We start from the raw sequence: 56355 nt of genomic DNA on the forward strand, positions 1-56355 counted from the left end.
AGATTCGACGCGGCTCATCTGTCCGGCGCCGACGCCGACGGTTGCTTCGTTCTTGGCGTAAACGATGGCGTTCGATTTGACGTGCTTTGCGACCTTGAACGCAAAGCGCAGGTCTTTCAATTCCTGCTCGCTCGGGGCGCGCTTGGTGACGACCTTCAGATCGAGATCGTCGGCGTTGCTGGCGTCGCGCGACTGGACGAGAAAGCCGCCAGCGACCGATTTGAAGTTGAGGCCGGGTGCGCGTGAATCGGCGAGGCCGCCCGTCAGAAGCAGGCGCAGGTTTTTCTTCGCGGCGAAGACGATTTTGGCTTCATCGGTCGCGTCCGGCGCAATGACGACCTCAGTGAAGATCTTCGTCATTTCTTCGGCCGTTGCCGCGTCGATCGTTTTGTTCAACGCGATGATACCGCCGAAGGCGCTGACAGGATCGCAGGCGAGCGCCTGGCGGTAGGCTTCGGCGAGAGAAGCATTCACTGCGACGCCGCACGGATTGGCGTGCTTGATGATGGCGACCGCGGGCGTCTTCGGATCGAATTCCGAGACAAGCTCGAAAGCGGCGTCGGTGTCGTTGATGTTGTTATAGGACAATTCCTTGCCCTGAAGCTGTTTCGCCGACGCGACGCCGACGCGCGTGTCTGCCGAGAGGTAAAGCGCCGCCGTCTGGTGGGCGTTTTCGCCATAGCGCAGCGCTTGCCCGAGGTGGCCGCCGAAGGCGCGCCATTCCGGAGCATTGTTGCCAAGCTCGCGGGCGAACCAATTGCTGATTGCGGCATCGTAAGCCGCGGTGCGGGCAAACGCCTTGGCGGCAAGCGCTTTGCGGGTCGCGAGCGTCGTTGCGCCATCGTTAGCTGCAATTTCGCTCAGCACGCGTTCGTAATCCGAGGGCTCGACGACGACCGTGACACTGTCGTGGTTTTTCGCTGCGCCGCGGATCATCGCCGGGCCGCCGACGTCGATGTTCTCGACGCAATCGTCATACGTTGCGCCTTTGGCGACGGTTGCTTCGAAGGGGTAGAGGTTCACGATCAGCAGATCGATGGGCAGGATGCCGTGGTCGCTTGCCGCCTTGTCGTGGACCGCGTTGCCGCGAATGGCGAGGAGCCCGCCGTGGACTTTCGGATGCAGCGTTTTCACGCGGCCGTCCATCATTTCGGGGAAGCCGGTCAGTTCCGAGACGTCCATCACCGAGAGGCCTGCGGCTTTCAGCGCCGCAGCGGTGCCGCCGGTCGAGACGAGTTCAATGCCACGGGCTTTCAGCGCGGCGGCGAAGTCGATGAGCCCGGTTTTGTCGGAGACCGAGAGAAGCGCTCGGCGTATGCGTTGGTCAGCCATGTTCACCCCAGCTTTTTTCGGTTTGGCCGTTATCACGGCGCGCCGGGCGTGGCCATCCCGCGTCAGGACGAGCGCGCGATTGTGACGCGCAAGAGGATTTGGTTATTTACGAATTCGGAGCGGACTCAGCCGCTTCGGCTCGCACGGACCAGTGAACAGACGTCTCGCCGAATGTCGTGCCGCGCAGTACGATTTGCAGGCTTGGACGCGGTCCGGCGCTGTCGACAAAGTAAAGGCTTTCCTCAATCGACATCTGTGCCGTCTCGTCGGCCGCGAAAATCCAGACCTCGCCGTCGGGAAGGGTGAGGCGGCATTGAGCGTGGCCCGCGGACTGACAACGGCAATCCGGATGTAGATGAAAATGGATGGCGTAGGGGAGGTCCTGCTTCAGTCGCAGCGTTCCCTTGGGCGGTTCGAGCGTATCGACGCCTTCGAGTTTGTCGCCTTTGGGCGCAAGCGCCAAGCGTCGGCCGTGGATCAAGCCGAAGCGTTTCAGATAGCCGTCGTGCGTTGCGGTGATTTCTGCCTGCGTCGGGCTGTCGTGAAATTCGAATGAAACGGTGTCGGGGCCGCGGATCGGCAGGCCGGCGACCATCGATTCCAATTGCTCGTGGCGGATCAGGCGCGAGGATGACGTCTCGGTGAGGCAGAGCGTGTTGTGGCTGGCGGTGGCGCGGGCGACCGAATCCCAGTCGTGATCGGCTGGACCGGGAAAACCGCCGTTGGCAAAGATCAGGTACTGGCGCGACGTCATTTCAAAAGACAGCGCGCCTGCCTGCGCTTCCGTTGAAAGTTCGAGCGGTGGCGGCGAGCCGACGTCAGTCATGATAATCGTGGTGCCGCGTTCGAGGCGGGCGTAGCCGGAGGCGCGGGCCACCGGCATGATATCGAAATCGCCGTCGCTGGCGTAGCCCAGGACGGTGGCGAGGGCGGCTGGCGAGCCGGTGCTGACGCCGTTGAAGCGCGCCAGCATGCCATCGCCAAGACGCATGAAACGCAAGAAACGCAGAGATTTTCGGACCGCAGCGTTGATCTCGTCCGGCGCGACCAGCGCGCGTGAGCCAAAACACTGACCGAGCGGCAGCAGATCGAGAACGACATCTTCGAGCACGCTGGCGCTGCGACTGATGTGGCCGCCGTCCTCGAGGATTTGCCGCTTCAACTCGACGATGAGCGCGGCCTCGGCATCCTTCAACTGTTTGTCGTGACCGGAGACGGCGAGACCTGTCAGCACCAGCGCGATCAGGCAGACCATGCGCGGTACGCCGTCGGGTGCATTGCGCCACGTCGTCCGCAGCGCGCCGATCTGCTGGCCGATGCTGGACATGATCTGGGTGTAAGCGCGCGCGTCGAGGTCTTCGAGCAGCATGTTCGCTTGCGAGATCCAGGAGATCAGACGGCGGGCGACGACCTCGGGCTCGTAGGCGATGCCGTGAGAGATGCGCTTGAGGGCGATCCATTCGAGCACAAGCTCACGTGCGGCGGCTGCGGCTTCGTCCTCTTCGGTTGCGGCGAGGTGACGAAGCCAGCCGAAGCCATGCAGTTCCCGTTCCCAAGCGACGCTGGGCGGTGTGATGCGAAAGACGGATGCGCCTTTGAGATCCGCAATCTCAGCGGCAAGTCCGAAGTAGCCGTGTGAAACTTCGGTCCAGAAGCTTGGATCGGCAGCGCGCAGTTCCTGGGGGACGATCAGGATCTGATCGGCGCCATTGCCGGCGTATCGCCACCGCAGGAATGGAGACGAGAGCGTCAACGTTACGGCGCGACGTCGCAATCGCTCGACCGAGAGCGAGCGGATTTTCAGCCGTTCCGAAACATTGAGACTCAAAGTCTGGCTCCCCGTCCAGAGATGGTCTTACCACCTCAGAATGGACTAGCCCCCGACCTCAGTCAAAACAAGGCGGACAGGCGTCACACGCACCAGCGCTCAACAGGTCTTCATCAGAGATGCCGCGAAAAATCCGTCAAGGCCCTGAAGTCCTTCCGGTAAATCGGCAAATTGCGTCGGCAGCGTCCGCAGGTCGCCGGCGGGCGTGCGCCACGACATCGGGATCGTGTCGGTGTCGAGGGTAATCGGGCGACGCGCGAAATCGGGGTGGCTCTCGAGAAAGGCTTCGACCTGCATTTCGCCCTCTTCCGGTTCGAGCGAGCAGGTGCAGTACACGAGCATGCCGCCGGGTTTCACAAGGCTAGCCGAGTGGTCGAGGAGCCGTTTCTGTAGGGCCGCCAGCGCACCGACATCCTCGGGCCGCTTCAGATAGAGAATATCGGGATGACGACGGATCGTGCCGGTCGCAGTGCAGGGGGCATCGAGAAGGACGGCGTCGAATTGCCGGTCGGTGCTGAAGGTCAAGGCGTCGGAAACGGCGGTGGCCGCGGTCAGCCCCAGGCGCGCAAGGTTTTCGCTCAGGCGGCCGAGACGTCCTGCCGATTTATCGACGGCGGTGACATTGGCCCCGGCGGTCGCAAGCTGGGCCGTCTTGCCTCCGGGCGCGGCGCAAAGATCGAGCACCGACAATCCGGCGACGTCGCCCATCAGCTTGACGGGAAGCGCGGCGGCGGCGTCCTGCACCCACCAAGCGCCGTCGAGATAGCCGGGCAGCTCTTCGATACGTCCGGCCTGCGCGCAACGGATCGAGCCGGTTGGCAGGACAACGGCACCAATCTCTTTTGCCCACCGTTCGTGATTGGATTTGACCGTCAAGTCGAGGGCAGGCTCAGCGAGGGACGCGCGGGCGATCTGGCGGGCAGCCGCCGCGCCATAGGCGTCGCTCCAGCGCGCCAGCAGCCAATCGGGAAAGGTCAGCGCGATATTATCGAGGTCGGCCAAGCGGCCGTGTCCGCTTTCGCTGACGCGGCGCAGAACGGCGTTGGCGAGGTTGGCGAAGCGCTTGGCGGAGCTGTCGGCACGGCATTGATCGACGGCGAGCGAGATTGCCGCGTGCGGCGGCGTCTGCAGCAGCAGAAGCTGCGCCACGGCTGCGAGCAAAATTTCGTCGAGGCGGCCCATGCGTTCGGGCAGCGGCTTGGCGAGATAGGTGCTGAGGACGGCTTGCAGCGATCCGCGATGCCGGAGCGCCGTGGTGGCGATGAGACGTGCGAAAGCGCGGTCGCGGCCCGGGAGATCGCGCGCGGCGGCGGCTCTCGCAAACGCGTCGTCAAACGGGCGCCGCTCGACAAGCACAGTGTAGAGCGCGGAGACGGCGACGTCGCGCGTTTTCAGCCCGTCCGGGCTTTGCGCCGGTCGTGGACGGGATGCGCCGCCTCGGGGAGACGACGGGCCGCCAGCGCGCGCACGAGGCGGTCGCGGCGTGGAATTTTTGGATTTTGTATGATCTTGCACGTTAGCCCCAGGGGCTCGGAGGCTTAGTATAGTTTTTGCCGCCGATCCAGACTTCTCCTGTCGCGCCGCCGCGTGGTGCGGAACCCGGCGCGCTCGTCATACCGGAATTTCCGCTACTGACACCCATCTCGCGCGCCAGCGCTTCAAGCGCCGCGATCCGGTTTTCGACGTTCGGATGGGTGGAGAACAGGTTATCGACGCCGTGGCCGTTCAACGGATTGATGATGAACATATGCGCGGCGGCCGGTATCGCTTCCGCTTCTTCGTTCGGAATGCGGCGGGCGGCGCCGTCGATGCGATGAAGCGCAGATGCAAGCCAAAGCGGATTACCGCAGATCATCGCGCCCATGCGGTCGGCCTGATATTCACGTGAACGGCTAATTGCCATCTGCACGAGACCTGCGGCCATCGGCGCGATGATGATTGCTGCAAGCGTGCCGATCATGCCGAGGCCGCCGCGGTCGCCGTCGCGATTGCCACCGAAAATCATGCCGAACTGCATGTATTGCGCAAACATCGAAACAGCGCCGCCGATGGTCGCTGCAACGGCCATCGTCAGCGTGTCGCGATTTTTGATGTGCGAGAGTTCGTGCGCGATGACGCCGGACAACTCTCGCCGGTCGAGAGATTCCAGCAAACCGGTCGAGGCGCAGACGGCGGCGTGCGATGGGCTGCGGCCGGTCGCAAAGGCGTTCGGCTGCGGATTGTTCATGATGTAGACGCGGGGCATCGGCAGTTCGGCCTGGCGCGCCAAGTCGCGGACGATGCCGACCAGTTCGGGCGCAGTGGCGTCAGTCACTTCCTGCGCGTTGAACATGTGCAAGACGACGCTGTCGGACTTCCAGAGACTGAACGCGTTCGTTGCAAGCGCGATGAAAAACGCGAATACGAGGCCGGTCTTGCCGCCAACAAGCGCCCCGAGCACAAGGAAGATGCCGGTCAGCAATGCAAGCAGCATTGCGGTCTTGAGGTAGTTCATGGGCATGGGGTTACTCGCGACACGTGGTCCGTCAACTGGTCTACAACCTTACAGCCGCGTATATATGGTATCCCAACCATTCATAAAGGTGACGCGCCAAAAAAGGTAGCGATTGCCCTCCTGGAGCCCCGATGTGCGATGACCGCCAAAGACGACACTGTGACCGATAACGAGCCTCGTCCGCGCGTCCTGACGCCGGAGGCGCAGCGGGCGCTTGCCGAGGCCGAGGCGCGTCGAAAGGGGCGTGATGCTGCGCAGGCACGTCCTGCCGAAATCGGCGGTCGCGAGGGGCCGGAACCGACGCGTTTCGGCGACTGGGAGAAGGGCGGCATTACGTCCGATTTCTGAGCGTCATTTCTCGTTCCAGGTGGTGCGTTAATTACGTGTTGATCGAACTGTCCGCCCACGGAACGCCTTTATTCCGGCATCCGAGTTGCATGACCGCACTCGTAATCGGGAAGGGGTGTTTCAAGGAGGGACAGATGCTCAAGCGACGAACTGCGGCCGTTCTCCCGTTCGACCGCGGTGAACAATATTCAGCAATTGTCATCTTCATATCGATGATCGTCGCCCTGGTCTTGGCAGCAGGCGCTGCGCTTGACTACGCGCGGGTTGCGAACATGCGGGAAGGTGTCGAAGCGGCGGTCCGGGCTGCGTCCGAGGCAGGTGCTGGAGCGGTGCGCGATGGTACGCCGGGGGATGTTCAGATCGAGACAATGGCATTGTCCCATTTCGACAAGGGCGTGACGTTCGCTCGTCATGTTGGGACAATCGATCCGCCCACCATCCGGATCGACCGTGAAGCTCATACAGTTACCGTGGGCGCGAAAGGGACGGTCGCGATGACCGTCAGCCGCTTGTTTGGCGTCAGTGAAATCGAGGTGCCGGCGAAAGCGACAACATCCTGGGCGCCGGAAAGCGCCGATGCCCAGGATGACAGGGTTAACGTTAGCGGTCAGATCATGCGCCGGTTCTGACGGTTTGTGATGAGGTCGTCGACCACGGCCGGATCGGCGAGGGTCGATGTGTCTCCCAGGCTACCGTAATCGTCTTCGGCGATCTTGCGGAGGATACGCCGCATGATCTTGCCCGAGCGCGTCTTCGGCAGACCAGGTGAGAACTGGATGAGATCGGGCGATGCGATCGGGCCGATTTCCCGGCGAACGTGGGCGACCAGATCCTTTTTCAAAGCGTCATCGCCATTTTCGCCCGTGTTGAGCGTGACATAGCAGTAGATGCCTTGGCCCTTGAGGTCGTGCGGGTAGCCCACGACGGCCGCCTCGGCGACCTTTGGATGCGAAACGAGTGCGCTTTCGACTTCCGCCGTGCCCATGCGATGGCCCGACACGTTGATGACGTCGTCGACGCGGCCTGTAATCCAATAATAGCCGTCGGCGTCGCGGCGACAGCCGTCGCCTGTGAAGTACATGCCGGGATAAGCCGAGAAGTAGGTCTGCACGAAGCGATCGTGATCGCCGTAGACGGTGCGCGACTGGCCCGGCCAGCTATCGAGGATGACGAGGTTTCCTTGCGTGTCGCCGTCGAGGATCTTGCCTTTGTCATCGACAAGCGCCGGTTTCACACCAAAGAACGGCTTCGTGGCGGAACCAGGTTTTAGCGGCGTTGCGCCGGGAAGCGGCGCAATCAAAATGCCGCCGGTTTCCGTTTGCCACCACGTATCGACGATCGGGCAGCGGCCTTCGCCGACGACGTTATGATACCATTCCCAAGCTTCGGGGTTGATCGGCTCGCCGACCGATCCCAGCAGACGCAGCGATGCGCGGCTCGATTTGTTTACAAGTTCGTTGCCCGCGCCCATCAGCGAGCGAATAGCGGTTGGCGCGGTGTAGAAGATCGAGACCTTCCACTTGTCGACAACGTCCCAGAAGCGGGAAGCCGATGGGTAGGTCGGGATGCCTTCGAACATCAGCGTCGTGGCGCCGTTCGCGAGCGGGCCATAGACGATGTAGCTATGGCCGGTGACCCAGCCGACGTCGGCGGTGCACCAGTAAACATCGTCGTCGCGGCAATCGAAAACATATTGATGCGTCATCGAAGCGTAGACGAGATAGCCGCCCGTCGTGTGGACGACGCCCTTCGGCTTACCCGTCGAGCCCGACGTGTAAAGCACGAACAGCGGATCCTCGGCGCGCATTTCCTCCGGCTCGCACTCGGCTGGGACGGTGATGAGTTCTTCGTGCAGCCAGAAATCGCGGCCCGGCGTCCAAGGCACGGGATTGCCGGTGCGGCGGACAACGAGAACTTTCTCGTCACCCTTGCATTTCACCAGCGCCGCGTCGCAATTCTTTTTGAGCGGAACGGACTTGCCGCCGCGGAGGCCTTCGTCGGCCGTGATGATGAGCTTCGATTCTGCGTCTTCGACCCGGTTCTGAAGGCTGTCAGGCGAGAAGCCGCCGAACACGATCGAATGGATGGCGCCGATCCGCGTGCAGGCGAGCATGGCATAGGCTGCTTCAGGGATCATCGGCAGGTAGATGGTGACGCGGTCCCCTTTCTTGACGCCGAGCTTCTTCAAGACATTGGCGAAACGCTGAACCCGCTCGTGGAGCTGGCGGTAGGTGATTTGCTCGCTCTCGTTTGGGTTGTCGCCTTCCCAGATGATGGCAACCTTATCGCCGCGCGATTCAACGTGACGGTCGATGCAGTTCGCCGAGACATTCAGCGTCCCGTCTTCGAACCAGCGGATGTCAACGTTGCCCGGCGCGAAGCTTGTGTTCTTGGCGCGCGTATAGGGTGTGATCCAGTGCAACCGCTTACCAGCTTCCGACCAGAAGCCCTCAGGGTCGCTGATCGACCGCTGATACATTGCGTCATAAGACTGATCATTGACGTAAGCCCGCTCCGCCCACGCCTGGGGGACGGCATAAACTTTATCCGACATAGAGCGCACCTCCGTTTGGCCATCTGAGTTGCGGCCATTTACTGCCATTATGCGGCGACGAGCCCCGCTCCACAACATGCTCGATGGTGGGGGAAGGGGGTTCGTAACCAAAATGATCGAAATCAATCTCGCACCGCGACATGATTTTCTTAAGCACGCCAGACGGTGGTCCGTTTGATTTCGAAGTCTTCAAGCTCGCGGGTTACCGGTACCTGGTATTCGGCGAGCGGCGTAAACTTTCCTTCCGGAAAGTAACTGCGGCGAGGGTCGCCGATGTAGACGGAGCATCCCTCGTTCTTGGCGTCATCGATGAAGCGCAGCACGCGGCTGGCCAGTTCGCGCTCGTAGAAAAGATCGCCGACAATGACGATGCTTTCTCGGGGCGGCGCCGCCGACAGCATGTCTCGATCGGTGGTGTAAAGCGTCACCGCATTGGCGGCGGCATTGACGGCGCATGCCGCGAGCGCGAGCAGGTCGATGTCTGCTGCCACGACGTTGGATGCCCCGGCTTTGGCGGCAGCGATCGCCGAGATGCCTGATCCGCTGCCGAGATCGAGCACGCGCAAACCGCGGCAGACGTCCTGATTGTCGAGAAGGTACCGGCTGACGGCCTGGCCGCCGGCCCACGCGAACGCCCAATAGGGCGGCGGAACGTTCAATTCGCCCAGTTCGTCCTCGGTCTTCTGCCAGATCGGCAAAGATTCTTCGGCGAGCCGCAGCGTGATTTCGGGAACCAGAGGCGGGGCGATCGGTCTGGTATTTTCAAGGATGAAACGCTCGGCGTCGCGCGGATCTGTGAGATCGAGTTTGCCGCCGGTCATGAGCCCTTAAGCTTCTTCAAATCGACGCCGCCCATCTTGCAGATTTCTTTCCATTCGTCGGCGGCGACCGGCTGGACCGACAGCCGGGAATTGTTAACGAGAACCATACCGGACAGTTTCGGATTGGCCTTGACCGCGTCGAGGCCGACGGGCGAGGGGACCGGCACCACAGCTGCAACGTCAACGCATTCCCATTTGCCGGTTTCGTCTTTTGCTTCGGGATGTGCGGACGCGATGACGCGCACAATGCCGACGATCTCCTTACCTTCGTTGGAATGGTAGAAGAACCCGAGATCGCCAATCTTCATAGCGCGCATATTGTTGCGGGCCTGATAATTGCGGACGCCGTCCCAGGCTTCGCCTTTAGTCCCACGCGCGATTAAGTCGCTCCAGGAAAAAACGTCGGGCTCGGATTTGAATAGCCAGGTTTGCATGAGATAGCGCGTTCCCACGAGATAAGCGTGCCTAGCGTGGAACGAGATCGATCTCAAGGGCTGAAAAAACAGAACCTCCGCACCGAAGTGCGGAGGTTCAGACGCGACACTACTTGAAAATCAATTCGCCGGACTGCCGGAGGTACAGCTGACGACGTGTTCTCCTGAACCTAGCCACAAGACCCTGATTTTGAGTAAACGAGGTTGGCGTCCCAGATATTTTTGTCAGCAGCCGGCGCGAAGACGATGCAGCGGCGAACGAGAAAGACCACGAGAAAGCTGGCGATCGTCGCGACGGCTTTGGCCGCAATAGTGGATGCGGCCAAGTAGTCAGTCATCACCGCAATGACGAGGCCGGTAAGCATCAAGCCGAGCAATCCGGAGGCCGCGAATTCCGCAAGGCGCCGCGGCGCCGATTTTCGGGCGTGGACGACGTCGAAGACGAAGGCGGTCGATAATGCGTAATGAGCGATCATGCCCACTCCATATCCGACGACACCTGCTACCGGAGCGTTAATGGCGAGCGCGCAGAGCGACATATAGACGGCGACGTCCGTCGCCAGCGCGGCAACGCTGACAACGGAATAGCGCGATAGCTGCGGAACGACTGCGGCGGTGTGACTCGCTCCGCGACCGCTCTCGGGCATCGTCACGTCATCAGCCGGTGCGAGCGCCATGCGATCAGCCTGCCTTGCGAAGCTTGGCGGGAACCATGCGGACGCTCTTTAGCGCTTCTTCCGCGCCTGAGCCGCCGGCTTCGTGATATTCGGCGTCCTCGTTGACGTTCCAGATGTCGTAGAGCATTTCGCCGGCAGCGATGTTTTTGACCGTCAGCATCGAGGTCATCATCGCGTGGTCCTGGTTGTTGTACTTGTGCATGCCGTTGCGGCCGACGAGGTGCAGCGTCGGGTATTTTTCGGCAAGCTCAGAGCGGATGGCTTCGACGTTGCGCTTGTAGCCGTCATCGTAGACCGGATATGCCTTCTTCTGACGGACGACGCAGCCGTCGACGCAGTCGTCTTCGGTGGCCAAGCCGATCGTTGCAAGCTCCTTGCGGGCGAGCGCCAGCAAGTCTTTATCGTCTGCTGCCCAGAGACCATCGCCCTCGAAGCAGAAGTATTCGAGGCCAAGGCAAGCGAGTTTGCTGTCGGGCACCATTTCCGGCGACCACGAACGGAAGTTCTGAATGCGGCCGACCTTTACGCTCGGTTCGTGGATATAGATCCAGTTGTCAGGAAAGAGGTCCGGCTTATTCACGACGAGGGCGACCGTGATGAAGTCGCGGTAGCGCAGATTGTCGGCGGCGGCAAGCGCGTTCGGGGCCTCGGCGAAAGCGTGCATCAGCTCGCGGATCGGGGCCGATGAAATGATGTGGCGCGAGGTGAAGGTTGCCAGATCGCCTGATGGTGTTCGGGCCTTAATGGTCCAGAGGTTCTGGCGAGCGTCGTATCTGAGGGTCGACAGCTCGGTGCCCATGTGGATCTTGCCACCTTGGGCGCGGGTCTTGGCCGCTGCCGCATCCCACATCATGCCGGGACCTTTGCGCGGATACTGGAAGCTTTCGATCAGCGTCTTGATGACTTCGCCGTCGTGTGCGCCCGTGCCGTCCTTGACGCCCTTCGGCTTGACGGAATTGCGTAGCGCGTTGGCCATCGCCGACCAGAGATCGAGGCCTTTGATGCGCTGGGCAGCCCAGTCGGCCGAGATTTCATCGCAGCTCATGCCCCACACTTTTTCCGTGTAGGTCTTGAAGAAGATCGAGAACAGGCGCTCGCCGAACTGATTGGCGACCCAGTCGTGAAACGTTTCCGGCTTTTCGTTCGGGAAGGCTTGTTTGTACATGAACGAGAGCACGCACATGGCGCTTTCGACAACGCCGAGGTTGCCGAGCGCTTCGAAGGCTTTCAGCGGGTAAGAATAGTACTTGCCGTCGTAGTAGATGCGGCTCATGCGCGGACGGCTGATGAAATCCTGTGGCAGGATTTCCTTCCACAAATCGACGACTTCTTTCGACTTCGAAAAGAAGCGATGGCCGCCAATGTCGAACAGGAAATCCTTGTAGTTGACGGTTCTGCTGATGCCGCCAACATAGTGCGGATCGGCCTCGATGACGGTCGTCGAAATACCTTGCTTGGTCAGAAGATACGATGCCGTGAGACCGGCCGGACCCGCGCCGATGACGAACACTTCGCTATGGGACATGAAACGCGCCTACGCATGAACAAAACGGCTTTGGGCAGCAGCTCGCGACCGGGAGCCGGATATGCTTGAGCGGAAGACTAGGGAGGATGGGTAAACAAAGGCTGATATTTGCAAGGAATTCGAAGAAAGCTCGAATATAAAATTTCAGTCCTTTTTTATCTGCGGCGGGCCGAAGTTTACGGTCCCCTAATGGGCTTTCGATAGGCTCTCGGCCTTTCCGGGGACCAGCGTATGCATTCCGCTACATTGAAGGTATCGGTCGAGCAGGGGATTAGGGCCTGCTTACGCGATGTTCCGAATTGGGCTTGGTGGCTGATTGCGCTCGCATTCGTCGGCGCTCGCAGTTGGCATGTCACCGGCGTGGGCATTTACGGTTTCTTTGGCGATCCGGACGACGCGACGCGCCTTGTTCAGGTTCGGGAGCTGATGGCTTCCTGGCACTGGTTCGATACGACGACGATGAAGTTCGGCGGCGATGCCGGGATGCTGTCGCATTGGTCTCGCCTTGTCGATCTACCGATTGCAGCGCTGATCGCGGGTTTCAATCTCTTCCTTCCCATCGAAGATGCGGAGCGCTTGACCCATGCGGCGTGGCCGCTGTTGACGCTGGGTTTCCTGACGTGGGTCATGTTCAAAACCACAGCGAAGGTCGGCGGCGATATGGTCGGCCGTGTGACACTGCTGTTCGCGGCGCTGACGCCGCTTGGGTGGTATCAATTCGCGGTTGGCCGCATCGACCATCATAATGTGATGATCGCCTGTACGGTTTCCGCCACCCTATTGATGTGGGCCTATCCGCAGCGCACGGCCGCTTGGCGCTTTGCGGGCGTGCTGGTTGGCCTGGCGCTGGCCGTTGGTTATGAGGCGTTGGCTCCGGCGGTTATGCTGGGAACGTTCGTTGCTGCGTGGGGGCTTTTCGACCGGCGCGTCGAGAAAGGTGCGGCGGCGTTTTCGATTGCGCTGGCGCTGACGTTCGCAGCAGCTTTCCTCGCGACCATTCCGCCGTCGCGCTGGATGGACATCAAATGCGATGCCATTTCGCTCAACATGGTCGTGCTGGTCGCGTCGGGTGTCGTGGGGGTTCTGGTCGCTCTTGTGCCGGGCCGGGAGTGGAAGCTTTATGCGCGTATCGCCTCGATTGCGGCCTGTGCGGGCGTTGGCATTGCAGCCTATGGATGGCTTGAGCCGAAGTGCCTCGGGGGACCATTAGGACAACTGCCGCCGCTTGCAATCAAGATCTGGCTGGACAAGGTCGCCGAGAACAACAGCATTGTTGCGGATTTCTTCCATCGTCATTTCAGTCAGTCGTTCGGTCTGCTCGCGTTCTATGCCATTGCGCTTTGGGCGCAAGTTCATCGACTGAAAGAGACGCGCAGCGCAGCTGACCTCTTTTTGCTTGCCGCGGTTGTGTCGTTGATCGGTTTAGCCTGCTGGCAATACAAGTATGTTTCTTACGCATCGTTTATCTCGATCGTGCCGATGGCGCTTGTCTTCAGCCGCCTAGGACCGGTCGGAGACATCGGCGCGTCAACAATACGATTGGGCGCGATCGTGCTGTTCAATCAGACAGTGCTGCTGTGGGCATCGGGTGGTGTCGATGCGGCGGTCGGCGCTCCGCCTGCCATGACGGAACAGGTACGCGCCGACGCGGATGCTTGCTCTAAGCCCGAAGCGATCCGCGAATTAGCCGACCTGCCTGCGGGGCTTGTTGCTGCGCATATCGACGTCGGCGCTTTTATCGCCGCCGAAACGCATCATCGCGTGCTCTCGGCGCCCTATCATCGGATTGCGAATGCGATCATCGCCAATCATCTGATTTTTTCAGCGCACGATGCCAAGACTGCGGCTGCGCTGTTGAAGCAGGAGGATGTCGATTACATTGCGATCTGCGATGGGCTTGATAAGCCGCTCGCATCTAGTCCTGACTGGAAGGGAACGCTGAAGGTCGATCTTGTGAATGGCAAGGCGCCGAGTTTCCTGGTGCCGGTGGGGCTACCTGATCCGCACGCGATCTATCACGTCTGGAAGGTCGATCGCGCGGCGCTCAATCTTCAGCTTTCAAAGGCCGCTGCATCAACGCCGTGATCGCCTCATCGACCATGAGGCGGCCTTCGATGATGTCGTTGACGGCTTCGGCGATCGGCATGTCAATGCCATGCTCCTGCGCCAGGCGGACGAGCGCCTTGCAGGTATAGATGCCTTCCGTGACGGCGGCACGGGCGCCCAGAATCTCAGCTAGCGTGCGGCCCTCGCCGAGGGCGCGGCCAAGCGACATGTTTCGCGACTGCGGACTGCCACACGTCAGGATGAGATCGCCCAGGCCGGATAGCCCGAGAAGTGTTTCGGGACGCGCGCCCAAGGCTTCGCCGAACCGGCGCAGCTCCGCAAAGCCGCGTGTCACGAGGGCCGCATGCGCGCTGGCGCCGAGGCCGCGTCCGGCGACGATTCCGGCCGCGATGGCGAGAACATTTTTGACGGCGCCGCCGAGCTCGGCTCCGAGCACGTCGCTCGACCAGTAAAGGCGCATCTGGCGCGAAGACAACGTTGCGGCGAGCGCGCGGCCGACGGTTTCGTTGCGGCAGGCGAGCGTCAGCGCCGATGGCAGGCCGCGGGCGACGTCGGCGGCAAAGCTCGGTCCGGAAAGGACAACGCGAAGCACGCGCGGCGCGACCTCTTCCAGGACGTCGCCCATGAACCGGCCGGTCGATTGCTCGATGCCTTTGGCACAAAGAATGATGGGGGTATCGGGTGCAATCTGCGTCGCGAGTTTCGCCATAACGCCGCGCAGGTGCTGTGCCGGGACGACGGCGAGAATGGCATCGGCGTGCGCAACGCTCATGAGATCGCCGGTCGCGCGGATCGCCGGATTGAGATCGACGCCCGGCAGAAACGTGCGGTTGACATGACGGGCGTTGATGTCGTCGACGACCTCAGGCTCACGCGCCCAAAGCGTCACCGCGGTGCCGCCGTGCGATAGCGTCTGCGCGAGGGCCGTGCCCCAGGCGCCGCCGCCGACAACACTGATCGAACGTATCTGCAAAACCGCCCCCGGGACTGTCATTCGTTCAACTTAGCACGGCACTTCGATTGGAATGCAAATGGCACATTCAGACTAGGCTTCGACGGCCTAAGCCATAACGAGCTTAAGCTTTGACGCCGGCGCCGATGGCTTTGGGCGCTTCGGCGTCGAGCGGCCAGCGCGGTCTTGCCGGCGCGTCGAGCGGGTCGGCAAGATCACGGGCCAAGCGTTCGGCGCCTGCCCAAGCAATCATGGCACCGTTGTCGCCGCAAAGTTCGAACGGCGGTGCGTGGAACGAGAAGTCGTGCGCTCGGGCGACATCTACAAGGGTGGCACGCAGCGCCTTGTTGGCGGCGACGCCACCGGCGACGACGAATGGTCGCTGTCCGGCGTCAGGAAAATGCGACGCGCATGTACGCATCGCGAGCCGCACGCGATCGGCGACGCTCTCGCACACTGCCGCCTGAAACGAGGCGCAGAGATCGGCGACATCTTGCTCGGATAGCGGCGCGCTTTGCATGGCCGCATGTCTGACCGCCGTTTTCAAACCGGCGAATGAAAAGTGCGGGTCGCTCCGGCCTTTCATCGGGCGCGGAAGGTCGAAACGCGTGCCGTTACCGTTCGCTGCGGCTTTTTCGACGGCGGGGCCGCCGGGCATCGGCAGGCCGAGGAGCTTTGCCGTTTTGTCGAAGGCTTCGCCCAGGGCGTCGTCGATGGTCGTCGCAAGCCGGCGATACTGGCCGACGCCTTCGACGAGCAGCAGTTGCGTATGGCCACCGGAGACCAGCAGCATCAGATAGGGCGGCCGAACCTGATCGGTCAGGCCGACCGTCAGGGCGTGCGCTTCCAGATGATTGATCGCAACAAACGGGCGGCCAGTTGCGAGGGCCAGCGCCTTGCCCGTAGTGGCGCCGACGACGAGGCCGCCGATCAGTCCGGGGCCGGTGGCTGCTGCAATGCCGGTCAGGTCGCCGAGCGTTACGCCCGCTTTATCGAGGGCGGTCTTGACCAAAAGATCGAGGCTTTCGGCATGGGCGCGGGCGGCAATTTCCGGTACGACGCCGCCGTAGATCGCGTGCTTGTCGAACTGCGACAGAACGATGTTGGACAGGATACGCCCTTCTCCCGCGGCGTTGCGGGACACAATGGCGGCCGCCGTCTCGTCGCAGCTCGTCTCAAGGCCGAGAACAAGAGCGGCAGAAGGCGCAGTATCGGAAGGCTCAGACATCTGTTCAGGAACTTAACTTAGAACTTGCAGGCGCGTGGTTGGAATCCGCGCCTCTTTGGAGCATACCTGTCGCCCGAATTACCGGCATTCATCTATCGGCATTTGGGCCCGAGCGCCCCGCCTAGCATCCGGAGAAACCTTTTTGCAAGCGACCCGCATCCGCATCGGGACCCGAGGCTCGCCTTTGGCCCTCGCCCAGGCGCACGAAGTCAAGGACAGGATAATCGCCGCCCATGGGCTGGCCGACGAGGCCGTTACCATTCACGTCATCAAGACGACGGGCGACCGCGTGCTCGACCGGCCGCTATCGGAGATCGGCGGCAAGGGTCTCTTTACGAAAGAGATCGAAGAAGCGCTGTTGACGAACGAGATCGACGTTGCAGTCCATTCTATGAAGGACATGCAGACCGTACTGCCCGACGGGCTGGTGATCGGCGCGGTGCTGCCGCGAGAAGATCCGCGCGACGCATTCATTTCTTTGCGGCATGAATCGTTCGCGACGCTGCCACAGAATGCGGTCGTCGGGACATCGTCGCTTCGACGGAAGGCGCAGGTGCTGCATGCGCGCCCCGATCTGCGCGTCGTCGATTTCCGCGGCAACGTGCAGACACGGTTGCGCAAGCTGGAAGATGGTGTGGCGGAAGCAACCTTTCTGGCGGTCGCCGGTCTCAAGAGGCTGGGAATGACGGAGCGGATCACATCGCCAGTATCGATGGAGCATATGCTGCCGGCCGTGGCGCAGGGCGTGATCGGGCTTGAAATTCGCAATGGCGATGAACTCGTGACGCCGATCGTTGCAGCATTGAATGATGAGACAACGGCCTGGGCGGTCGCGGCCGAGCGGGCGTTCCTGGCGCGGCTCGAAGGGTCATGCCGGACGCCGATCGGGGGGCATGGCATCGTCGCGGGTGATGAAGTGCGCTTTCGCGGGCAACTGCTCTCGCCGGACGGCAAGAAATGCTATGACGTTTCTCGTACCGGAAATGTCAAAGATGCCCACGACCTCGGATTGTCCGCGGCCGATGAAATTCTAAACCAGGCGGATGCCGCGTTGCTAGTTCGGCCGAACGTCTGATGAACGTCGTCATTACGCGTCCAATTCAAGATGCCGAACTGCTGAAGACGCGCATCGAAGAGCTTGGGTGCGAGGTGATGCTGGCGCCGCTGATGGAAACCGTCGCGAACGATGTTCCGGCGGACGCGTTTGCCAATGCGACAGCAATCGTTGCGACCAGCCGTAACGCTTTGACGGCGCTTGCCGCTTCGCCTGTGCTTGCCACGCTGACGCCGCTGCCGCTGTACGTCGTCGGGCCGGCAACCGCAGCTGCGGCGAGGGACATCGGTTTTGCGCGGATCGTGGAAGGGCCGGGACGGGCCGAAGACCTTGCACCGATGCTCAGGGCGCGGGCCGCGGGCGAACGTTTGATCTATCTCAGAGGCGACGTCGTCGCGTTCGATCTTGAAAGCGCATTGGCCGAAAGTGGCGTTAACGTTGTGCCGGTGCTGGCGTATCGGTCAGTCGAAGCGGAAGCGTTGCCGCAGGATGTCATCAAAGCGCTCCAAACGGGCGGCATCGATGCGGTAACGCTGATGTCGCCGCGGACGGCGCGGATCTGGTCACGGTTGGTTGCCGCGCTGTCGCCGCCGGTACAACTTTCAGGCATAACGTATTTATGCCTGTCCGAGCGCGTAGGCGAAGCCTTGGGGCCGATTGCAAAAACCGATATGACTCTCGTTTCTTCGCAACCTAACATCCAAGAAATGATTGCGCTCGTAAAACGTCTCGCGGCAAGCTCGAAAGCGGAGTAACAAGGCGTAAAAACAGGCCGGCTGGTCGCCCCGGCAATTGAGCCCTCTCAATAGACAGATTTTTCCGGAACACCTGGATTCCGAACCGGGACCGGACGGCATATGCGAGTTTCGTAAGGAGGCTTAGGCTCCGATGGCAGATGAGAAATCGGGTGCAGGATCAAGCGGTGGAGCGGGGAAGAAGCCCTATGCGACGCTCGACCTGAAAGCGACCGAGGTGAAGGTGTCGCCGGGCAAATCGAGCGCTGCGGCTCAGAGCGCGGCGGGCAGCGAAGTTCCGCGTCCGGCTGCTGCTGGATCTTATGCTGAGGAGCCGAAGAAGAGCGACGCCAAGGCGACGTTCGGCGCCGGCAAATACGATAAGCCCAGCTACGATAAACCCGGCGCATCGGCTGCGTCGTCGGCGGCCTCTGCCGCCCGTACGGCTAAGTCCGAAGAACCGAGCGTCGTCGTGCAAAAACGCGGCGGCGTTTTCAGTCATCTGGCGGCGGGCATTGCCGGCGGCGCGCTGGCGTTCGCTGCCGTGCTGTGGGCCTTGCCTCAGCTTGAAATACAGAACGGCGCGGATGCAAAGATCGCCGATCTTTCGCAACGTCTCGCGACGATCGAGAAGAACGAAAGCGCAGCACCGCCGCCACCGGATCTCAGCGGAATTCAAGCGAAGATCGCAGGCCTCGAAAATGCGACACAGAAAATTCCGTCGCTGATCGAGGGGCAGACGCGCCTCGTCGCCGAGACGAAAGCGGCGCTGGCTTCGGCCGCCTCCGACGCTGGGCAGCCGCAACTTATAGAGCGCATCGGCAAGATCGAGGATCGGCTGAAGGCGATGGCGGATGCGGGCGTCAACGATCCCAATGCGACGCGTATCGAGCAAATCGCGGGGCTGACGGGCAAAGTGTCTGATCTCGAAACGAGCCTTGCGACGCAGCTGACCGCGCTGCGGACGAACGTGACGAAGGATGTCGAGAGCCGCATTCAATCGGCGACCGAAGCCGCCGAGACGGCACGCGCGGGCACGCAGCGTATCGACAAGGATGTCGCCGGTCTCAAGACCGACGGTGTGCGGATGGAAGAAGAGATCGCGGCGTTGAAGTCGACGACCGATCACGTCGCCGCCGATCTCAAAGTTACGCAGGATCAGCTCGGAAGTCTCAAGACGGCGCTCGATGGTTTGCGGACGGCTGCGGCGAAACCTGCCGACATTTCAGCCGCCGTGCAGCCGATCGACCAGAAGATCGCGGCGCTTGATAAAAGCATACAGGCTGTCGTCGAAGGCGATGCGGCGCGCAAGGAAAGCGCGCAGCGCGTTGTCCTCGCGCTTGAACTGCAGAACCTGCAGCGTGCGCTGGACAGCGGGCAGAGTTTCTCGGCTCAGCTTGCCGACGTGAAGAAGGTTGCGGGGCCGAAGTTCGATCTGTCGGCGTTGGAGAAGCTTCAGGACACGGGTGTGCCGACGTTGCCCGAACTCGCCAAGGAATTCCGCACGGCGGCAGACCGTGCAATCGACGCCGATTCCGAGCCGCAGGACGCGAGCGTCGTCGATCGGCTTTGGGCCGGTGCGAAATCGGTCGTGCGCGTTCGCCGGATCGATCTCAAATCCGATGACAAGAGCACGGAAGCCGTCGTCGGGCGCATGCAGGTTGCGCTGGCAGATGGTCGTCTCGGAGAGGTTATGGACCAGGGCAAGGAATTGTCACCGAAGGCGCAGGATGCGATGCGCCCCTTCCTCGACAAGGTTGCGGCGCGGGTCAGCGTCGAGACCGCGCTTCAGAACCTCAATTCACAGCTGAAGTCTTCCATTGCGGGCGTCTCCCAGCAATCGGCACAGCCGTCGCCATAATCGATAAAGGGTCTGCGTCATGGTGCGCCTCGTCGTTTATCTGCTCACGATCGCCCTCATCGCCTCCGGTCTCGCCTGGCTCGCCGACAGGCCTGGCACGTTGCAAATCGTCTGGCAGGGCTACGACATCGAAACCTCGGTGTTTCGTGCCGTCGTCATCCTGGCGGCGCTGGTCGCTTCGCTGATCTTTCTGTGGTCGGTATTCAAGGCACTGTGGAATAGCCCGGCGATAATTGGCAGCCGGCTGGTGCGGCACCGCGAGCGCAAAGGGCTCGATGCGCTTTCCGGCGGCATGATCGCCATCGGTGCGGGCGACAGTTCGCTTGCGGCGCGCTATGCGCTGCAGGCACGCAAGAGTCTGCCGCATGAACCGCTTACGCAACTGTTGCGCGCGCAATCGGCGGAGCTTTCCGGCGACCGCGCGTCGGCGCGGCGCATTTATGAGGCGATGTTGGCGTCTCCCGAGACCGAACAGCTGGGGCTTCGCGGGCTGTTCCTCGAAGCGCAGCGGGAAGGCGCGGGCGAAGCTGCGCGGCAGTTTGCAGCGCGGGCGCTCAAGGCCAATCCGAAACTCGGTTGGTCGTCGACGGCGCTCTTTGAGCAGCAGTGCAAGCAGAAGGACTGGACGGCGGGGCTGGCGACGCTCGAACATGCGCGCAAGAGCGGTCACATTCCAAAAGCCGCTGCCGATCGCAAGCGCGCCGTGCTGTTGACGGCAAAGGCGATCCCAGCCGAGGACGATACGCCCGACAAGGCGCTCGCCTGGGCGCTGGAAGCGCACGCCTTGGCGCCGGATCTCGTGCCGGCTGCCGTCGTTGCGGGTCGCATTCTGGCATCGCGCGGCAACACCTCGAAGGCGGCAAAGATCATCCAGAAGACCTGGACGAAGGCGCCGCATCCCGATCTCGCGACGGTTTACGCGCATGCGCGTGTCGGCGATAGCACGCGGGACCGTCTCGACCGCGTCCGCCAGCTCGCGGCTCTCAATCCGCATTCGATCGAAAGCCCGATCGCGGTGGCGACGACCGCGGCTGAGGCCCGACTGTACGAGGAAGCCCGCCGGGCACTGGAGCCGCTGCTCGCCGATCGCTTGACGCAACGCGTTGCGCTGTTAATGGCGCGGATCGAAGCAGGCGAGAACGGCGAGAAGGGCCGGGTGCGCGAATGGCTGGCGCGGGCGATGAACGCTGCGCGCGATCCGGTATGGATGGCCGACGGCGTCATCTCCGATCACTGGGAACCGATCTCGCCGCTCGATGGCCGTCTCGATGCCTTCCAATGGCGCGTGCCGGTTGAAACAAGCGATAGTGCTGGCGGTGAAATTCTGGCGACCAAGATCGACGAGTTGATCGCGATTGCCCCGGCGACGACGGAAATCAAGGCTGAAGCGCCAGCGGCTCCGGATCGCAAGGCCGAAGCTGCAACGCCCGTCCCTGCCGAAAGCCGGCCAGTGACAGCGACGGCGGCTGCCGAGCCTGAGGTCGTGACCGCCGAGCCAGTCACCGTTCCGGTGACGCCGAATTCCGGCAGCGCTCCAAAGGCATCGGCAGCGAGTGCCGCCAATGGGGCCGCGCATCCAGCGGCGGTGGCACGCGACGATGAGGTTGCAACGACGGTCAAGACGTCGCCGCAGGAGCGCTCGCCGTCCGGGCGGGGGGATTCGGCCGTCTTCATCACGCCGCGCGCGCCGGACGATCCGGGCACAGAGCCGCCGGAGCCGGAGCTTGAGCAGCCTGTCGCACGCCGGACTTTCCGGTCGGTCAACTAAAGCGCTGATCGGGTTGAAGGTCTTGGCTCGCGCCGGGTTTGCGCGGGCCTCTGCGGCAGGAATGACTTTTGACGCCACGACCCTTGCAATTCCCGGCCGCCCAGAGTATCCCTCGCGCCTTCTCGGGGGGAACGCCCCTCCGCCGGAACAAAAGCCGCTTTAGCTCAGCCGGTAGAGCACGTCATTCGTAATGACGGGGTCGTGTGTTCGAGTCACACAAGCGGCACCATGTTTCTTCCCAACGCAACCGACTAGCCGATGCCGCGCGTGCGGTTGCACGCCGCTTTTTGTTGCTGGCTGCTTGGTCAACGGAGCTTCGCTGACCGGCGCGCGATTGTCGGCGTCGAACGCGTTTTGATGCAGGGTGCGGCCGAGTTTGCAAAGGCCGCAATTGCATGGGTGGAAGTAACCCGCTGTTAGATTTTGCAGCCTCAGGGTCCGCGCATGGGAAAAGAGCGCAGACAATCCGAGCGACAGGCCGTCAGCCATCCGGCGCGGATTGAGCTTGAGGACGGGAATATCTTTTCGGCGCGGATCGCGAATGTCTCACAAGGCGGTGCGCTGCTGATCTTTCCGGACGGCGATGCGCTGCCGAATATTTTTCATGTCGTTGACATGTCGTCCGATGCGCGGCGTGAGGTGCGCAAAGCCTGGACCGCGCCCAATCGGGTGGGGGTTGAATACATCGACGGACAATCGACGCGTTTCGGTCATCCCGTGCGGCCACAGGCGACGTTTGGAAAACGCGCTCGAAAAGACTGACTGGGCGTTGGGGGCTGTCAGACTGCAGGGGAGGGCAGTTTCATTGGCTCGTATTTTTGCCTGAACATTTCATCGCTCATGGGCCTGAACGCACCAGCCGAATCCTTGATCAACCAGTCGCCCGTACGAATTTCCCGCTGACCTTCCGGAGTCATGACGAACGCGCGGGTGTCTCGTTGCACGATGATGTTCTGGGCCAAGTTCAAGTGGTGAAAATCGGCGTTCGGCGACCAGCGTAATGCCTCGACAAACGCAATGCGGGTTTGAAATTTCTGCACGAAACCACGTCGTTATTTGGCCAGCGAACAGTTTGCACACTGCCATTCGCTTCGACGTCGGTCAGCATACGTTTTAGTATGATTGCGTATAGAAAATAAACTGAAGCCAACACCTTTGGAGCGGTGAGTGTTGGAATGAACGCGTGAGTGAAAAACAGGAAGGCCCCGCCATGTGACTGGCAGGGCCTACAGGATTCGCACCGCCCTCGCGCCCACCGGTTTCGGTCCCGCTCGTCCGACCTGATTGGCAGCGATGCACTTCCCGCTGAGATCAGCAGCGATAGCTAATGCTGCTGTCATGAACAATTCACAAAGCGTGTCACAGCGCGTAACAAAAAACGCCTTCGCGTTGTTTTCGCTGCGCGGTCTAGTAGTCGTCTTCTTCTTCGACGCGATAGCCGTAAGGCAAGTGGCCGCAATATTCCTCGGCGGCCTTCTGGGCATCTTCCCACGTCTCGTAGGAACTGCCGATGGTTTCAGTGCCGCCGCCAAAGCAGCCCTCGGCATCGTTTCGGCAATGATCACACCAAACAACGACTTTGAATTTCGCCATGTTGGCTTCTCCCCATGAGAAAAGCCCTCAAGCGTTGCTCCCGTTTGCGCACATCCCAATGTGCTGAATCGCGGGGAAAGGCGGTGCGCAATGCCGCCTGTTTTTCTTGTGCGGTTTCCTCGCGTTACGCGCCAACCACAGACTCGGATTGAGGCTAGCATTGGGCGCGGAAAGTAAACGTGACTGCAGCGTAACACTTCGCACAAAAAAATGCTCGTGGCGGCTTCGGGGCGCCGATTCAGCGCGCATAAAGTCACATTGGCTATTCAAGAACTCGGTCTGCCACATTCTCTTTGCTACGGTCCGAGCACCAATCGTTATCTGGGGGAGCCAAACGCCGTGAATGTGCGACTGATCTCATTTCTGTTGGCCATGGGTCTGGCCGTCGCCGCCTCGGAGGCAAATGCCGAGTGCACGATGAACGAGATTGAAAAGCCGAACACCCGCATCGGCGTCTGCCGTCAGCAGCCGGGCATAGCCACCGGCTTCGGCTGCACGTCGTTGCTGATGAAAGAGCAGGTCGCTGACCAGTTCCAGCAGATCGCGCTGGCGCGGCGCTGCGGGTTCAATGCCGAGGCCGATAAGCTCGAAAAATTCTACAGCCAGACGACGCCTTACGTCATCAGCCTCTACGAGTGCGTCGACACCACGGTGGACCGCGTCGACGTTGAGACGAAAGCCAAAGCGGAGGTCGACAAAAATCTGGCGAGCCTGCCGGCGGGATGTCCGGCCGACCTCAAGGATAAAATGTCGAAGCGGCTGCCAAAGCTCATCGAGATCGACGAACAAGCGCTGGCTCAGATGCAGGCGCTTGCAACAAAAATCAATCTGACGCCGAAGCTGCCGAAATAACGGGCTAGAGCCGCGGCTCCGGCAAATCTTTGATAACCCTAACTTCGCCCGGTATGCTCGAATTTAAGATTTGTCTCTTAGTGTGACCCTGCCCGCGAGGGCAGGGAATGCATTTGGGAGACGTCCCATGTCGGGTTTGAAGGTCGTTGTCGGCGCTCTGGCCGCAGCATTGAGTTTCGTTGCTCTCTCGTCAGAGGCTGATGCAACATTTTATCGTGGCTGCGGCTACGACCCCTACGGCTATCATCCGCCGAGCTGGCGTGGATGTCCGAAGGCGGTCCGGCGTGCGGCCCGCCGCGCCTATCGCCAAGGCTGGGGTTTTTATCCGGCTTACGGGTTCTATCCGGCAGGCAGCTATTATGCGCTGCCGCCGCCGGCCTATCCTGTCTATGCGGTGCCCCCGCCCATTTATCCGGCTTACCCGGCATATCCGTCGTCATACTGCTATTACGACAACGGTTACGACATGCGCCCGCGTACAGTTTGCACTCCGGCGTGGTAAGCGGCGGCTGCCGATTACGCGTCACCTGAAACGATTAAGGGGCCGATCCATTTCGGCCCCTTGTGTCTTTTTACCGTCTTAGCGGATCCAACCCCACGCCCGCGGTCCACGACAGAAGTCGCGGTGGTGTAGGTAATAGCAGCGGCGTCCGTCGAAATAGTCGTCGCGGGCGAATGGGTCGCCGGCATACGTCCAGAAGCCGAAGCGGTAGCCGTGGGGCGGACCGGCGCGATGGTAGCCGAGCCGGAAGTATCCGTCATGGCGATGATGCCAGTGGTGTGCCTCGGCGGCGGGCGCCAGGGCCGTGAGTCCCAAGGCGATGCCTGCGACGCCTACAAACTTCAACATTTGCAGCCTCTCGATTTGTTGCCTGCCGTTCAGTCGCGCGTCTGCCGCGGGAACGCAATCGGGAACTGCCGCTTTGGCAAATTCCGTATCGGTGAACGCGAACGTTTTTAATCACATCGTGAAATTTCCCTGACAAACAGGAGGCGGTGTCCTTTTTTGAGTCACGAGCAGAGGCGTTTTTCCGAGGTCCTGAGATGCGCTGTATCCTTGCCGGGCCAGGAGCGTTCGCCACGGCGATGGCCGTTTCGCTTGCGGCGTTCGCATGGATCGGCGCCGCGAAAGCCGCGGACGTCTGCGAGGCGCTCTGGCGGGCGCGCAATGCCATTTTCGCCAACAAGGGCTATTGCTTCGAAAGTCCCGAAGGACAAGCTGCGTTTGGAAAGGGTTGCTTTCCGCCCTACGGCAAGCTTACGCGCGCGGAAGAAGCCGATGTTCAACGGATCAAGGATGTCGAGGCGCATCAGCGGTGCGCCGCAACGCCGTCCGGGATCATGGGCGCAGCCATGGCACCCCCGCCCGGCGGTGTCCGAGTCGTTCCGAAATACGTCGTCCAACTGACTCTATCGCGAGCGGCCCAAAACAAACTCGCGCAATCCGGCGAAACGGTGCGGGTTGCAGCCTTCTACTATGGCAGTGCGATGAAACATTCCGCTGATGACGACGGCGAAATCGCGCTCGCGAACGAAGCTGTCGATTTGCCCAGCGGAACGACGGCGGTCAATCTCGGCGGGATTTCTATTGCCGAAGCAGACGTTCGCAAGACCTCCGAAGGCCAGCCGATGCTGTTGATCAACGTCTACACGAGCCGCAAGGTCTTTCCCGACAACCTGCTCGATTGCGGCATCTATCAAGGTGCTGCGGCCCAAGCAGGACAGATCGAGATCAGCTGCAAGCTGATCGGCGAATAGGAACCGGAGCTATTGCAGCCCCGGTGCCGTTGGATTGTGGGGCGGTGTCGTCGCCTCCGGGCCGCTGCCTTTTTCACCCGTGCTGCTGCCCGAGCCCGAATTAGCTGGCAAGCTGATCTCCGGCGGGGGCTGTTTGTTGATCGGCACGTCGGGAGAGGTAGGCGATACGACGGCGTTATTTTCGCTGCCGGGGCCGACTTTGCCGGGCTCGATCGTTTTTGCGGCGTTCGGTGCGCTATTGCTGGCTGCATCTGCGAAGGCCGGCAGCGAACTTCCGAGCGCGGCCGCGGCGATTGCGGCGGCCATGAGAAGTTTCGTGCTCATGAATATATTTTCCTTCCGCTGTTCCATGAGCATCCAACGCATGGCGCAACGAAGGTGTTCCCGAGGATCGCCGGAGCTTTAAGCGTCAGCCTTTTTTGTTCGATGGCGCGGATGTGTTCGACGTCGAGGGGGCGTTCGCCGGATTGGGCTTTTCCTTGACGTTGACTTTATCGCCGTCGTCGATGCCGTCCGGCGGACTTTCGATCACACGGTCTTCAGGTGCGAGGCCGGACGCAATCTCGACGGTGGCGCCGCGGTCGCGGCCGATGGTGATGGACTTCAGGTTCACCTTGTCGTCAGTTCCGACCGTTGCGACGCGCAGACCCTCCTTGTCGAAGATGATGGCGCTTGATGGAACGACCAGGACGTTGTGCTTGCTGCCGACTTTCAGGCGGACGTTGGCGTAGGCGCCCGGCATCAATTCTCCCGCCGCGTTATCGACGATGAGCTGCATGCGGGTTGTGCCGGAAGCCGCATCGACGGCGCCGGACGAGGCTTCGACCTTGGCCTCGTATGTTTTGCCTGGACGCTCGGGCACGGTCAGGATGCCGACGGTTCCGGTTGGGATCATCGGGACATAAGCCTGGGGTACGTTGACGTAGAGGCGCAGCTTGTGCACGTCGGCGACGACGAACATCTCTGAGCCCGTCGCGCTGCCGGTGTTGATGAGGTTGCCGACATCAGTGTTGCGCACCGTTACGATGCCATCGAAGGGCGCGACGATGCGCTTATATTCCGTTAGCGCCTTGAGCCGATCGACGTTTGCCTGCTCCGACTTCACGAGCGCGTTCTTGGCATCGAGGTCGGCTTTCTTTTCGTCCGCCGCCTGATGGGTAACGTAGTTGCTCGGCAGAAGCGCCTGGTAACGCGCGTTCGTGACTTTGGCGAGCGCGGCGTTGGCCTTGGCGTTGACCAGATCGGATTCGGCCTGCGAGAGCTGTTGATCGAGATCGGGAGCATCGATCGTCGCAAGGACGTCGCCAGTCTTCACGCGCGTGCCGATATCGGCGTTGCGGCTGGCGACGTAGCCGTTGACGCGTGCGAAGAGAGCCGCCTGGTAATAGGCGTCCAGACGGCCTGGAAGATCGAGGACGCCGATGCTCTGCTCGACCGCGGGCGCGGCGGCAGCGACGGTCGGCACGGCACGTTCGGCGGCCTTCGTCTTCAGCTGCGCGACGCTTTGCTCGCGGCTCTCAATTCCCATGAAGGCGAGAAACGCCGCGCCCCCGATGAAGATGACCGCCGCCAAGGGCATCTTCCAGCGTGAGCGCTGGCGCGGCTCCGCGGGCGTTTCAGGCAGCATGGAATTCTCCAGGGATGGCGCCGCCTTGCGGCGATGACGCGTTTGACGTCCGGCGTTTGTGCATCAGGCTAAATATGATCGGTACGATGAAGAGGGTCGCGGCCGTCGCAAAGATGAGGCCGCCAATGACGGCACGGCCGAGCGGCGCATTCTGTTCGCCGCCTTCGCCCAGTCCGAGCGCCATCGGCGCCATGCCGATGACCATCGCGAGCGCGGTCATCAAGACGGGGCGGATACGGACGAAGCCGGATTCCAGAGCGGCGAGGATCGGGTCGCCGTGGTCGGCCAACCGTTCGCGGGCAAAGCTCACGACAAGCACGGCGTTCGCGGTCGCGACGCCCATACACATGATCGCGCCGGTGAGGGCAGGCACCGAGAGTGTCGTTCCGGTGAGGAACAACATCCAGATGATGCCGACCAGAGCAGCGGGAAGCGCCATGATGATCACCAGCGGGTCGCCCCACGATTGGAAGTTGACCACGATCAGCAGGTATATAAGCACGATGGCGCCCAGTAGGCCGAACAACATTCCGGCATAGGCGCTATTCATCGTCTTGACCTGGCCCAGCATGACCGCGGTTGCGCCCTTGGGCAGCTCGCTCTTGGTGGCGTCGAGAACTTTCTGGATGTCGCTCGCGACGGCTCCCAGGTCACGGCCCTCGGTTGTCGTCAAAATCTGAACCATGGGCTGGATGTCGTACTGCGATACGACCGCATTCGTGACAGAGCGTTTGAAATTCGCAACGGCGCCAAGGATCTGGGGCGCGGCGTTGTCATTTGAGGAGGTGATCGGCAGATTTTGCAGCGACGTCAGCGTATCAAGCTTGTACTGCGGGGTCTGAATGACGATCGGATACTGGACGCCATTCTTCGGGTTGAGCCAGTAGGCAGGGTTTTCCTGCCCCGTTCCGGCAAGGCTCGCCCCGAGGCTCTCAGTCACGTCGCGCTCGGTCACACCGACATATTGCGCACGGGAGCGATCGACATCGACGTCGAAGCCCGGATTGCGGCGCGATTGCTGAATTCGGGCGTCGGCGACGCCTGGGATCATCTTAATTTGCCTTAAGATTTTCTGCGCATAGTCAAACGCGCCGTCGAGATCCTTGCCTCGGATCTGAAGATCGATCGGTGTGGGCGCACCGAAGTTCAGAATTTGGCTAACGATGTCGGCCGGCAGGAACGAGAACGTGGCGCCCGGAAACTCCTTCGGCAGGCCGCTGCGGAGCTGCTTCACGTATTCGGCTGTCGGCCCGTGGCCCTCTTTCAGCGCGATCTGGATGTCACCATCCTGAGGGCCGATCATGCCGGTGTTGTTATAGGTCGTATTGATGCCGCTGATGGGCATGCCGATGTTGTCGACCATCACCTCGATCTGATCGGGGGGGATGATGTCGCGAATGGCGTCCTGGACTTTTGCGAATTCATGGGCGCTTTCCTCGACACGCGTTCCGATCGGGAGGCGAACATGCATCAGGATCTGGCCGGCATCGACCGCCGGGAAGAAATTCCTGCCCAAATACGGGGCCAGCAAGAATGACGACCCAATGAAGCCGAACGAAACGATCAGAACGATCACGCGATGTGCGAGCGCGCCCTCCAAAAGGCCGTGATAGGCCCCGCGGAATTTTTCGAAGCCATGTTCGAAGCCGCGCTGAATGAGGACAAAGGGATTGCGCGTCGGCCTTTCGTGCGCGTTGTGATCATGCGGTTTGAGGAGGTACTTGGCCATCGTCGGCACAAGTGTTCGCGATAGAATGAAAGATGAGACCATCGCGAACATGACCGCTTCGGCCATCGGGACGAACAGGAATCGCGCGATGCCTTCGAGGAAGAACATCGGGACGAAGACGATACAGATACAAAGCATCGACACGAAAGCGGGTGTCGCGATCTGATCGGCGCCGTCGAGAATGGCCGTTTCGACGTCTTTTCCCTGTTCCAGATGATAGTTGATGTTTTCGATCGTCACGGTCGCTTCGTCGACCAGAATGCCGACGGCGAGTGCGAGGCCGCCGAGCGTCATGATGTTCAACGTTTCGCCAAGCGCGGACAACATGGCGATGGACGAAAGGACAGCGAGCGGAATGGACGTCGCGATGATGATCGTGGAACGGATACTGCCGAGAAACAGCAGGATCATGATGCTCGTCAAAACGGCGGCAAGAACACCTTCGTGGATAACGTTTGTGACGGCGCCGCGTACGAACACCGATTGATCGCCAAGGTAGGAAAAGGTCAGCGCGTCTGGCAGGCCCGGCTTGATTTCATTTACCTTGTCCTTGATGCCCTGGATAATATCGAGCGTGGAAATCGCGCCGTTCTTCAAAACGGTTAGCAACACTGAGCGATTGCCGTCGACGTGCACGATATTTTGTTGCGGCGGATTGCCGTCGCGGATGTGGGCGACGTCACGGATGTAGACCATCGCGCCGTTGACGGTTTTGATCGGCAGGTCGCCCAGATCTTTAAGTGCGGACGGCGCGTTATTGAGCTGCATCACGTATTCGGTCGCGCCGATTTTCTGCGTGCCGGCCGGATTGATCAGGTTTTGCGCCGCCAGAGCGGCTTGCACGTCTTGCGCCGAAAGGCCCTTCGCATGCAGCAGCGCGTTATCGAGGTCGATTTGAATCTGGCGCGTCTTGCCGCCATAGGGAAACGGGATGGCGGCGCCCGGCACCGTCACCAGACGGATGCGAACCTGGTTCATGCCGAGATCGAAAAGGCGCTGCTCGGTCAGGCCGTCGCCGCCAAGGGCAAGCTGCACGATCGGCACTGTCGAAGCGCTGTAGTTCAGGATGAGCGGCGGGTTGGTGCCCGGCGGCATCTGGCGCAGCATCGTCTGCGAGATCGCCGTCACCTGCGCATTGGCGACGCTGATATCGACCGACGGGTGAAAGAAGATTTTGACGACGCCGATGCCGTTATAGGAATTCGCCTCGATGTGATCGATGTCGTTGACGGTCGTCGTGAGCGCGCGCTGGAAGGGCGTCACCATGCGTCCGGACAATTGATCCGGCGGAAGACCCGTATATTGCCAAACAGTAGCAATGACCGGGATGCGAATATCCGGAAAGATGTCGATCGGTGTGCGGAGCGCGGCCAGCCCGCCCGTCAGAAGAATGAGCAGTGCGAGCACCACGAACGTGTACGGCAACCGCAACGCGATTCGTACGAGTGCAGCCATAGTTCCGAATTCTCCACATCGCTGGCTCCGACCGGTGGAGCCCAGCTGTCGCCCCGGCCTTTAACTGTCGGACCGGACGGCTTCCGTCTGTAAGATCGTAAAATCTGCTCGCGACGAAACCGCACGTCACGCGGTTGGATCGCTTTCTTCGGGACGCCACTCCACTCCCCCACGGCGACGCCCGATCAAACGCCGGGTTTAAGATTTGGGGGATTGCCAGCCATCTGTCCAATAGTATGTTGGGATGCTATTATTTCTTAATAGCGATTAATCGTGGATGGTGCTGAACCATGGATCTCAGACAGCTCGAACATTTCGTGGCGGCCGCGGACGAACAGCATTTTACGCGCGCTGCACGTAAAGTGAACATTGTTCAGTCTGGGCTGTCTGCGTCGATCCGCGCGCTGGAACAGGAGATGGGAGCGCCGCTGTTCGTGCGGACCACCCGCAAGGTCGAGCTGACCGTCGCGGGCCGCGTGCTTTACGAGAAGGCGCAGGAGATCATTGCCGGGATCAAGGAGGCGCGGCGGGCCGTTGCTGCAATCAATGGCCTGGAGCGGGGGACGCTCAGCGTCGGGACGTGCGGCAGTCTTCATGCCTTCTTCGATCTGCCGCAGCTCCTCGGCGAATTTCATGCCCAGCATCCGAGCGTCGAAATCAAGCTTTGTCACGGCACGGCGACCAAGCTGATGGAGTCGGTCAAGGACGGCAGCGTCGATATCGGGTTTTTTCCGCTCTACGAGAAGAGTCGCGAGATCGTCACCATTCCGATTGCGTCGGATCATCTGGTTGTTGTTCACCCGATGGGGCACCCGATCGCGGGGCGTGAGAACGTGCCGCTTGAAAGTCTGGCGGAGGAAACATTCGTCGATTTTCAGCCGGACAAGGGGACGCGCAAGATCGTCGATCGGGCGTTTGCGAGCACCAACGTTTCACGCAGGTCGGTGCTTGAAGTCGGTGACATCCAGGTGCTGCTCGATCTTGTCGCTTATGGTTTTGGGATCGCCTTGGTTCCCAAGACGTTTGCTTGTGCGCGCATCGCGGCGGCGAAGTCGCCGAAGCTTGGCGTCGTGACTTTGAAAAAGCCCCATATCGCCTGGGATCTCGTCGCGGCATGCAGCGGGCGGGCAGGGGCTGCGCAGACGCGCAACCCGGCCGTCGCCGCTTTTACAAAGCTCGTCGAAAAAATTCGCTCAGACGCCATCGCGGCCTGAGCATCAGGCGATGCTCGCCTGATACACATAGTAGGCCATGGCTGCCGTCATCACCGGGATAAGGGTGATGTGCAGGAATGCTAAGCCTTTCTTGAGCCAGCCGATTGGTTCGATGCGTCTGTTCACACGCGCGATGGTGATGGCGATGATGACGCTTAACACGAGGTACGTGAATAGGAACAATCGGTCGGAGAGGGTTTCGATATTGGCGTCGAGCTTCGGTAACGCCAGATAAAGCGCGACGGCCGAGAGAAGTGCTGTCACCTGGATCGTCACGATCGCCTCGAAGTGATGCGTCGAAATGAAGATCGACAGATAGGCGATGAACAGAATGAAGCCCAGCGGAACGACGACGCGGAGAACATAGTCGGTCGTTTGCCGTTTCATCAGCCAGACGAAGCTCGCCTTGTAGAATGGGACGACGCTTGGTTCCAGCGTTTGAGCATCGACGGTGCGGACAAAATCCTCGTCATAGCCGACGTACTTATCTTTCGGGTCCCAGCCGTCGACGGTGACTGACTTGTCGCGCAGGCTCGTCGGCGGCGGCTGGACGATGAACGCGGCATTGCCGTGCTTGGGCTGAATGTCGATTGAAAAGCGCTGGGTGTCGAACGGGTAGTTCCGCAAATTCGGTGAGTAGAGGAACTTGCCCGTCACCTGATAGATTTTCATGTGGTCCGGGTAGGCGTCGCTCTTCCCGCCGTCATGAATGGGCTGAATTGTGATCTCACGATTGTTCGAGCCCGGATCGAGATAGGCGTTCGAAAATTCGATCTGGTCGATCGAAGCGCCGTTGCGGTCATTCATCGAAATATAGAAATCGGCGAGGAACGTCTGATTGTTGTCGTCGATCTGGTCGGCGTGAATAAGGTCGATGTCGGCGTACAGCGTATCTATCCGCTTCATCGTGTTGGTCCGCAGACGCAGAAACTGGAACGGGGCCAGTTGGGCATGCCCGAGACCGCGTGGCAACATGACGATCAGAGGCGCCCGCGCTGCAGCCCGCGATGCCGGCCTAAACGACCAGTTGCCAAACCTGCCTTTGAAAACGTCCTTACCGGCAGCATACGTCGTGCCGATTTCATTGACGATGAATTCGCGGAGATCGGAGACGTTGGCTGCCGCAGGCGCTGAGCGCGCAGCCTCGGCGATGAGCCGGATCATGTCGGCGTAGCGCATCGCCGTTTGCAGGGCGCGTATGTTGTCATCTTCAAGCGGATTAGGCGGGAGGTCGTCGTCGCGAACTTTACAGGTGCCGTCCTTCCAACCGGGTGCAGCGTCGTTCTTTGCGCCTTCGAAGACCCAATACTCCGGATGGATCGACGTCAACAGCAGGTCGCGGAGGCGTTCACTGTAGACGTCGGGAAATCCATCGAACGCCATCAAATAGATGTCGTTGGGATAGCTGCCGTTGCCTTTGGCTGTCAGCATTTCGGCGCGTCCGGTGACGAAGAGGGGCGGCGTGTAACCGGCGGCCTTGAGTTGGCTGAAAACATCTTTCAGGCGTTTGCCGCCGACCGAAAGGAAAACCAGCTCCGGCGATTTGGCCTTCAGCTCTTCGACGGTTGCGGCGATATCGGCTGGGTTGAGCTTGTCATCGGTGAGCTTGAGGCGGCGATCTGAAACGACAGCATCATCGCCAAGAAACTTCTTCACCGAATCTCCGAGGTTCGCACTGAAGACGTTCCCGTCGAGGCCCACGAACGCGACCTTCGTGTATTTCATTTCCTTGATGAATGCAGTGATGATCGGCATCCGCTCTTCGTCTTCCGACGGACGCGTCGTGAAGACGGAAGGGTAGTTGGCGATGAGGCTTGTGACCGAGATGTCCGACAAAAACGGAATGCCGCTGGCGCTCAGAGCCTTTCCGTCGGCGTCGAGCGCTGCCTTGGCGCGCGTTGCGTTCGTCATGCCAACCATGCCGACGGTTTGAGGATCAGAGATGGCTTCGGCAAGATTTGCGGTGGCGCGCTGCGTGTCGCCTTTGTCATCGTAAAGGGAGACGATGAGCTTTCGTCCGGCGATGCCCCCGGTACGGTTGATATAGTTCTGCGCGAGCGTTGCTATGCGTTTGATCGCGGTGACGATGCCGCTGCTGTAGCAATCGTCAGTGTTTGATGAAAAGAAAATCGGCACGGCAACCGGCGGCCGCTGGGCGGCGTCGGCGTCATCGATGGCTTGCACTGCTGCCGGCGCGGTGCTGGGACCGACGCACAGAACAAGCAATAGCGCGATGATGCCAGCCAGGCGCTGCAGTGGCCGCTGTCCCAATGCGCGCACGTAAAGTCCCAACCCCGCAAATGTCACGTCGCCCACCCCGATTTTATAAGATCGGAACATCCGGATATCTTCCGGACGTCCGGCTCCCCGCATTTCAAACGTTTCGTGCCCGTGAGACCTCTATAAGTCCGGGCCAGAGAACGAAAGAATTTGGTTTGGATTAGGCGGCTTCAGGGTCGTTTGCCGTATTCCGGTGAAATTAATCTTCGCGCGGAGATTTCGCGAGGAGGCCGGACAGGATCCAGCCCTGTAGATGTTGGGCGGCCCGCAAGGACGCGGTATCAGGGTCGTCGTAGACGGCGACGAGTTCGCACAAGCCGCCGAACGGAACGCCATTCATCGCTTCGGTCCACATCATGGCTTCTTCGTCGGGCATGCGGCGGACTTTGGGCGTCGTCTCGTGACGCCAGACGATGACGCTTTCCGGCCGCACGCGAAGCTCAACCGGAGGTGGTGTCTCGTCATTTTTCAGCGCTATCCACAGAGCGTGCGCGTTGCTGGTCAAGGCGAGGCGACAGGTGGACGGGTGGGCGCTGAAGACGAGGTCCGACCACTGTTCGGGCGGGACTGCGGCGAGATCCGATAGCGCGAGCGGCTCAGCGTCGGGAGCATCGAACGCATCGTTCAGCGCACGTTCGAGAGCCGCGAACTCTCCGAGCTGAGGAGCATCTGGGTGCGTTTCCGAAAGAAACTCTGGCAGGCGATGAGAAAACCAGCGCGCATTCTGGTTTCGTGAGGGGCAGGCCGCCACGTAGGCCTTGGCGATCTCGATGAAGGCGTCATCGCCCAGATAGGCGTGCAACAGCGGATGATCGTTGCGGAGCACTTCAATAAGACGTGCAGCGTAAGCGTGGCGATAGACGCCGAACAGGACATTGCGGTTCGTGCGCGAATTATCCAGGAGTTCGTTCAGCACCGTGTCGTCGCCGTGCATGACCGCCTGCTGGAATGCGGCCTGCATTTCGCTGAGCGTCGGCGCAGGTGCGTGCTCGACGCGTTCGGCTGGTTTCTCTGGAGCGATGGTTGGCGGCATGAGGATGTCGATCGCTCCCGCTATGCAGAGAATACGTCTTCGGCAAGAAGGCGCGCCTTGCCGAGTTCTTCCAGCATTACGTCGAGTGGGGGAATGTCGTCATCGCGTTCGATGATCGTCGAGACGGGGCCGAAACGCTCGAGTGCCGCCTTATAGAGTGTCCAAACCTCGTCGCACACGAGCGCATCGTGGGTGTCGATAATGTGGGTCATGTTGTGCTCATGGCCCGCCAGATGAAACTGCACGACGCGATCGGCGGGAATTCCGGCCATGAACTCATACGGATCGTATTCGTGATTAAAGGCGCTGACGTAGACGTTGTTGACGTCGAAGACGAGCCAGCAGCCGGTCCGTTTCGTCATCTCGGCGATGAATTCCCATTCAGGCATCTCGGAGTTTCGAAACTGGACGTAGGACGAGACGTTTTCAAGCGCCAGCGGCCGTTTGAGATAGTCCTGCACGTGCTGAATGCGTGCTACGACGTGGTCGAGGGCTTCGCGCGTATACGGAAACGGTAGCAGGTCATGCAGGTTCACGCCGTGCACGCCCGTCCAGCAGAGATGATCGGAGACGAATACCGGCTCGGTACGATCGGCGAGGGCTTTGAGCTGCTTCAGGTAGTTGGGGTCGAACGGCGCAGTGGATGCGATCGACAGCGAAACGCCGTGCATGACGATCGGATAGCGGGCGCGGATTTGATCGAGAATTTTCAGCGGTTGGCCGCCCGGCACCATGTAGTTTTCCGAAATTACCTCGAACCAGTCGAGGTCGGGGTCGCCATTCAGGATGTCGGCATAGTGCTGGGACCGCAGTCCAAGACCGTAGCCAAGGTATCGTGGCTTGCCCTCGGGCGCGGGCCTTAGATCGGCAGCGACTTTTGCTTTCGTTGCACCGAGCATGACAAAAATCCTTTTGTCCTAGAACCTGGTGGTCAGCGCCGTCAGCCAGGCCGGGGACGCAGCGACGATCTGGGCTTCGAGTGTCTTATCAAAACCCGTCAGGATGGCGAGGCCAGTTAGAATGAGGACGCCGCCCAGAACATATTTCCCGCCTGAGCCCGCGGAGGCGAGCGTGTCCCGCCAGCGATTGAGGATTTCACGCGACAACGCGCCCAAGACGAGTAGCGGAACGACGGCGCCAAAGCCGAATGCGAGCATCGTGATAGTGACCTGGCCAAGGTCCTTGCCCTGAGCCGCGAGCAGCGAGGCGGCGCCGAGCGTCGGGCCGACGCATGGGCTCCAGACGGCGCCGAGAACGAGACCCACGCCGAACTGACCAAGAATGCCGGGACCAGCGTAGCCGCCAAGTGTTTGATCCGCCCAGTTCGAGATCGGTCCGGCGGCAACGGCGAACCGTTGCTGCAGGACGGGGATCACCAGAACGGCGCCGATCACGATCAAAAGCGAAGCGGCAATGAAACGGAAGAAGGTGCCGTCCAGGCCGATCGCGAAACCGACGGTCGCGACGAACAGGCTGATCGCGACGAAGGAAATCGCAACGCCTGCTGCCAATGCGAACGGCCCATGGCGATGGGCCGACGCCGCGGTCGCCATCACGATCGGGACGAGGGGCAGAACGCACGGCGACAGGACGGATAGAACACCGGCGACGAAGGCCAAGGCGAAGGATACGAGCATCGGAACCGTCCTCAGAGGGCCTTGCGCATCAAGCCGTCGATCGCGCTTTCACTGGTGGCGCCGACGGAGCGGCCCGTTTCCTTGTCACCCTTGAAAACGATCAGCGTGCTTTGAACCTGAGCGCCGAACTTTCGCAAAACATCCTTGCGGGTGTCGAAATCGACGTCGAAAATCTTGAGGTTCTTATACTGCGGCTCGGCGGACAGCTTTTGGATAATGGGCTTTTGCGCCTGACACGTCGGGCACCATGTCGCCGAGATATCGATGAGGATCGGCTTGCCCTGTGCCTGTGCGGCGGCGAAATCTTTTTCATCGAAAGTCTTGCGCTCGGCTGCTGCCGCGCCGGCCGCAGTCAGCGTCATCATAGCCAGCGCCAAGGCAGCCTGCGCAAAATATCTGAGCGACATCTATCGGCCTCGTTCTCATAGTCATGTGGTTTGGAGGATCGTCTCAGCGAGATAAAAAACGCCGCGCTGGAGGCGGCGTTTTTTACCTTCGCGTGTTTACTTCGCCGGTTCGAAATGGCCGGTCGTGCAGCCTTCCTTGGTCGTCTCGGTGAAGCCCTGACCCTTGCAGGCGTTCTGGCCTTTGCAAGCGTTCGTCGCGCTCTTGCAAGCGCTCTGACCCTTGCAGGCGTTGGCGCCGACGCAGTGGCCCATGGCTTCATCGGCATACGCAACCGTCGAGACAACGGCATTCGCGAGCATGAGAGATGCTGCTGCGGCTGCGAGGGCCGAACCAGACTTTACACTGATCTTCATGGTGTTTTCCCTTTGGAAGGTATTGTGTTTCCACGCTGTCGTTTGTGCCGGGCCGAAACCTGGTCACGAGGGTGGTTACGGCTGCCCTGCGGGGGATGTTTCCGGATTTGGAAAAAAAATTGAGGCCCCCGTCCTTGCGCACGACAATGGGTGCACTAGCGACGCGCCAAATTATTCCGGATTGGCTGTAACCAGCAAGCGAGGCGGCTCGTAAGTGCCTTTCAGTCGCGCGGGAAATCCCGCCTCGTCCTCCAACTGAAGGCAAAACCGATGAAATTTCTCACGCACTGGTTGATCTCCGTTCCGGAGAAGCTCTCTCGGGTCTTCTTATGGTTGCCGCCGCTCTTTGCGCGCATCGTGGTGGGATGGGTCTTCATGTGGAGCGGCTGGGAGAAGCTGCATGCGCTGCCGCAAATAACGGCAAATTTTGCGTCATGGGGAATCCCGTTTCCGGAGATCATGACGCCATTCGTTTCGGGCGTGGAATTTTTCGGCGGCCTCTTTCTTCTGCTCGGGCTCTTTACGCGGATCGCTGCCGTTCCGCTCGTGGTCGTCATGATCGTCGCGATCATCAGCGCCAAACTGGATCAGGTCGATTCTTTCGAAACGCTCGCGGGGTTTGAAGAGATGTCATACATGGCGCTGTTTGGCTGGTTGGCCGTTGCGGGGCCGGGACCGATCTCTCTCGACTATCTTCTGCAGAGGCTGCAACCGAAGGACGATCGCAACGTGCTGTCGCCGTCGGTGCGGACAACCTGAGGGACTCCTGCGGCTCGCGGCCTTGCGAGGCGCCGGGGCATTCCGTAGTTTCGCTGGCGTCGGGAGAGCCGTCAGCGGAGCGTATCCAGACTATGCACAACACGTCGCCCCCCTGGTACACGCGGCTGTTGCCGTGGCGTCATTCGCGCAGACGGGCGGAGATGCTCAAATCACGAGAAGAGGTGGCGGGCCTTGAGCCCGCTGTCGTCGTTACGGGGGGATCGCGCGGCATCGGTCTTGCTCTCGCGCAGCGGTTTCTCGAGGCCGGACACAACACAGCGATTGTGGCGCGGAATGCAGTTGGCCTGGAGGAAGCCTCCGCCGCGCTTAAAGCCGCGACGGGTGCGGATGTCGTGGTGATCTTGTGCGACGTCGGCGAAGCCAGCGCGATGAACGTGATTTCGTCCACGCTCGCTCGTTCCGGTTTCTATCTCGATGTTTTGGTGAACAATGCAGGCTTAGGCCTCGCGGGGCCATTCGTCGATCAGTCGGAAGCAGAACTATCGAAGCTCGTCGCTCTCAATGTTGAGACCGTGACGCGACTGACGCGCTCGGCGCTTCCCGAAATGCTCGCGCGGGGGCAAGGAGGCGTGCTGAATATCGCTTCGCTCGGGGCGAGCATTCCAGGTCCCAACCAAGCTGCTTATTATGCCAGCAAAGCCTATGTCGTTTCGCTGACGGAAGCGATCGCGAGTGAAATCGCCGGGCAGGGCGTGCGTATGAGCGCGCTGCTGCCGGGGCCGGTGAATACGGCGTTTCATGAAGAGATGGGTGCCGAGAGATCGCTTTATCGATATGTCCTGCCACCGATGTCACCTGAAGGCGTGGCGCGCAGTGCGTATCGCGGTTTCATGTGGGGCAACCGCGTCATCGTGCCGGGAATTCCCAATCTGTTTTTCTACGTGGCGTTGAGGCTTCTGCCTCACATGCTCACCGTGCCGATGATGTATTGGCTGTTGCGCCGTCCCGATACCTTAAACGGGCGTTAAGATCGGAGCGCGTTTTTACGATAATTGTCGATGTTTGCATTATGGCAACCATTTCCGTCTACGGTGATAAGGGCTCCGGAATGAGGTTTCGCGTATTCGGAGTTTCCCACGCGGCTACGCTAAGCGGATGGCACGGGCTCCTTCGAGTTCGATATGTCCGGTGCGTGGCCGCGATGTATTTGTCGTGATGTCAGCGCAGCGATAGTTTCGCGTTTTGCTGGCGTCTTGCGTCATTTTACTATGCGGCTTTGGTGGGCAGAGGAACTGAGTTGCTTTCACCTGCGCCGGCTGCCTGATCCGCCATGATGCGTGCGATGAAGGCGCGTGTTTTTTCCACCACGAGATGACGCTGCCGGTCGAGCGTGACCATGTGGTAGCTATCGTCGAGGACGAGAAGTTCGGGGGCGCCATGCAGAGCCGTCTGAAGGTACGTCGCATTTTTGAGATCGGCGTAGTCGTCTTCGCGGGAATGCACGATCAACGCAGGCTGACAAATTTTTCCAATTCTTTTTTTCACAGCCGATACGAGGCGGCGGTGTTCGTAGAGTGCGGCACCCGGCGTTCCAACAGTGCCGAGGGCTGAGCCGTCGGACGCTGCAAGAGCAGCGCGGACGAAATCGCGAACGCGGGGGCATTTGATGCCGAGAGACTCGGCGTCGGGAAATTGCATCATGTTGGCGATGCGGCGGCTGCGCACGAGCGAGAACAATCGGCTGTACCAGGGCATTGCCCAGCCGTTCACCTGAAACGTCGGCGAGAAAAGCGCGACGCCTTGCACTTTTTCCGGATGGTCTGCCGCGAGATGTAGCGCAATGATGCTGCCAAGGCAGAGCCCGCCAACGATAACAGTCTCACATTCCCGGCGCAGCTCTTCGAGGGCGGATTCGGCGCTGCGAAGCCAATCGCGCCACGTCGTTGCGACGATATCGGCGCGCGTGCCGCCGTGTCCGGCGAGTGTCGGGCAGTGTACGGTGTAGCCGGCGCGGGCGAGACCAAGGGCGACGAAGCGCATTTCAGCAGGGGTGCCACAGAGGCCGTGAATCAGCAGTACGCCCGTACGGCCGCCTGCGATCCGAAACGTGGTTTTTGTCGGGGTGGTTTCGTGGGGTGGCGTCGTCGGAAGTGGTGAGATGGCTGCGGACATGGCGTCGTCTCCCGTTGGACTGGAGACGAGCTTTAGGTTCGCTGATGCCAAACGGCTGTTCCGTCTGCAACAGGCGCATGGGTGCTAAGCCTTGATTTTGTTCGCTGAGTTCCCTGCGGAACATTCGGGCCGAGGGGAGCTAGTGGCCGAGATTGGCGAGCGCATCAAGCTGCGCTATGGGAAGCGCTCGCAAGCGGACGCTCGGTTGCCAGCACCGAGCGCGCCATAACTTATAAGAGGCGTGCGGATCAACGCGCGTCCTGGAGTGCCATTGGAAACGAACGTGAGCCAACCAGTCATCGCTGCGACGGGCCTTTACGTGCCGCCGGACAGCATTTCGAACAACGAACTCGTGGCCGCCTTCAATGATTATGTCGCAGCTTTCAACGCGGACCATGCGGCCGACATCGCGGCGGGCAAGCTCACGCCGCTGCTTCCGTCGTCGGCTGATTTTATCGAGAAAGCCTCCGGCATTAAATCGAGGCACGTCGTCGACAAGACTGGTATTCTCGATCCTAAGGTGATGTGCCCGGCAATCCCTGAGCGCTCGAACGACGCGCTTTCCCTGCTTGCCGAGATGGCCGTTCTTGCGGCTCGGGATGCGTTGGCTCGCTGGGGCGGCGATGTCCGCGATATCGGAGCGGTCATTTGTGCGGCTTCGAATATGCAGAGGCCTTATCCGGCCATCGCGATCGAAGTGCAGAATGCGCTTGGGGTGTCAGGCTTTGCCTTCGACATGAATGTCGCCTGCTCGTCGGCGACGTTCGGTATCAAGACGGCGGCCGACTTTATATCCAGCGGTTCGGCAAAGGTCGTGCTCGTCGTCAATCCGGAAATCTGCTCGGGGCACCTCAATTTTTGCGATCGGGACAGCCATTTCATCTTCGGCGACGTGGCGACGGCCATCGTTGTCACCGACGAAACGCTAGCGGATGGCGGCTGGTCTGTTCTCGGCACACGTCTCAAGACGCAGTTTTCGAATAATATCCGAAACAATTTCGGCTTTCTCAATCGCTGTGCGCCGGAAGGTATCGGCGCCGCCGACAAATTGTTCGTGCAGGAAGGCCGCAAGGTTTTTCGCGAAGTCGTGCCGATGGTGATCGATATGATCATCGCGCATGCTGCGGATCTGGGCGTCGATCCGACAGGACTGAAGCGGCTATGGCTGCATCAGGCCAACATCAATATGAACGATATGATTGGCCGGAAAGTTCTGGACCGCGTGCCGACACCGCAAGAGAACGTCATCATTCTGGATGAGTTTGCGAATACCAGCTCGGCTGGCTCGATCATCGCCTTCCATAAAGCGAACAGCGACTTCGCGGTGGGCGAGACAGGGTTGATCTGCTCATTCGGCGCCGGCTATTCCGCAGGGACCGTGTTCGTTCGCAAGCGGTAAGTGCGGCGCTTTCGATCAAGCCAGACTCGCGGCGAGATTGATTGTCAGGGCGAGAACCATCGTATTGAAAAAGAATGAGACGATGGCGTGCAGCGTCGTCAGGCGGCGCATGGACTTGCTGTTGATGACGACATCCGACGTCTGCGATGCGGCGCCGAATGAGGTCGCGAAATAGAAGAAGTCCCAATAGTCAGGTCTTGTGTCCCCCGGAAACGTCAGAGAGTTCTCGGCGTCGGACTTATCGATGAAGTGGTCCGGCGCATAATACTCATGCGCATAATGCATCGTGAAAGAGACCTGCGTCACGAGCCATGAGATGACGATGGTCGCCGCGGCGAGGGCTGCAAAGAACAGCTTACCTTCGTTGGATGCTGCTTTGGCCTCGACGAGCAATCCGAAGATCGCTGCGAAGCTTGAGAACATGGCCATCAGCACAATAACAAGGATAACGACGCCGCTATCGTCCTGGCGCGCGGCCCGTGTGCGGATTTTGTCGGAGTGACATCCTTGCATGACATAGAAAGCCATGGCGAGGTAGGCGCTGCCACCGGCGCACCAGGCGAGCGCTTCGCGCACCGAGCCACGGAAAGACGGCGGCAGTAGAAACAGCGCTGTAACTGTTACGAGGGCGCCGATTACGACGCGCGGTCGTAAAACGATCGAACGACCGATCGAACGTGGATTGTACCAGCGAGTGCGACGTGTCGGCTTCGGCAGTGGGTCGGCTTTTAATGTGTTGGCCATGTCTCGCGCTCACGCTCATATGTCCTTCAGGCCTTACCCTGGATCCGCGATTTAAACATGTTTTGCGACGGCCACCATGGAGCTGGCTGGGAACTACCAACGATTTCTACGCATTGAAAATTTCCCTATGTCGAGCGGCCTATAGCCTCATGCTGAATGGCGACGCATTGGCAAAGAGCCTCACATTGCTTTGTAGGACAGGCAAAAAATGAGGAGGCTCTTCGATGACCACCCCCACGCGGGAGATGGCAGTCGATTGCGCTTCGCTGGCATCTGATGTTTGCGCGCGGCCGTTGATCGTCGTTATAGAGGATGATTACCGGTCGTCCATGGCACTGACGATGCTGATCGACGATTGGGGGTATTCTTGCGTAGCTGCGCGTTCTTCGCGTGAAGCTGTGCGGACACTCGGCCATCGGCTGGGCAAAGTGGCGGCAATCATCACCGATATCGAGATTGATGGGCAGATGCGCGGCATTCGTGATGCGCAGGCGATCGCAGCTACGATCGGCCATGCTGTGCCGACCATCATTACGACGGGGCATGCCGATTACGCCGCCGTTGCCTCGCCCTTTCCGGTCATCCGGAAGCCATTCGATCCGGATATTCTGCATCGATGGCTGATGCATCGCATCGGCTCTGCAATGAGTTGAGCGCGGCGATGCCGACATGTTTCGTGGCGCGGTTAGCTCCGCGTCGCGAGTTCGGTGCGATTGCGGGCACCGTAATGCGAGAAGAGAGCCGCGAGATGGATTTTCACCGTACCTTCGGCAATGTCCAACTCACGTGCGATCTCTTTGTTCGAAAGGCCCCGGCGGACGCAGTCCAGAACATCGCGTTGGCGCGGTGAGATGGATTTGTAGGTGGCTCCACCGCCGGGGTCCCCCACCTTTCCGGTTCCGGCCGATTCAGAGCGCATCTGCTGTTTTGCGGACGAAATCGCGGCCGCTGCGGCGCCCGATGTCATGAAGCGCGGCACGAACACGCGGCCGTCCAGGATATCCTGCAGTGCACCGACGATTTCGTCATCGGCGAGTGACTTGGGCACGTAGCCGTTCAAGCCCATAGCGACGGCTTTGACGACGTCGTTGCGTTCTTCCGATCCCGAGACGATGGCGACGCGAATGCCGGGATAGGTCTCCTTGACGACGCTCAAGCCCTCAGGCCCGGAAATGCCCGGCATCGCGAGATCGAAAAGAGCAAGCTCGACGTTCGGTGTTTCCGCCAGGCGATCCAAAGCGGCGTCGAAGGTTGCGGCTTCGATGACTGAGCGAAAGCCCATGCGATCGCGCAGCAGGAAGCCGAAACCCGAACGGTAAAGTCCGTGATCGTCGGCCACCAAAACCGTATCACGCTGATTGTTTGTCATGAGTTTCTCTGAATTAACCGGCATTCATTTCCGCTCCGAATTCAGCATCAAAGCCGTTCCTGGACTTCATGTGAGCTTTTAAGATCGCGCCGAGGGTCGCTGCGATAAGCTCAGGATCGGCAGGTTTCGTTAGCCACGGAAACCCAGCTTTGGCAAGGATCGCCAGCGTCGCAGAATCCGTGCCGCCCGATAACAGGATGCTTGGAATCTCTTCACCCGATTTCTTTGCCATTCGTCTGATGAATTCAAGTCCGGTTTCAGCGCCGCGCAAATCGAAGTCAAGGACGGCAGCGTCAATGACGAGTCCGTTGTCGAGTGCTGCCTCGGCGTCGGTGTTGCGTTGGTAGCCGAAAGCAACGTTGCCCCGGTCTTCCAAGTCCTTCGTCAGTGCAGCGACGATCAGGGGATCGTCGTCCAATATCAAAATCCGCATGCCGCTGATGCTGGGCTCCAGCGTTGTGAGCGCCGGCGGGCGCTGCATTTGTTCGACGACGGCGTTTTTCGGCAAGACGATGGAAAAACGCGAGCCGTATCCGGGTCTTGAGGAGACGGCGATCCGCATGTCCAGCAGCTCGGCGTAGCGGCGCGCGATGGACAGTCCCAGGCCAAGGCCGTCGTTTGCGCCGTAAGCGCGATGGGCAGCACGCGAGAATTCTTCGAAGATCTGTTCTCGGCGATCATCCGATAGGCCGGGGCCGGTATCGTAGACATCGATGACGCGCTGTCCGTCTCGGCAGCGGGCAGCAAGAATGACGCCGCCGTGTTTGGTAAATTTCAGCGCGTTCGAGACGAGATTGCGGATAATCGTTTCGAGCAGTGCAGCATCGGTCTCGATTACCCAATCGCGGCCGCGGCTCAGGAATTTCAAGCCGTTTTGCTCAGCTTCGACGCGCGATCCGACGGAGATGCGTTCGATGAGCTCGCTCATGGAAACTGGCGTTTTCGTGGGCTCGATGAGTTTCGCGTCGAGGCGGGATACGTTCAGTAGCGCATCGAACATGCCTTTCAGGCCGCGCAGGCCTTCTTCCATTTGCGCCACGAGTGTCGTCGCCTCGTTGCCGCTGACACGGCGAGAGAGGGCGCGTGCGAACAATGTCAGGGCGTGAAGGGGCTGGCGCAAGTCATGGCTGGCAGCGGCGAGGAAGCGCGATTTGGCTTCAGTCGCGCTTTCGGCGGCGGCCTTCGCTCGTTCAAGGCCTATGTTCTGCTCAGCGAGCCGCTGTGTGCGTTCTCGTACCTGACTTTCCAGCGATTGGTTGGCGGCCGCGAGAGATGATCGCTGGGCGTCCAATTCCTTCACGAGGGATCGCAGCGATTGCGAGAGGACGCGGGCTTCCTGATAGCCTGAGACCTGCGGGAATTCGAGTTTCTGGCCGCGTCTCAGGCGTTCGGCAACGTCGGCCAGCTGGAGCAACGGTTGCGATAGTTTGCTGGCCAGGACCCATGCAAGCGCGGCTGCAAGAAGCGCAAAGATCGTGCCGGTGATCACAATCGTCCGCTGGAGGCTGCGGACGGGTGCGAAGGCTTGCCGCTGGTTTTCGCGTACCAGGACGATCCAGTTCAAACCTGTATACGAGCGATAGCCGTCGCTTTTCGAAAAACCGGTGACGTAAGCATGGTTGTCCGGCCAGCGTTCGACGGCAAAGCCGGCATGACCTGGGCGGGCGGCGCGAATGCTCGGCAAATCGAGTGTTTTTCCAGTGATGTCGTCAGGCCCGAACAGAACTTGGCGCTCTTCGTTCAGAACGATCACATCAGCGGGGATCGCGTCTTTCATGCTGCCGAGAAGCGTGTCGCGGACTTCTTCAGCCCAGTCGGCGCTCAATGTTGCGCCGAGCACACCGATGATTTTCTTGTCGTCCGAAACCGGAACGGCAAGATCAATGAAATCCGATGCTCCGCGTCCCTCGTGGGGAATACGCTGTGTGGTGGCGGCGTTGGGCAGTTTGACGTCGCCGACATAGGCGTCTTTTAGTCCGCGCCTGAACCAAAGCTGGTTCTTGACGTTATGACCCTCGTATTCGCCGCCCGTTGCGCTCAGGATTTTACCGTTGGGATCGGCAAAGCCGATCCAGGAATAATCAGAATAGGCGCTTTGAAATCTTTCGAGAGACGTGCGCAGCGAATCCGGTGCGTCGGTTTTTTGCAGGATACGGCCGAGCGCCGCCATGTTGTCGAGAGATTGCAAACGCTCGAACATCGCACGGTCGAGCTTGTCCTGCATTTCGTCAGCGAGCAGCGCCAGAGATTGGCCGATTTCCTGCTCCAGGCGGCTCACTGCGTCGTGCCCGACGACATAGGACACGGCAATCGTCAGCAAAAGCGAAACGACCGAAATCGCGGCTGCAATCAATACTTTCAACGATACACGGCGCATCGGATCTCGCTCGTTCCGCGACAGCGGAAAGTACCCTCAAACTTAATCCAGAAAGATATCAAGGCCGGATTTCTTAAAGTCTGGACAGGGACGCGTTACCGCAGCGGCGGACGGCATAGGTTTTATGCAATAGCATAGGCTATTCGGCCTATTTCGTTGCATTGACTTAGTTCGGCGGGCTGAGTGGCCTCACCAATTCAAGAGGCGCACACATACTTTTGCCAAGCGGATCCGTGGCTCTATCGGCATGGTCTCTCACGTTAGGCAGGTCCGCTTTGTCAAGAAGCTGCGCCGTCCCTCACCCCACCCACAAGCGCCGCTTCAATAGTCGGGGCTCGGCTTACCCCCAAGCCGGGCCCCGTATCCGTTTGCGCCGCCAGTGAAATATCCCCTTTAATGTTGCCATTGCGGCCCGATCGCCTTCCGGACTGGGATATCGCGGTGCGCAATTTATATTTCGCATATGCCGGCCTTCATCGCGGCTGGGATGCACGTGAAATTGGGAGACATGATTTTGGAACGCCGCACTTTTCTTCTGTCGTCGGCTTTGGCTCTTGCGTCGGGAGCTGCGAACGCCGCGCCGATCGATCCGAAGCAGACGTTCGTCTTGCAGCACGGTGACATCAAATTCGAACCTTGGACCGGGCTGCCGGCGGGAAGCGGTGAAATGGCCAAGCTCTATGGCGATTTCAACGAAGCGGGGCCGTATCTTGTTCTGATGAAGTGGAACCCAGGCTGGTTCAGCGCACCGCATAGCTACGCGACGGACCGCATTCAGATGGTTCTGTCAGGGACATGGTGGGTGAACAGCGGTTCGGATTTTGCACCACAGGACTGCGTCCAGGTTCCGGCTGGCGGTTTCGTCAAGCGGACAGCCAGAACCATGCATTACGACGGCGTTCCTGCAGGCATCAAAGAGCCCGTCGTGGTCGCGGTTTTCGGCACGGGGCCGATCAAGATCGAACTTGCAGACCCGACCAAGCCGACATGGCGGCAAGTCTAAGCGCCCAGCACAAAACGAAGCAGACGTGGTGGTGTTTTCCCGTGAAGGGGATGGCGCCGCGTCAAGCGTTCGTATCGATCAGCTTCTGGACGGGAATGTTATGCTCGCTCATCAGGGCGCGCCAATCGGCGACGTGTTTTTCGAGCGTTGCGATAACGGCTTCGGTAATCTCGTCATCGGAAGCCGGGCCATTGAAAACGCGCGCCACGCCGCCTTTCCAGAACGCAAGCTGACCTTCAAGGGTGGACAATTCTCTGTTGGCCCAATCGATCATCAGCAGATCTCCCCCAGACTGAGTTGTCGATGACAACACTAGTGCGAATTCGCCGCTGCCGGAATCGCCGGGATAGGTTGGATCCGTGAAAAGTGTGGGACTGTTGCAGCGAAGCACGGCAGCGCTGCTGATGTCAGGATGCGATTTTCCGACGGGCTGCGGGGCGCGATTGGCCGCGTGTCTGCGAGACGGCCGGTCGCTGCAATACTTGATTGGCGCAGGTCTTGAACAGCTCGGCGAGGCTCAGGAAGAGTGGTTCGCGTGCTGAGCTTTTGCGCCAACACATGGCGATCTGGCGGCTCGGCTCGGAATCACTGAACGTCAACAGATGGATACTGCTTGAGAGTGCGCTCTGGTTCAGGGTCGCAAGTTCCGGCAGTAGCGTGATGCCGACGTCGGCGCTCACCATTTGCCGGAGAGTCTCAAGGCTCGTTGCCTGAAACGAAGATCGCTCGTTTGCGCCGGCAAATTGGCAAACCTCAAGGGCGTGATCGCGGAGGCAATGGCCGTCCTCCAGCAGCATCAGGTCGTGATCGACGAGTTCGTCGATGCCGATGGAGTTTCGACGCGCCAACGGATGACTGGTTGAGACCGCGAGCAGAAAACGCTCCTCGAACAGAAACTCGGTGCGCAGCTGGCTGTCGTTGATCGGCAAAGCGAGAATGGCGGCATCGATTTCACCGTCACGCAGGCGCGATAGCAGGTTAGAGCTTTTTTCCTCGATTAGGAGCAGTTCCAGATCGGGGAAGCGCTTCCGGGTGCGCGGCACCAGATGAGGCAGCAGGTAGGGGCCGAGCGTGGGAAAGATGCCGAGGCGGACGGTGCCTGCCTCGGGGTTCCGATTCTGCCGAACGCTTTCCTTAAGCTGCTGGATTTCAACTAAAATCTGCCGCGCCCTCGTTGCGGTTTCGTGGCCGTAGGACGTCAGGATGACGCCGCGCGAGTCGCGCTCGACGAGGGCGACGCCCAGTTCGTCCTCGAGCTTTTTGATTTGCGCTGAGAGCGTCGGCTGGCTGACCTGGCACGCCTCGGCGGCACGCCCGAAATGACGATACTTCGCGAGTGCGACCAGATATTCGAGCTCGCGAAGTGTCATACTCTGTTCAGGGCCTTGATCAGCTTAAGCGGCTTTGACCTCTTTTTCGTCCGGCGCCGAGATGCGGATAAGGTGGTCAAAGGCCGCAAGCGAGGCTTTGGCGCCTTCGCCGAGGGCGATGACGATCTGCTTGTAGGGTGTCGTGGTGCAGTCGCCGGCGGCAAATACGCCGGGCATCGAGCTGCGATTGTGCGAGTCGACGACGATTTCGCCGTGCGGCGTCAGTTCGAGCGCGCCTTTCAGCCATTCCGTGTTCGGCAACAGGCCGATCTGAATGAAGATGCCGTCGACCGGCAGCACGCGCTTGTCGGACGTCGAGCGGCTTTCGTAGGCGATGCCGACGACCTTCTGGCCATCTCCTTCGACTTTTGCCGTCTTGGCGCCGGTGATGATGTCAACGTTCGGCAGGCTGCGGAGCTTGCGCTGCAGGACCTCGTCGGCGCGAAGCTTAAAGTCCAGTTCGAGCAGTGTGACGTGGTCGACGATGCCGGCGAGGTCGATTGCCGCCTCGACCCCCGAGTTGCCGCCGCCGATTACGGCAACACGCTTGCCTTTGAACAGCGGACCGTCGCAGTGCGGGCAGTAGGTGACGCCCTTGTTGCGGTATTCCATTTCGCCCGGAACGCCGAGCTGTCGCCAGCGCGCGCCGGTCGCGAGGATGACGGATTTCGATTTCAGCGCTGCGCCGTTCGCCAGTTCGACCTCAAGATACTCGCCCTTGCGGACAATCTTTTCAGCGCGCTGAAGGTTCATGATCTCGACGTCGTATTCCTTAACGTGCTCTTCGAGCGCGGCGGCGAGGTGCGGGCCTTCGGTGTGACGGACGGAAATAAAGTTCTCGATGGCAGCGGTGTCGAGAACCTGGCCGCCGAAGCGTTCGGTGGCGATGCCGGTGCGAATGCCTTTGCGAGCAGCGTAAATAGCGGCGGCCGCGCCGGCCGGGCCGCCACCGACGACCAGCACCTCGAACGGCTCCTGGGCCTTGATCTTCTCGGCACTGCGCGCGGCTGCGCCAGTGTCGAGCTTGGCGAGGATCTGTTCGGCGTCCATGCGGCCCTGGCCGAATACATCGCCGTTCAGATAGACGGTTGGGACCGACATGATCTGGCGGGCTTCGACTTCTTCAGGAAAGACGCCGCCGTCGATCGCGACGTGCTTGATGCGCGGATTGAGGACGGCCATCAGGTTCAGTGCCTGAACGACATCGGGACAGTTCTGGCACGAGAGCGAGAAGTAGGTCTCGAAACTGAAGTCGCCGTCGAGCGCACGGATTTGGTCGATGACGGCCTGCTCGACGCGGGGCGGGTGGCCGCCGACCTGGAGCAGCGCCAATACGAGCGATGTGAATTCGTGTCCGAGCGGAATGCCTGCGAAACGAAGGCTAATCTCCTGGCCAGGAGTCGTTAGCGCGAACGATGGCGTTCTATCGGGACTGTTCTGCTCTTCGACCAGCGTGATCTTGTCGGAGAGGTTGGTGATGTCGGTCAACAGGCTGACCATCTCGATGGATTTGGCGCTGGCGTCGACTGCGGCGCGAATCTCGATCGGGCGAACGACCTTTTCCAAATAGCCTTTGAGCTGGGATTTGAGTGCGTCGTCGAGCATGGCGTTATCCTGTTCGTCGTCCGGGGACTGAGTTCGTGCGTGTATAGAGGTGCCGCGATGGCCTTCCCGGAGTGGGAAGGCCATCAGGCGTGGTCGTCTTAAATCTTGCCGACGAGTTCGAGCGAAGGCGCCAGCGTCTTCTGGCCCTCTTCCCACTTCGCGGGGCAAACCTCGCCCGGATGCGCAGCGACGTACTGGGCGGCCTTGACCTTGCGGAGTAGGTCGGCGGCGTTGCGGCCGATACCTTCGGCCGTCACTTCCATCGCCTGGATGATGCCCTTCGGATCGACGATAAAGGTGCCGCGGTCGGCGAGGCCTTGGCCTTCGCGCATGACTTCGAAGTTGCGGGTGATCGCACCCGTCGGGTCGCCGATCATCGCGTACTTGATCTTGCCGATCGTGTCGGAGCTGTCGTGCCAAGCCTTATGCGTGAAGTGCGTGTCGGTCGAAACCGAGAAGACTTCGACGCTGAGCTTCTGCAACTCGGCGTAGTGGTCGGCGAGGTCGCCGAGTTCGGTTGGGCAAACGAAGGTGAAGTCGGCTGGATAGAAGAAGAAGACAGCCCATTTGCCTTTGATGTCGGCGTCGGAGACTTCGACGAATTTGCCCTGTTTGTACGCTTGGGCTTTGAACGGTTTGATCGCAGTGTTGATAAGAGACATCTGTTGTCCTGGTCGTAGGTTGCAGCGAAAGCGAAACTTTCGCGATGCAATATAAGCATCTTCAGGCGATAGAAAATTTGGATAAATGTCGCAACTTCAATAGCTTCAGCCTATGGCCGCAATAGAGCTGATGTGGCGCAGAATTGGCCTTTTTGTGCCGTGCAAAGAGGGGGCATCGGCGCCGGTTTTTGCGGCTTCAAAAAGCCACCGCGATTGAAACGATCAAAGAGATCTGTTGGACGAAAACGATCGATCTCGTCTTCATCAAGCAACGAGAAATGCAATCGGTTTTTCTTGTTGGAGATCGTCCATGTCGTCCTTTGATTTTGATCAGCACGCGCTGACGCGGCGGGCGCTTTTGCGCGGCGCTGGCACGGCAGGTGCCGCTTTGATGGCGGCGCCTGTGTGGGCCGGTGCGATTGATCTGCCGCTTTACGGTGGCGGCGGCGAGCGCGAGATGACGACTGGGTTTCCGCAGAAGGGAAAGATGATCTTGCAGCGGACGCGGCCGCCACTTTTGGAGACGCCGTGGGAAACATTCGATAAGGGCGTCTTCACTCCCAACGATCAGTTCTATGTGCGCTGGCATTGGGCGGGCATCCCCGAAAGCGTCGATGTCGATACGTTCCGTCTTAAAGTGCATGGCAACGTCGAGCGCGAGTTATCGCTTTCGCTATCCGAACTCGTTCGCAAACTGCCTCGCGTCGAGCTTGCCGCCGTCAATCAGTGTTCCGGAAACTCCCGCGGCCTCTTCGATCCGCGTGTGCCGGGCGCCCAATGGGCGAATGGCGCGATGGGCAATGCGAAATGGACGGGTTTCCGTCTCAAGGATCTCCTCGACTCGGCGGGGGTGAAGGCTGGGAGCGTACAGGTGCGCTTCGCCGGACTTGAGACCCCGGTTATCGATGGCGGCCCGCATTTCAAGAAGTCGCTATCGGTCGATCATGCGCGCGATGACGATGTGATAGTGGCTTACGCCATGAATGGCGAACCGCTGCCCTTCCTCAATGGTTTTCCGCTGCGGCTCATCGTGCCCGGATGGTACGCGACCTATTGGATGAAGATGCTGGCGGACATCGAAGTTCTCGACATGCCGGATGAGAACTTCTGGACGAAGAAGGCCTATCTCATCCCTGATACGCCCGGCGCGAACATCAAGCCGGGCGAGAAGGACGTGAAGATGGTTCCGATCAATCGCATGGTGCCGCGCTCGTTTTTCACCAATGTCGCACGGGTCGCCAACGTCAAAGCATCTGCGCCGAATGCTGTTCGCGGCATCGCCTTTGGAGGAGATTGTGGTGTTGCCAAAGTCGAAACGTCCGTTGATGGCGGCCATAGTTGGCAAGCGGCTCAACTTGGCGCGGACGAAGGAAAGTACGGCTTCCGAAAGTGGAACGCCAATATCGCGTCAATCGATGCCGGCAAGCGGCTGAGCGTCATGGTTCGCTGTACCAACACTGATGGAGAGGTACAGCCGGATAAGCCGAACTGGAATCCGTCGGGCTTTATGCGCAACGTCATCGAGACCGTCGATCTCGTTGCGGCTTGAGGAGAATGACATGCAACGCTTTGCGCAGACTTTTGGCGTTCTCAGTGCCGTCATGCTGCTTGGCGCGACGGCGCAGGCCAAAGACAGTTTCGACTTCAAGTCGGAGAGCTTCGATTTGCCGACGGGAGAGCGGATGTTTTCAGGTCCCGGTGCGGACCCTGTCAACAATAACTGTTTAACCTGTCATTCGGCCGGAATGGTCACGGTCCAGCCGCGTCTATCGAAGGCGACGTGGGAAGGGATCGTGAAGAAGATGATCAACGTGTACAAGGCACCCGTCCCTGATGCGGACGTTGCACCCATCGTCGATTATCTGAGCAACCATCCCTCGGCCGGCAAATAGGGTCCGATCATTTTGCAAGCGTCTGGTCGTATGCGAGCACGGCGTCGAGCAGAACCTGGGCGCCTGCCGCGCATTCTTCCGGGCTTGTTGCTTCAGCTTCATTGTGACTGATGCCGCCCTCGCAGGGCACAAAAATCATCGTGGTCGGCGCGACGCGGGCGATGTAGGCGGCGTCGTGGCCGGCGCCGGAGACCATGTCGCGCATACCAAAGTTCGATTTCGCCGCCGCGCTACGGACACAGTCGATCAGCTCAGGTGCAAACTTCACGGCGGGTGACGACCAGATCTTCTTTTCTTCGTAGGTTAGCCCGAGCGCCGGGATGGCCGTTTCAAGTGCGGCTCTAAAATCCGCTTCCATCGCATCGAGTGCAATTTCATCGGGGTGGCGCATGTCGACTGTCAGGAAGACTTCGCCTGGTACGACGTTGCGGCTGTTGGGCTTGTTCTCGATCAATCCGACGGTTGCAACGCCCGGTTGATGCTTTTGGCCGATGGCGTCGATGGCTTCGATGATACGGGCGGCGCCGAGCAGTGCGTTCTTTCGAAGATACATCGGCGTGGCGCCCGTGTGCGCATCCTGGCCGTGCACGTTGACTTCATACCAGCGCATGCCCTGCACGCCGGTGACGATGCCGATCATTTTCTTTTCGGCTTCGAGGATCGGGCCTTGTTCGATATGAAGCTCGAACATAGCCGACAGCTTGTGGTCGCCGGCTTTCATCGACCCGCGGTAGCCGATCCGCTCCAGCTCTTCCAGGAACGTCACGCCATTGCGATCGACTTGTTCGTAAGCGTACGCGGTCGGGAACACGCTGGCAAAAACACCCGATGCAAGCATGGCTGGCGGAAAGCGCGAGCCTTCCTCGTTCGTCCAGTTGACGATCTCGATCGGGGCGTTCGTTTCGTAATCCTGCTCGTGCAGCGTGCGCATGACTTCGAGCGCGGCAAGAACTCCGAGAATGCCGTCGAATTTGCCGCCGGTCGGTTGGGTGTCGAGGTGCGATCCCATAGCGATCGGCGGAAGACTGTCGTCGCGTCCGCTGCGGGTCGCAAACATGTTGCCGACCTCGTCGATGCTGACCTTACAACCTAGCGCTTCGCACTGGGTCTTGAACCAGTCACGGACAAGCTTGTCCTCGTCGGTGAGCGTCAGCCGCTTGAGGCCGCCTTTTTCCGTGCCGCCGAACGCGGCGGTGTCCATCAAGCTGTCCCACAGCCGTCGTGCGTTGATTTTGAGATTGGTCAGCATCGTCGCTAGCAATCCATGTGCTCGTCCATGTCTGGTGCCGACGCATAGCGAGGTCGAGACCAGAAGCCAAAACCAATTTGGTGCTCGCTTCGATATGTCCGATTTCCGAGATAGTCTTGAATTCTTCCGGCGTAAGAGTTCACGTTCCGTTTGCTCTACGCTGCGAAGGTCATCGACGCGCAAGCTTCAATGAGCAGAATGGGACGATATCCCTATTTCAAATCTCGAAGGTGGTCAGATGCATCGGCGAACGGTTCTCAAAGGCGGGGTAACGCTCGTCGCTTCGACGATCGCGCTCTCGCGTGAAGCGGGCGCGCGCATGGCCCCGGTCCTGCCGCAGGATGGGACATTCATGAAGATTGCGCTGCAGGAAGCTGCCGAGGCTGCCTTCCCGTTCGGCGCTGTCATCGTCAAAAATGGCGAGGTCCTGGCCCGCGGTCACAACCGAACAGGCATCGATCATGATCCGACGGCGCATGGGGAAATGGTTGCCATTCGGACCTTTCTTGCCACGCATGGACCAGAGGAATTGAAGGGCAGCACCCTTTATACCTCGGGCGAACCGTGCTGCATGTGCATGGGGGCGATCATCTGGTGCGGGATCGGGCGCCTCGTCTACGCGGCATCCGTCGAACAGATTGCGAGCAAGCTTGAACAGATCGACATTTCGTCAGAGTATGTGGCGTCGAAAGCGCCGTTCGCACCGATCGATATTGCGGGTGGTGTGCTCGCGAATGAGGCCATGCGCCTCTTCAAGTGAGTTCGCATTTCTGTCTCGGCAGGAGAGTGGGCGCGGGCGCCGTTACCGCTGCCATCCCCAGATGAGCAGTGCTGCGGGAAATACAATACCAAGAGCGATGAGCAGAAACCAATCGCGCGGTTTGAAAGTCGCGTCGTTGTCGGGTGTGGTTTCAAAGGTCCTGATACGTCTTTCAAGTTCCGGATCGAAGTGCTGCATCGAGAAACGTGTCCCTGGCTAGGTGTTCCGCGCCTGGAATCTGAATTTGTCCTTGAGGCGGCCTTTGCGATTATTTCCTATAGCGTTGAGCGAAGCTTTCACTCAGTGCTTTTTGTAGTTCTCGGGCGATACCCCTTTTGATAGGAGCCTATCGACAACAGCAATTCGTCGCAAACCATATTTTAGCAATGGCAATTCGTATTTGCGCGGACGTTCGGGGGATGCACGGTTTCGTCGCGGCCCGCTCTCCGCATTGGATTTGACAGAGATTTGAGAGCACGCCTTCAGGTGGCGTGCACCGGAGGGGAATAATGAAGCGAAACATGACGACGCCGGATTATCTCCGGCTCGTCGCGTCACTTGACGATATCGATCGACGGATCGTTTCGTTGTTGCAGGCCGATGGGCGGATGCCGTTCTCACACATTGCTCGTGAGATTGGCGTGACCGAGAAAACTGCGCGCAGCCGGGTGCTTGATCTTATAGAGCAGCGCGTCATGCAAATCACCGCCGTGACCAATCCAGCGCTCCTGGGTTACGGCGCATCGGCGCTTTTGGGCCTCACGACCCACCCGGATCAGCCGGCGACTAAAATCGCGCAAGAACTTCAGAAGATTCCGAGCATCGACTATGTCGTTGTTGCGACGTCGCGCTATTCGATCTTTGCCGAAGTCCTATGCAAGGATCGTTCGGCGCTTCAATCGACGATCGAAAACGAAGTTGGTAAAATACCCGGCATCCGCTCAATCGAGGCGATGCCTTATCTGAGCTTCCACTATCAGCTCGCACATTTCGCGGCGGTGAAAAATAAGGTGGTCGCCGAGGCTGGCGTGCGTCCGCGTGCAATCGATGCGATCGACGAGCGTATCATTCGCTCTTTGAGCGAGGATGGGCGCAAGCCATTTTTGCAGATTGCCGATGAACTCGATATTTCCGAAGGGCAGGTGCGCCTGCGATTCAAACAACTGACAGATACGGGGACCGTCAATGTCATTGCGCTGATCAACCCGATGAGCCTAGAATTCCGGTCGATGGCCTGGGTCGCGATCAACGTTGCGGCGGGGCATCGGGCAACCGATGTGGCAGATGCTTTGACGCGGCTTGCGAACACCACCTACGTGGTCATTTGTGCAGGACGCTTCGATATTCTATCGGAGTTCATCTGTCAGACGGATCGCGAACTGCTCGACGTAATCGAGCGAGACGTTCGGCCTCTGAC

Annotated in this window: 53 protein-coding genes and 1 tRNA gene (2 of these 54 running past the window's edge); 22 read left to right on the forward strand and 32 right to left on the reverse strand. The window is 60.1% G+C overall.

Annotated elements, in window-relative coordinates:
• The 4 genes from purH to htpX form a co-directional block, all read right to left on the reverse strand.
• On the reverse strand, positions 1–1332 hold the 5' portion of the coding sequence (gene purH, locus HYPMC_RS22215) for a bifunctional phosphoribosylaminoimidazolecarboxamide formyltransferase/IMP cyclohydrolase (RefSeq protein ID WP_013950400.1). It extends 252 nt beyond the left edge of the window; the window shows 1332 of its 1584 coding nt (coding positions 1–1332); it begins with the start codon at positions 1330–1332; its stop codon lies off the left edge, out of view.
• 106 nt (positions 1333–1438) lie between these two features.
• A complete protein-coding gene (locus HYPMC_RS22220) occupies positions 1439–3160 on the reverse strand; it encodes a heparinase II/III family protein (protein ID WP_013950401.1) in 1722 nt (573 codons plus the stop codon).
• 99 nt (positions 3161–3259) lie between these two features.
• Entirely contained in the window at positions 3260–4675 is a 1416-nt protein-coding gene (locus tag HYPMC_RS22225; RefSeq protein WP_013950402.1) for an RsmB/NOP family class I SAM-dependent RNA methyltransferase, read from the reverse strand.
• Position 4676: 1 nt separating this feature from the next.
• A complete protein-coding gene (gene htpX / locus HYPMC_RS22230; protein WP_013950403.1) occupies positions 4677–5660 on the reverse strand; it encodes a zinc metalloprotease HtpX in 984 nt (327 codons plus the stop codon).
• Positions 5661–5792: 132 nt separating this feature from the next.
• On the opposite strand from htpX, the gene HYPMC_RS22235 reads away from it, so the two are divergent.
• Positions 5793–6002, forward strand: coding sequence for a DUF1674 domain-containing protein (locus HYPMC_RS22235; protein ID WP_013950404.1), 210 nt, complete (start codon positions 5793–5795; stop codon positions 6000–6002).
• A 134-nt stretch (positions 6003–6136) separates the two neighbouring features.
• Positions 6137–6631, forward strand: coding sequence for a hypothetical protein (locus tag HYPMC_RS22240; protein WP_013950405.1), 495 nt, complete (start codon positions 6137–6139; stop codon positions 6629–6631).
• Here the strand turns inward: HYPMC_RS22240 and acs are convergent.
• The 5 genes from acs to HYPMC_RS22265 form a co-directional block, all read right to left on the reverse strand.
• Positions 6610–8556, reverse strand: coding sequence for an acetate--CoA ligase (acs, locus tag HYPMC_RS22245; protein WP_013950406.1), 1947 nt, complete (start codon positions 8554–8556; stop codon positions 6610–6612). The genes HYPMC_RS22240 and acs overlap by 22 nt on opposite strands.
• 149 nt (positions 8557–8705) lie before the next feature.
• Positions 8706–9377 (reverse strand): methyltransferase, encoded by a 672-nt coding sequence (locus tag HYPMC_RS22250; RefSeq protein ID WP_013950407.1) that lies wholly within the window; start codon positions 9375–9377, stop codon positions 8706–8708.
• Positions 9374–9811: an EVE domain-containing protein gene (locus HYPMC_RS22255; RefSeq protein WP_024275063.1), complete on the reverse strand. Its 438-nt coding sequence runs from the start codon at positions 9809–9811 to the stop codon at positions 9374–9376. The genes HYPMC_RS22250 and HYPMC_RS22255 overlap by 4 nt, the downstream gene beginning before the upstream one ends.
• A 170-nt stretch (positions 9812–9981) precedes the next feature.
• Positions 9982–10488: a GtrA family protein gene (locus HYPMC_RS22260; RefSeq protein ID WP_013950409.1), complete on the reverse strand. Its 507-nt coding sequence runs from the start codon at positions 10486–10488 to the stop codon at positions 9982–9984.
• A gap of 4 nt (positions 10489–10492) precedes the next feature.
• Positions 10493–12013, reverse strand: coding sequence for an NAD(P)/FAD-dependent oxidoreductase (locus HYPMC_RS22265; RefSeq protein ID WP_013950410.1), 1521 nt, complete (start codon positions 12011–12013; stop codon positions 10493–10495).
• 231 nt (positions 12014–12244) lie between these two features.
• Here HYPMC_RS22265 and HYPMC_RS22270 point away from each other — a divergent pair, with 231 nt between their 5' ends.
• Positions 12245–14098, forward strand: coding sequence for a hypothetical protein (locus HYPMC_RS22270; RefSeq protein ID WP_013950411.1), 1854 nt, complete (start codon positions 12245–12247; stop codon positions 14096–14098).
• On the opposite strand, the gene HYPMC_RS22275 is transcribed toward HYPMC_RS22270, so the two are convergent.
• On the reverse strand, positions 14058–15074 hold the full coding sequence (locus HYPMC_RS22275; protein ID WP_013950412.1) for an NAD(P)H-dependent glycerol-3-phosphate dehydrogenase: 1017 nt from the start codon (positions 15072–15074) through the stop codon (positions 14058–14060). The two genes, HYPMC_RS22270 and HYPMC_RS22275, sit on opposite strands and share 41 nt — an antisense overlap.
• Before the next feature lie 82 nt (positions 15075–15156).
• Positions 15157–16260: a tRNA (adenosine(37)-N6)-threonylcarbamoyltransferase complex transferase subunit TsaD gene (gene tsaD, locus HYPMC_RS22280; protein WP_013950413.1), complete on the reverse strand. Its 1104-nt coding sequence runs from the start codon at positions 16258–16260 to the stop codon at positions 15157–15159.
• A gap of 142 nt (positions 16261–16402) precedes the next feature.
• Here tsaD and hemC point away from each other — a divergent pair, with 142 nt between their 5' ends.
• The 6 genes from hemC (at position 16403) to HYPMC_RS22310 (ending at position 22439) form a co-directional block, all read left to right on the forward strand.
• A complete protein-coding gene (gene hemC, locus HYPMC_RS22285) occupies positions 16403–17335 on the forward strand; it encodes a hydroxymethylbilane synthase (protein WP_013950414.1) in 933 nt (310 codons plus the stop codon).
• Positions 17335–18069 carry a uroporphyrinogen-III synthase gene (locus HYPMC_RS22290; protein WP_013950415.1) on the forward strand — a complete coding sequence of 245 codons (735 nt, stop codon included), beginning with the start codon at positions 17335–17337 and terminating at the stop codon, positions 18067–18069. The genes hemC and HYPMC_RS22290 overlap by 1 nt, the downstream gene beginning before the upstream one ends.
• A 133-nt stretch (positions 18070–18202) precedes the next feature.
• Positions 18203–19909, forward strand: coding sequence for a COG4223 family protein (locus HYPMC_RS22295; RefSeq protein ID WP_013950416.1), 1707 nt, complete (start codon positions 18203–18205; stop codon positions 19907–19909).
• Between the two features lie 19 nt (positions 19910–19928).
• A complete protein-coding gene (locus tag HYPMC_RS22300) occupies positions 19929–21677 on the forward strand; it encodes a heme biosynthesis protein HemY (RefSeq protein ID WP_013950417.1) in 1749 nt (582 codons plus the stop codon).
• Positions 21678–21830: 153 nt separating this feature from the next.
• A tRNA-Thr gene (locus tag HYPMC_RS22305) sits at positions 21831–21906 on the forward strand.
• Between the two features lie 215 nt (positions 21907–22121).
• Complete coding sequence (locus tag HYPMC_RS22310; protein ID WP_013950418.1) at positions 22122–22439, forward strand: PilZ domain-containing protein; 318 nt, start codon at positions 22122–22124, stop codon at positions 22437–22439.
• 17 nt (positions 22440–22456) lie between these two features.
• Here HYPMC_RS22310 and HYPMC_RS22315 read toward each other — a convergent pair whose 3' ends face one another.
• Together HYPMC_RS22315 and HYPMC_RS22320 are read right to left on the reverse strand one after the other, a co-directional pair.
• Complete coding sequence (locus HYPMC_RS22315; protein ID WP_013950419.1) at positions 22457–22717, reverse strand: hypothetical protein; 261 nt, start codon at positions 22715–22717, stop codon at positions 22457–22459.
• A 367-nt stretch (positions 22718–23084) separates the two neighbouring features.
• Positions 23085–23270, reverse strand: coding sequence for a hypothetical protein (locus tag HYPMC_RS22320; protein WP_013950422.1), 186 nt, complete (start codon positions 23268–23270; stop codon positions 23085–23087).
• Positions 23271–23609: 339 nt separating this feature from the next.
• On the opposite strand from HYPMC_RS22320, the gene HYPMC_RS22325 reads away from it, so the two are divergent.
• Both HYPMC_RS22325 and HYPMC_RS22330 read left to right on the forward strand, forming a co-directional pair.
• Positions 23610–24122, forward strand: coding sequence for a hypothetical protein (locus HYPMC_RS22325; protein WP_155831104.1), 513 nt, complete (start codon positions 23610–23612; stop codon positions 24120–24122).
• 127 nt (positions 24123–24249) lie between these two features.
• Positions 24250–24624 carry a hypothetical protein gene (locus HYPMC_RS22330; protein ID WP_013950424.1) on the forward strand — a complete coding sequence of 125 codons (375 nt, stop codon included), beginning with the start codon at positions 24250–24252 and terminating at the stop codon, positions 24622–24624.
• 78 nt (positions 24625–24702) lie between these two features.
• Here the strand turns inward: HYPMC_RS22330 and HYPMC_RS22335 are convergent, their stop codons facing one another.
• Entirely contained in the window at positions 24703–24972 is a 270-nt protein-coding gene (locus HYPMC_RS22335; RefSeq protein ID WP_013950425.1) for a hypothetical protein, read from the reverse strand.
• A 194-nt stretch (positions 24973–25166) separates the two neighbouring features.
• Between HYPMC_RS22335 and HYPMC_RS22340 the strand changes: the two genes are divergently transcribed.
• Positions 25167–25880, forward strand: coding sequence for a YARHG domain-containing protein (locus HYPMC_RS22340; protein WP_013950426.1), 714 nt, complete (start codon positions 25167–25169; stop codon positions 25878–25880).
• Between the two features lie 9 nt (positions 25881–25889).
• Here the strand turns inward: HYPMC_RS22340 and HYPMC_RS22345 are convergent, their stop codons facing one another.
• The 3 genes from HYPMC_RS22345 to HYPMC_RS22355 all read right to left on the reverse strand — a co-directional run bounded on the left by HYPMC_RS22345 (position 25890) and on the right by HYPMC_RS22355 (position 30691).
• Entirely contained in the window at positions 25890–26204 is a 315-nt protein-coding gene (locus HYPMC_RS22345; protein WP_155831106.1) for a hypothetical protein, read from the reverse strand.
• Positions 26205–26289: 85 nt separating this feature from the next.
• Positions 26290–27507: an efflux RND transporter periplasmic adaptor subunit gene (locus HYPMC_RS22350; RefSeq protein WP_013950428.1), complete on the reverse strand. Its 1218-nt coding sequence runs from the start codon at positions 27505–27507 to the stop codon at positions 26290–26292.
• Positions 27497–30691: an efflux RND transporter permease subunit gene (locus HYPMC_RS22355; protein WP_013950429.1), complete on the reverse strand. Its 3195-nt coding sequence runs from the start codon at positions 30689–30691 to the stop codon at positions 27497–27499. The genes HYPMC_RS22350 and HYPMC_RS22355 overlap by 11 nt, the downstream gene beginning before the upstream one ends.
• 290 nt (positions 30692–30981) lie before the next feature.
• On the opposite strand from HYPMC_RS22355, the gene HYPMC_RS22360 reads away from it, so the two are divergent.
• A complete protein-coding gene (locus HYPMC_RS22360; protein ID WP_013950430.1) occupies positions 30982–31905 on the forward strand; it encodes a LysR family transcriptional regulator in 924 nt (307 codons plus the stop codon).
• A 3-nt stretch (positions 31906–31908) separates the two neighbouring features.
• On the opposite strand, the gene HYPMC_RS22365 is transcribed toward HYPMC_RS22360, so the two are convergent.
• The 6 genes from HYPMC_RS22365 to HYPMC_RS22390 form a co-directional block, all read right to left on the reverse strand.
• Positions 31909–34245: an ABC transporter substrate-binding protein gene (locus HYPMC_RS22365; protein ID WP_013950431.1), complete on the reverse strand. Its 2337-nt coding sequence runs from the start codon at positions 34243–34245 to the stop codon at positions 31909–31911.
• A 139-nt stretch (positions 34246–34384) separates the two neighbouring features.
• Positions 34385–35218 carry a DNA-binding domain-containing protein gene (locus HYPMC_RS22370; RefSeq protein WP_013950432.1) on the reverse strand — a complete coding sequence of 278 codons (834 nt, stop codon included), beginning with the start codon at positions 35216–35218 and terminating at the stop codon, positions 34385–34387.
• A 20-nt stretch (positions 35219–35238) separates the two neighbouring features.
• Complete coding sequence (locus HYPMC_RS22375) at positions 35239–36117, reverse strand: DUF692 domain-containing protein (RefSeq protein ID WP_013950433.1); 879 nt, start codon at positions 36115–36117, stop codon at positions 35239–35241.
• An 18-nt stretch (positions 36118–36135) separates the two neighbouring features.
• Positions 36136–36855, reverse strand: a complete 720-nt coding sequence (locus tag HYPMC_RS22380; protein WP_013950434.1) for a cytochrome c biogenesis CcdA family protein — start codon at positions 36853–36855, stop codon at positions 36136–36138.
• Positions 36856–36866: 11 nt separating this feature from the next.
• Positions 36867–37262, reverse strand: coding sequence for a thioredoxin family protein (locus HYPMC_RS22385; RefSeq protein ID WP_013950435.1), 396 nt, complete (start codon positions 37260–37262; stop codon positions 36867–36869).
• Between the two features lie 96 nt (positions 37263–37358).
• Positions 37359–37616: a hypothetical protein gene (locus HYPMC_RS22390; RefSeq protein ID WP_013950437.1), complete on the reverse strand. Its 258-nt coding sequence runs from the start codon at positions 37614–37616 to the stop codon at positions 37359–37361.
• A gap of 270 nt (positions 37617–37886) precedes the next feature.
• Between HYPMC_RS22390 and HYPMC_RS22395 the strand changes: the two genes are divergently transcribed.
• Together HYPMC_RS22395 and HYPMC_RS22400 are read left to right on the forward strand one after the other, a co-directional pair.
• On the forward strand, positions 37887–38375 hold the full coding sequence (locus HYPMC_RS22395; protein ID WP_013950438.1) for a DoxX family protein: 489 nt from the start codon (positions 37887–37889) through the stop codon (positions 38373–38375).
• A 161-nt stretch (positions 38376–38536) separates the two neighbouring features.
• The gene (locus HYPMC_RS22400; RefSeq protein WP_041300518.1) at positions 38537–39364 is read left to right on the forward strand and encodes an SDR family oxidoreductase; all 828 of its coding nucleotides are present in this window, start codon (positions 38537–38539) and stop codon (positions 39362–39364) included.
• A 238-nt stretch (positions 39365–39602) separates the two neighbouring features.
• Here HYPMC_RS22400 and HYPMC_RS22405 read toward each other — a convergent pair whose 3' ends face one another.
• The gene (locus tag HYPMC_RS22405; protein ID WP_013950440.1) at positions 39603–40508 is read right to left on the reverse strand and encodes a carboxylesterase; all 906 of its coding nucleotides are present in this window, start codon (positions 40506–40508) and stop codon (positions 39603–39605) included.
• 283 nt (positions 40509–40791) lie between these two features.
• Here HYPMC_RS22405 and HYPMC_RS22410 point away from each other — a divergent pair, with 283 nt between their 5' ends.
• Complete coding sequence (locus HYPMC_RS22410; RefSeq protein WP_041301194.1) at positions 40792–41907, forward strand: beta-ketoacyl-ACP synthase III; 1116 nt, start codon at positions 40792–40794, stop codon at positions 41905–41907.
• A gap of 15 nt (positions 41908–41922) precedes the next feature.
• Here the strand turns inward: HYPMC_RS22410 and HYPMC_RS22415 are convergent, their stop codons facing one another.
• Positions 41923–42651 (reverse strand): DUF1345 domain-containing protein, encoded by a 729-nt coding sequence (locus HYPMC_RS22415; protein ID WP_013950442.1) that lies wholly within the window; start codon positions 42649–42651, stop codon positions 41923–41925.
• A gap of 224 nt (positions 42652–42875) precedes the next feature.
• Between HYPMC_RS22415 and HYPMC_RS22420 the strand changes: the two genes are divergently transcribed.
• The gene (locus HYPMC_RS22420; RefSeq protein WP_013950443.1) at positions 42876–43304 is read left to right on the forward strand and encodes a response regulator; all 429 of its coding nucleotides are present in this window, start codon (positions 42876–42878) and stop codon (positions 43302–43304) included.
• 32 nt (positions 43305–43336) lie between these two features.
• On the opposite strand, the gene HYPMC_RS22425 is transcribed toward HYPMC_RS22420, so the two are convergent.
• Entirely contained in the window at positions 43337–44020 is a 684-nt protein-coding gene (locus HYPMC_RS22425; protein WP_024275077.1) for a response regulator transcription factor, read from the reverse strand.
• A gap of 13 nt (positions 44021–44033) precedes the next feature.
• Entirely contained in the window at positions 44034–46397 is a 2364-nt protein-coding gene (locus HYPMC_RS22430) for an ATP-binding protein (protein ID WP_013950445.1), read from the reverse strand.
• 508 nt (positions 46398–46905) lie between these two features.
• On the opposite strand from HYPMC_RS22430, the gene HYPMC_RS22435 reads away from it, so the two are divergent.
• Positions 46906–47400, forward strand: a complete 495-nt coding sequence (locus HYPMC_RS22435; protein ID WP_371199547.1) for a tat pathway signal sequence — start codon at positions 46906–46908, stop codon at positions 47398–47400.
• A 61-nt stretch (positions 47401–47461) separates the two neighbouring features.
• Here the strand turns inward: HYPMC_RS22435 and HYPMC_RS22440 are convergent, their stop codons facing one another.
• The 4 genes from HYPMC_RS22440 to ahpC form a co-directional block, all read right to left on the reverse strand.
• Positions 47462–47674 carry a hypothetical protein gene (locus HYPMC_RS22440; RefSeq protein ID WP_013950449.1) on the reverse strand — a complete coding sequence of 71 codons (213 nt, stop codon included), beginning with the start codon at positions 47672–47674 and terminating at the stop codon, positions 47462–47464.
• A gap of 133 nt (positions 47675–47807) precedes the next feature.
• On the reverse strand, positions 47808–48770 hold the full coding sequence (locus tag HYPMC_RS22445) for a LysR substrate-binding domain-containing protein (protein WP_013950450.1): 963 nt from the start codon (positions 48768–48770) through the stop codon (positions 47808–47810).
• A gap of 24 nt (positions 48771–48794) precedes the next feature.
• Positions 48795–50375 (reverse strand): alkyl hydroperoxide reductase subunit F, encoded by a 1581-nt coding sequence (gene ahpF / locus HYPMC_RS22450; RefSeq protein ID WP_013950451.1) that lies wholly within the window; start codon positions 50373–50375, stop codon positions 48795–48797.
• A gap of 98 nt (positions 50376–50473) precedes the next feature.
• Positions 50474–51037, reverse strand: a complete 564-nt coding sequence (gene ahpC / locus HYPMC_RS22455) for an alkyl hydroperoxide reductase subunit C (RefSeq protein WP_013950452.1) — start codon at positions 51035–51037, stop codon at positions 50474–50476.
• Between the two features lie 310 nt (positions 51038–51347).
• On the opposite strand from ahpC, the gene HYPMC_RS22460 reads away from it, so the two are divergent.
• On the forward strand, positions 51348–52586 hold the full coding sequence (locus tag HYPMC_RS22460) for a molybdopterin-dependent oxidoreductase (protein ID WP_013950453.1): 1239 nt from the start codon (positions 51348–51350) through the stop codon (positions 52584–52586).
• Positions 52587–52596: 10 nt separating this feature from the next.
• Complete coding sequence (locus HYPMC_RS22465) at positions 52597–52929, forward strand: cytochrome c (RefSeq protein WP_013950454.1); 333 nt, start codon at positions 52597–52599, stop codon at positions 52927–52929.
• 7 nt (positions 52930–52936) lie between these two features.
• Here HYPMC_RS22465 and HYPMC_RS22470 read toward each other — a convergent pair whose 3' ends face one another.
• Positions 52937–54178, reverse strand: a complete 1242-nt coding sequence (locus tag HYPMC_RS22470) for a M20 family metallo-hydrolase (RefSeq protein WP_013950455.1) — start codon at positions 54176–54178, stop codon at positions 52937–52939.
• Between the two features lie 238 nt (positions 54179–54416).
• Between HYPMC_RS22470 and HYPMC_RS22475 the strand changes: the two genes are divergently transcribed.
• The gene (locus tag HYPMC_RS22475) at positions 54417–54938 is read left to right on the forward strand and encodes a nucleoside deaminase (RefSeq protein ID WP_013950456.1); all 522 of its coding nucleotides are present in this window, start codon (positions 54417–54419) and stop codon (positions 54936–54938) included.
• A gap of 509 nt (positions 54939–55447) precedes the next feature.
• Positions 55448–56355: the 5' portion of an Lrp/AsnC family transcriptional regulator gene (locus HYPMC_RS23500; RefSeq protein WP_013950457.1), read on the forward strand. It continues 82 nt past the right edge of the window; 908 of the gene's 990 nt are visible here — the first part of the coding sequence; the start codon lies at positions 55448–55450; its stop codon lies off the right edge, out of view.

The organism is Hyphomicrobium sp. MC1 (assembly GCF_000253295.1).
In the GTDB taxonomy this organism is placed as follows: domain Bacteria; phylum Pseudomonadota; class Alphaproteobacteria; order Rhizobiales; family Hyphomicrobiaceae; genus Hyphomicrobium_B.

Excerpts from the sequence above, each read along its gene's own strand:
- HYPMC_RS22255 (WP_024275063.1), bottom strand. The coding sequence starts at position 9,811 with ATGCAAACCTGGCTATTCAAATCCGAGCCCGACGTTTTTTCCTGGAGC.
- HYPMC_RS22420 (WP_013950443.1), top strand. The coding sequence starts at position 42,876 with ATGACCACCCCCACGCGGGAGATGGCAGTCGATTGCGCTTCGCTGGCA.
- HYPMC_RS22320 (WP_013950422.1), bottom strand. The coding sequence starts at position 23,270 with ATGGCGAAATTCAAAGTCGTTGTTTGGTGTGATCATTGCCGAAACGAT.
- HYPMC_RS22340 (WP_013950426.1), top strand. The coding sequence starts at position 25,167 with ATGCGCTGTATCCTTGCCGGGCCAGGAGCGTTCGCCACGGCGATGGCC.
- HYPMC_RS22435 (WP_371199547.1), top strand. The coding sequence starts at position 46,906 with ATGATTTTGGAACGCCGCACTTTTCTTCTGTCGTCGGCTTTGGCTCTT.
- HYPMC_RS22415 (WP_013950442.1), bottom strand. The coding sequence starts at position 42,651 with ATGGCCAACACATTAAAAGCCGACCCACTGCCGAAGCCGACACGTCGC.
- HYPMC_RS22385 (WP_013950435.1), bottom strand. The coding sequence starts at position 37,262 with ATGTCGCTCAGATATTTTGCGCAGGCTGCCTTGGCGCTGGCTATGATG.
- HYPMC_RS22260 (WP_013950409.1), bottom strand. The coding sequence starts at position 10,488 with ATGGCGCTCGCACCGGCTGATGACGTGACGATGCCCGAGAGCGGTCGC.
- HYPMC_RS22375 (WP_013950433.1), bottom strand. The coding sequence starts at position 36,117 with ATGCTCGGTGCAACGAAAGCAAAAGTCGCTGCCGATCTAAGGCCCGCG.
- HYPMC_RS22240 (WP_013950405.1), top strand. The coding sequence starts at position 6,137 with ATGCTCAAGCGACGAACTGCGGCCGTTCTCCCGTTCGACCGCGGTGAA.
- HYPMC_RS22265 (WP_013950410.1), bottom strand. The coding sequence starts at position 12,013 with ATGTCCCATAGCGAAGTGTTCGTCATCGGCGCGGGTCCGGCCGGTCTC.
- HYPMC_RS22355 (WP_013950429.1), bottom strand. The coding sequence starts at position 30,691 with ATGGCTGCACTCGTACGAATCGCGTTGCGGTTGCCGTACACGTTCGTG.
- tsaD (WP_013950413.1), bottom strand. The coding sequence starts at position 16,260 with ATGTCTGAGCCTTCCGATACTGCGCCTTCTGCCGCTCTTGTTCTCGGC.
- HYPMC_RS22250 (WP_013950407.1), bottom strand. The coding sequence starts at position 9,377 with ATGACCGGCGGCAAACTCGATCTCACAGATCCGCGCGACGCCGAGCGT.
- HYPMC_RS22430 (WP_013950445.1), bottom strand. The coding sequence starts at position 46,397 with ATGCGCCGTGTATCGTTGAAAGTATTGATTGCAGCCGCGATTTCGGTC.
- HYPMC_RS22440 (WP_013950449.1), bottom strand. The coding sequence starts at position 47,674 with ATGATCGATTGGGCCAACAGAGAATTGTCCACCCTTGAAGGTCAGCTT.
- HYPMC_RS22310 (WP_013950418.1), top strand. The coding sequence starts at position 22,122 with ATGGGAAAAGAGCGCAGACAATCCGAGCGACAGGCCGTCAGCCATCCG.
- HYPMC_RS22275 (WP_013950412.1), bottom strand. The coding sequence starts at position 15,074 with ATGACAGTCCCGGGGGCGGTTTTGCAGATACGTTCGATCAGTGTTGTC.
- HYPMC_RS22425 (WP_024275077.1), bottom strand. The coding sequence starts at position 44,020 with ATGACAAACAATCAGCGTGATACGGTTTTGGTGGCCGACGATCACGGA.
- ahpF (WP_013950451.1), bottom strand. The coding sequence starts at position 50,375 with ATGCTCGACGACGCACTCAAATCCCAGCTCAAAGGCTATTTGGAAAAG.
- HYPMC_RS22235 (WP_013950404.1), top strand. The coding sequence starts at position 5,793 with ATGACCGCCAAAGACGACACTGTGACCGATAACGAGCCTCGTCCGCGC.
- HYPMC_RS22335 (WP_013950425.1), bottom strand. The coding sequence starts at position 24,972 with ATGTTGAAGTTTGTAGGCGTCGCAGGCATCGCCTTGGGACTCACGGCC.
- HYPMC_RS22295 (WP_013950416.1), top strand. The coding sequence starts at position 18,203 with ATGGCAGATGAGAAATCGGGTGCAGGATCAAGCGGTGGAGCGGGGAAG.
- HYPMC_RS22370 (WP_013950432.1), bottom strand. The coding sequence starts at position 35,218 with ATGCCGCCAACCATCGCTCCAGAGAAACCAGCCGAACGCGTCGAGCAC.
- HYPMC_RS22465 (WP_013950454.1), top strand. The coding sequence starts at position 52,597 with ATGCAACGCTTTGCGCAGACTTTTGGCGTTCTCAGTGCCGTCATGCTG.
- HYPMC_RS22390 (WP_013950437.1), bottom strand. The coding sequence starts at position 37,616 with ATGAAGATCAGTGTAAAGTCTGGTTCGGCCCTCGCAGCCGCAGCAGCA.
- HYPMC_RS22350 (WP_013950428.1), bottom strand. The coding sequence starts at position 27,507 with ATGCTGCCTGAAACGCCCGCGGAGCCGCGCCAGCGCTCACGCTGGAAG.
- HYPMC_RS22475 (WP_013950456.1), top strand. The coding sequence starts at position 54,417 with ATGCATCGGCGAACGGTTCTCAAAGGCGGGGTAACGCTCGTCGCTTCG.
- HYPMC_RS22470 (WP_013950455.1), bottom strand. The coding sequence starts at position 54,178 with ATGCTGACCAATCTCAAAATCAACGCACGACGGCTGTGGGACAGCTTG.
- HYPMC_RS22360 (WP_013950430.1), top strand. The coding sequence starts at position 30,982 with ATGGATCTCAGACAGCTCGAACATTTCGTGGCGGCCGCGGACGAACAG.
- HYPMC_RS22290 (WP_013950415.1), top strand. The coding sequence starts at position 17,335 with ATGAACGTCGTCATTACGCGTCCAATTCAAGATGCCGAACTGCTGAAG.
- htpX (WP_013950403.1), bottom strand. The coding sequence starts at position 5,660 with ATGCCCATGAACTACCTCAAGACCGCAATGCTGCTTGCATTGCTGACC.
- HYPMC_RS22345 (WP_155831106.1), bottom strand. The coding sequence starts at position 26,204 with ATGAGCACGAAACTTCTCATGGCCGCCGCAATCGCCGCGGCCGCGCTC.
- HYPMC_RS22405 (WP_013950440.1), bottom strand. The coding sequence starts at position 40,508 with ATGTCCGCAGCCATCTCACCACTTCCGACGACGCCACCCCACGAAACC.
- HYPMC_RS22365 (WP_013950431.1), bottom strand. The coding sequence starts at position 34,245 with ATGTTCCGATCTTATAAAATCGGGGTGGGCGACGTGACATTTGCGGGG.
- HYPMC_RS22395 (WP_013950438.1), top strand. The coding sequence starts at position 37,887 with ATGAAATTTCTCACGCACTGGTTGATCTCCGTTCCGGAGAAGCTCTCT.
- HYPMC_RS22460 (WP_013950453.1), top strand. The coding sequence starts at position 51,348 with ATGTCGTCCTTTGATTTTGATCAGCACGCGCTGACGCGGCGGGCGCTT.
- ahpC (WP_013950452.1), bottom strand. The coding sequence starts at position 51,037 with ATGTCTCTTATCAACACTGCGATCAAACCGTTCAAAGCCCAAGCGTAC.
- HYPMC_RS22400 (WP_041300518.1), top strand. The coding sequence starts at position 38,537 with ATGCTCAAATCACGAGAAGAGGTGGCGGGCCTTGAGCCCGCTGTCGTC.
- HYPMC_RS22380 (WP_013950434.1), bottom strand. The coding sequence starts at position 36,855 with ATGCTCGTATCCTTCGCCTTGGCCTTCGTCGCCGGTGTTCTATCCGTC.
- HYPMC_RS22270 (WP_013950411.1), top strand. The coding sequence starts at position 12,245 with ATGCATTCCGCTACATTGAAGGTATCGGTCGAGCAGGGGATTAGGGCC.
- acs (WP_013950406.1), bottom strand. The coding sequence starts at position 8,556 with ATGTCGGATAAAGTTTATGCCGTCCCCCAGGCGTGGGCGGAGCGGGCT.
- HYPMC_RS22300 (WP_013950417.1), top strand. The coding sequence starts at position 19,929 with ATGGTGCGCCTCGTCGTTTATCTGCTCACGATCGCCCTCATCGCCTCC.
- HYPMC_RS22330 (WP_013950424.1), top strand. The coding sequence starts at position 24,250 with ATGTCGGGTTTGAAGGTCGTTGTCGGCGCTCTGGCCGCAGCATTGAGT.
- HYPMC_RS22445 (WP_013950450.1), bottom strand. The coding sequence starts at position 48,770 with ATGACACTTCGCGAGCTCGAATATCTGGTCGCACTCGCGAAGTATCGT.